This is a genomic window from Marivita sp. (assembly GCF_051251565.1).
Classification (GTDB): domain Bacteria; phylum Pseudomonadota; class Alphaproteobacteria; order Rhodobacterales; family Rhodobacteraceae; genus Marivita.
This window is the reverse complement of sequence record NZ_JBPOFB010000003.1, coordinates 227027-283767: the sequence shown is the minus strand read 5'-3', so window position 1 is coordinate 283767 and position 56741 is coordinate 227027. Positions and strand designations below refer to the sequence as shown.

Annotated in this window: 56 protein-coding genes and 1 pseudogene (2 of these 57 running past the window's edge); 30 read left to right on the top strand and 27 right to left on the bottom strand. The window is 56.8% G+C overall.

All coding sequences use genetic code 11. The features are described from left to right. Positions 1-369, bottom strand: the beginning of a protein-coding gene (locus tag ACSHXH_RS06065; RefSeq protein WP_435670877.1) for a hypothetical protein. 384 nt of this gene lie to the left of the window's left edge; 369 of the gene's 753 nt are visible here — the first part of the coding sequence; the start codon lies at positions 367-369; its stop codon lies beyond the left edge, outside the window. A 102-nt stretch (positions 370-471) separates the two neighbouring features. Here ACSHXH_RS06065 and ACSHXH_RS06060 point away from each other — a divergent pair, with 102 nt between their 5' ends. Continuing rightward, the gene (locus tag ACSHXH_RS06060; RefSeq protein WP_435670876.1) at positions 472-1698 is read left to right on the top strand and encodes an argininosuccinate synthase; all 1227 of its coding nucleotides are present in this window, start codon (positions 472-474) and stop codon (positions 1696-1698) included. A 4-nt stretch (positions 1699-1702) separates the two neighbouring features. On the opposite strand, the gene ACSHXH_RS06055 is transcribed toward ACSHXH_RS06060, so the two are convergent. Continuing rightward, positions 1703-1894: a hypothetical protein gene (locus tag ACSHXH_RS06055; protein WP_435670875.1), complete on the bottom strand. Its 192-nt coding sequence runs from the start codon at positions 1892-1894 to the stop codon at positions 1703-1705. On the opposite strand from ACSHXH_RS06055, the gene msrA reads away from it, so the two are divergent. Next, positions 1893-2555: a peptide-methionine (S)-S-oxide reductase MsrA gene (msrA, locus tag ACSHXH_RS06050; protein WP_435670874.1), complete on the top strand. Its 663-nt coding sequence runs from the start codon at positions 1893-1895 to the stop codon at positions 2553-2555. The genes ACSHXH_RS06055 and msrA overlap by 2 nt on opposite strands. On the opposite strand, the gene ACSHXH_RS06045 is transcribed toward msrA, so the two are convergent. Both ACSHXH_RS06045 and ACSHXH_RS06040 read right to left on the bottom strand, forming a co-directional pair. After that, positions 2552-3427 (bottom strand): ribokinase, encoded by an 876-nt coding sequence (locus ACSHXH_RS06045; RefSeq protein ID WP_435670873.1) that lies wholly within the window; start codon positions 3425-3427, stop codon positions 2552-2554. The genes msrA and ACSHXH_RS06045 overlap by 4 nt on opposite strands. 2 nt (positions 3428-3429) lie before the next feature. After that, positions 3430-5685, bottom strand: coding sequence for an NADP-dependent malic enzyme (locus ACSHXH_RS06040; RefSeq protein ID WP_435670872.1), 2256 nt, complete (start codon positions 5683-5685; stop codon positions 3430-3432). Positions 5686-5800: 115 nt separating this feature from the next. Here ACSHXH_RS06040 and mutS point away from each other — a divergent pair, with 115 nt between their 5' ends. Next, complete coding sequence (mutS, locus tag ACSHXH_RS06035) at positions 5801-8434, top strand: DNA mismatch repair protein MutS (protein ID WP_435671003.1); 2634 nt, start codon at positions 5801-5803, stop codon at positions 8432-8434. Here mutS and ACSHXH_RS06030 read toward each other — a convergent pair. Beyond that, the gene (locus ACSHXH_RS06030) at positions 8431-8997 is read right to left on the bottom strand and encodes a nucleotide exchange factor GrpE (protein WP_435670871.1); all 567 of its coding nucleotides are present in this window, start codon (positions 8995-8997) and stop codon (positions 8431-8433) included. The genes mutS and ACSHXH_RS06030 overlap by 4 nt on opposite strands. A 4-nt stretch (positions 8998-9001) precedes the next feature. Then, a complete protein-coding gene (gene hrcA, locus ACSHXH_RS06025) occupies positions 9002-10072 on the bottom strand; it encodes a heat-inducible transcriptional repressor HrcA (protein ID WP_435670870.1) in 1071 nt (356 codons plus the stop codon). Between the two features lie 105 nt (positions 10073-10177). On the opposite strand from hrcA, the gene rph reads away from it, so the two are divergent. The 3 genes from rph to hemW are packed head-to-tail and all read left to right on the top strand — an operon-like array spanning position 10178 to position 12637. Continuing rightward, a complete protein-coding gene (gene rph, locus ACSHXH_RS06020) occupies positions 10178-10891 on the top strand; it encodes a ribonuclease PH (protein WP_435670869.1) in 714 nt (237 codons plus the stop codon). Then, a complete protein-coding gene (gene rdgB, locus ACSHXH_RS06015; RefSeq protein WP_435670868.1) occupies positions 10888-11499 on the top strand; it encodes an RdgB/HAM1 family non-canonical purine NTP pyrophosphatase in 612 nt (203 codons plus the stop codon). Before rph ends, rdgB begins: the two co-directional genes overlap by 4 nt. Next, positions 11492-12637, top strand: a complete 1146-nt coding sequence (gene hemW / locus ACSHXH_RS06010; protein WP_435670867.1) for a radical SAM family heme chaperone HemW — start codon at positions 11492-11494, stop codon at positions 12635-12637. The genes rdgB and hemW overlap by 8 nt, the downstream gene beginning before the upstream one ends. A gap of 1 nt (position 12638) precedes the next feature. Here hemW and ACSHXH_RS06005 read toward each other — a convergent pair whose 3' ends face one another. Genes ACSHXH_RS06005 through rho form a run of 6 tightly spaced genes read right to left on the bottom strand, consistent with a single transcriptional unit; the run spans position 12639 to position 19406 of the window. After that, positions 12639-13547, bottom strand: coding sequence for a ParB/RepB/Spo0J family partition protein (locus ACSHXH_RS06005; protein WP_435670866.1), 909 nt, complete (start codon positions 13545-13547; stop codon positions 12639-12641). A gap of 9 nt (positions 13548-13556) precedes the next feature. Then, complete coding sequence (locus ACSHXH_RS06000) at positions 13557-14369, bottom strand: ParA family protein (RefSeq protein ID WP_435670865.1); 813 nt, start codon at positions 14367-14369, stop codon at positions 13557-13559. Continuing rightward, entirely contained in the window at positions 14362-14949 is a 588-nt protein-coding gene (gene rsmG / locus ACSHXH_RS05995) for a 16S rRNA (guanine(527)-N(7))-methyltransferase RsmG (RefSeq protein WP_435670864.1), read from the bottom strand. Before rsmG ends, ACSHXH_RS06000 begins: the two co-directional genes overlap by 8 nt. Beyond that, complete coding sequence (gene mnmG / locus ACSHXH_RS05990; RefSeq protein WP_435670863.1) at positions 14946-16829, bottom strand: tRNA uridine-5-carboxymethylaminomethyl(34) synthesis enzyme MnmG; 1884 nt, start codon at positions 16827-16829, stop codon at positions 14946-14948. Before mnmG ends, rsmG begins: the two co-directional genes overlap by 4 nt. A 3-nt stretch (positions 16830-16832) precedes the next feature. Next, positions 16833-18116: a tRNA uridine-5-carboxymethylaminomethyl(34) synthesis GTPase MnmE gene (gene mnmE / locus ACSHXH_RS05985; protein WP_435670862.1), complete on the bottom strand. Its 1284-nt coding sequence runs from the start codon at positions 18114-18116 to the stop codon at positions 16833-16835. Between the two features lie 21 nt (positions 18117-18137). Continuing rightward, a complete protein-coding gene (gene rho, locus ACSHXH_RS05980) occupies positions 18138-19406 on the bottom strand; it encodes a transcription termination factor Rho (protein ID WP_435670861.1) in 1269 nt (422 codons plus the stop codon). A 509-nt stretch (positions 19407-19915) separates the two neighbouring features. On the opposite strand from rho, the gene ACSHXH_RS05975 reads away from it, so the two are divergent. From ACSHXH_RS05975 to dnaQ, 4 genes are read left to right on the top strand one after another with little or no spacing between them, the layout of a single operon-like run. Then, entirely contained in the window at positions 19916-20515 is a 600-nt protein-coding gene (locus ACSHXH_RS05975; RefSeq protein ID WP_435670860.1) for a Maf family protein, read from the top strand. Next, complete coding sequence (locus tag ACSHXH_RS05970; protein ID WP_435670859.1) at positions 20512-21345, top strand: shikimate dehydrogenase; 834 nt, start codon at positions 20512-20514, stop codon at positions 21343-21345. Before ACSHXH_RS05975 ends, ACSHXH_RS05970 begins: the two co-directional genes overlap by 4 nt. Continuing rightward, entirely contained in the window at positions 21342-21935 is a 594-nt protein-coding gene (coaE, locus tag ACSHXH_RS05965) for a dephospho-CoA kinase (RefSeq protein WP_435670858.1), read from the top strand. The genes ACSHXH_RS05970 and coaE overlap by 4 nt, the downstream gene beginning before the upstream one ends. Next, positions 21928-22617 (top strand): DNA polymerase III subunit epsilon, encoded by a 690-nt coding sequence (gene dnaQ / locus ACSHXH_RS05960; RefSeq protein ID WP_435670857.1) that lies wholly within the window; start codon positions 21928-21930, stop codon positions 22615-22617. Before coaE ends, dnaQ begins: the two co-directional genes overlap by 8 nt. A gap of 3 nt (positions 22618-22620) precedes the next feature. On the opposite strand, the gene secB is transcribed toward dnaQ, so the two are convergent. Further along, positions 22621-23124: a protein-export chaperone SecB gene (gene secB / locus ACSHXH_RS05955; protein ID WP_435670856.1), complete on the bottom strand. Its 504-nt coding sequence runs from the start codon at positions 23122-23124 to the stop codon at positions 22621-22623. Positions 23125-23190: 66 nt separating this feature from the next. Then, a complete protein-coding gene (locus ACSHXH_RS05950; RefSeq protein ID WP_435670855.1) occupies positions 23191-23682 on the bottom strand; it encodes an FxsA family protein in 492 nt (163 codons plus the stop codon). A gap of 104 nt (positions 23683-23786) precedes the next feature. On the opposite strand from ACSHXH_RS05950, the gene ACSHXH_RS05945 reads away from it, so the two are divergent. From ACSHXH_RS05945 to ACSHXH_RS05935, 3 genes are read left to right on the top strand one after another with little or no spacing between them, the layout of a single operon-like run. Continuing rightward, positions 23787-24446, top strand: coding sequence for a Tim44/TimA family putative adaptor protein (locus ACSHXH_RS05945; RefSeq protein ID WP_435670854.1), 660 nt, complete (start codon positions 23787-23789; stop codon positions 24444-24446). Further along, positions 24443-25486, top strand: a complete 1044-nt coding sequence (gene mltA, locus ACSHXH_RS05940; RefSeq protein ID WP_435670853.1) for a murein transglycosylase A — start codon at positions 24443-24445, stop codon at positions 25484-25486. The genes ACSHXH_RS05945 and mltA overlap by 4 nt, the downstream gene beginning before the upstream one ends. Next, positions 25483-26067, top strand: a complete 585-nt coding sequence (locus ACSHXH_RS05935; RefSeq protein ID WP_435670852.1) for a Smr/MutS family protein — start codon at positions 25483-25485, stop codon at positions 26065-26067. The genes mltA and ACSHXH_RS05935 overlap by 4 nt, the downstream gene beginning before the upstream one ends. Here the strand turns inward: ACSHXH_RS05935 and bchO are convergent. The 4 genes from bchO to crtA are packed head-to-tail and all read right to left on the bottom strand — an operon-like array spanning position 26040 to position 30304. Next, entirely contained in the window at positions 26040-26927 is an 888-nt protein-coding gene (gene bchO, locus ACSHXH_RS05930) for an alpha/beta fold hydrolase BchO (RefSeq protein ID WP_435670851.1), read from the bottom strand. The genes ACSHXH_RS05935 and bchO overlap by 28 nt on opposite strands. Then, positions 26899-28587 (bottom strand): magnesium chelatase subunit D, encoded by a 1689-nt coding sequence (locus ACSHXH_RS05925; protein WP_435670850.1) that lies wholly within the window; start codon positions 28585-28587, stop codon positions 26899-26901. The genes bchO and ACSHXH_RS05925 overlap by 29 nt, the downstream gene beginning before the upstream one ends. After that, positions 28584-29588: a magnesium chelatase ATPase subunit I gene (bchI, locus tag ACSHXH_RS05920; protein WP_435670849.1), complete on the bottom strand. Its 1005-nt coding sequence runs from the start codon at positions 29586-29588 to the stop codon at positions 28584-28586. The genes ACSHXH_RS05925 and bchI overlap by 4 nt, the downstream gene beginning before the upstream one ends. Then, positions 29585-30304 carry a spheroidene monooxygenase gene (gene crtA, locus ACSHXH_RS05915; RefSeq protein WP_435670848.1) on the bottom strand — a complete coding sequence of 240 codons (720 nt, stop codon included), beginning with the start codon at positions 30302-30304 and terminating at the stop codon, positions 29585-29587. Before crtA ends, bchI begins: the two co-directional genes overlap by 4 nt. 110 nt (positions 30305-30414) lie before the next feature. On the opposite strand from crtA, the gene ACSHXH_RS05910 reads away from it, so the two are divergent. Genes ACSHXH_RS05910 through tspO form a run of 3 tightly spaced genes read left to right on the top strand, consistent with a single transcriptional unit; the run spans position 30415 to position 33487 of the window. Continuing rightward, on the top strand, positions 30415-31965 hold the full coding sequence (locus ACSHXH_RS05910; protein ID WP_435670847.1) for a phytoene desaturase: 1551 nt from the start codon (positions 30415-30417) through the stop codon (positions 31963-31965). Continuing rightward, complete coding sequence (gene crtB / locus ACSHXH_RS05905) at positions 31962-32999, top strand: 15-cis-phytoene synthase (protein ID WP_435670846.1); 1038 nt, start codon at positions 31962-31964, stop codon at positions 32997-32999. Before ACSHXH_RS05910 ends, crtB begins: the two co-directional genes overlap by 4 nt. Before the next feature lie 5 nt (positions 33000-33004). Beyond that, the gene (gene tspO, locus ACSHXH_RS05900; RefSeq protein WP_435670845.1) at positions 33005-33487 is read left to right on the top strand and encodes a tryptophan-rich sensory protein TspO; all 483 of its coding nucleotides are present in this window, start codon (positions 33005-33007) and stop codon (positions 33485-33487) included. On the opposite strand, the gene crtC is transcribed toward tspO, so the two are convergent. Both crtC and crtD read right to left on the bottom strand, forming a co-directional pair. Beyond that, positions 33484-34356: a carotenoid 1,2-hydratase gene (gene crtC, locus ACSHXH_RS05895; RefSeq protein ID WP_435671002.1), complete on the bottom strand. Its 873-nt coding sequence runs from the start codon at positions 34354-34356 to the stop codon at positions 33484-33486. The two genes, tspO and crtC, sit on opposite strands and share 4 nt — an antisense overlap. Next, on the bottom strand, positions 34311-35882 hold the full coding sequence (gene crtD, locus ACSHXH_RS05890) for a 1-hydroxycarotenoid 3,4-desaturase CrtD (protein ID WP_435670844.1): 1572 nt from the start codon (positions 35880-35882) through the stop codon (positions 34311-34313). The genes crtC and crtD overlap by 46 nt, the downstream gene beginning before the upstream one ends. Before the next feature lie 95 nt (positions 35883-35977). Here crtD and ACSHXH_RS05885 point away from each other — a divergent pair, with 95 nt between their 5' ends. From ACSHXH_RS05885 to dxs, 14 genes and pseudogenes are all read left to right on the top strand, one after another. After that, on the top strand, positions 35978-36853 hold the full coding sequence (locus ACSHXH_RS05885) for a polyprenyl synthetase family protein (protein WP_435670843.1): 876 nt from the start codon (positions 35978-35980) through the stop codon (positions 36851-36853). Between the two features lies 1 nt (position 36854). After that, complete coding sequence (locus ACSHXH_RS05880; RefSeq protein ID WP_435670842.1) at positions 36855-38000, top strand: methyltransferase; 1146 nt, start codon at positions 36855-36857, stop codon at positions 37998-38000. Positions 38001-38144: 144 nt separating this feature from the next. Then, positions 38145-39083, top strand: coding sequence for a chlorophyll synthesis pathway protein BchC (bchC, locus tag ACSHXH_RS05875; protein ID WP_435670841.1), 939 nt, complete (start codon positions 38145-38147; stop codon positions 39081-39083). Beyond that, a complete protein-coding gene (locus ACSHXH_RS05870) occupies positions 39083-40087 on the top strand; it encodes a chlorophyllide a reductase iron protein subunit X (RefSeq protein ID WP_435670840.1) in 1005 nt (334 codons plus the stop codon). The genes bchC and ACSHXH_RS05870 overlap by 1 nt, the downstream gene beginning before the upstream one ends. Positions 40088-40133: 46 nt before the next feature. Next, complete coding sequence (gene bchY, locus ACSHXH_RS05865) at positions 40134-41690, top strand: chlorophyllide a reductase subunit Y (protein WP_435670839.1); 1557 nt, start codon at positions 40134-40136, stop codon at positions 41688-41690. Continuing rightward, positions 41690-42022 (top strand): annotated as a pseudogene (locus ACSHXH_RS05860) (chlorophyllide a reductase subunit Z); the annotation flags it as partial. The gene bchY and the pseudogene ACSHXH_RS05860, both read left to right, overlap by 1 nt. 74 nt (positions 42023-42096) lie before the next feature. Next, entirely contained in the window at positions 42097-43560 is a 1464-nt protein-coding gene (gene bchZ, locus ACSHXH_RS05855) for a chlorophyllide a reductase subunit Z (protein WP_435670838.1), read from the top strand. Then, positions 43557-43784, top strand: a complete 228-nt coding sequence (pufQ, locus tag ACSHXH_RS05850; RefSeq protein WP_435670837.1) for a cytochrome PufQ — start codon at positions 43557-43559, stop codon at positions 43782-43784. The genes bchZ and pufQ overlap by 4 nt, the downstream gene beginning before the upstream one ends. A gap of 120 nt (positions 43785-43904) precedes the next feature. Further along, on the top strand, positions 43905-44054 hold the full coding sequence (gene pufB, locus ACSHXH_RS05845) for a light-harvesting antenna LH1, beta subunit (RefSeq protein ID WP_072778079.1): 150 nt from the start codon (positions 43905-43907) through the stop codon (positions 44052-44054). A 15-nt stretch (positions 44055-44069) separates the two neighbouring features. Beyond that, positions 44070-44225 (top strand): light-harvesting antenna LH1, alpha subunit, encoded by a 156-nt coding sequence (gene pufA / locus ACSHXH_RS05840; RefSeq protein ID WP_085627475.1) that lies wholly within the window; start codon positions 44070-44072, stop codon positions 44223-44225. 133 nt (positions 44226-44358) lie between these two features. After that, positions 44359-45201, top strand: a complete 843-nt coding sequence (gene pufL, locus ACSHXH_RS05835; RefSeq protein ID WP_435670836.1) for a photosynthetic reaction center subunit L — start codon at positions 44359-44361, stop codon at positions 45199-45201. 2 nt (positions 45202-45203) lie between these two features. Next, entirely contained in the window at positions 45204-46187 is a 984-nt protein-coding gene (gene pufM / locus ACSHXH_RS05830) for a photosynthetic reaction center subunit M (protein WP_435670835.1), read from the top strand. Between the two features lie 2 nt (positions 46188-46189). Next, positions 46190-47260: a photosynthetic reaction center cytochrome PufC gene (pufC, locus tag ACSHXH_RS05825; protein ID WP_435670834.1), complete on the top strand. Its 1071-nt coding sequence runs from the start codon at positions 46190-46192 to the stop codon at positions 47258-47260. A gap of 203 nt (positions 47261-47463) precedes the next feature. Beyond that, positions 47464-49389: a 1-deoxy-D-xylulose-5-phosphate synthase gene (gene dxs / locus ACSHXH_RS05820; RefSeq protein ID WP_435670833.1), complete on the top strand. Its 1926-nt coding sequence runs from the start codon at positions 47464-47466 to the stop codon at positions 49387-49389. A 3-nt stretch (positions 49390-49392) separates the two neighbouring features. On the opposite strand, the gene ACSHXH_RS05815 is transcribed toward dxs, so the two are convergent. The 7 genes from ACSHXH_RS05815 to ACSHXH_RS05785 form a co-directional block, all read right to left on the bottom strand. Further along, complete coding sequence (locus tag ACSHXH_RS05815) at positions 49393-50796, bottom strand: DUF4214 domain-containing protein (RefSeq protein ID WP_435670832.1); 1404 nt, start codon at positions 50794-50796, stop codon at positions 49393-49395. An 88-nt stretch (positions 50797-50884) separates the two neighbouring features. After that, the gene (gene idi / locus ACSHXH_RS05810) at positions 50885-51433 is read right to left on the bottom strand and encodes an isopentenyl-diphosphate Delta-isomerase (RefSeq protein WP_435670831.1); all 549 of its coding nucleotides are present in this window, start codon (positions 51431-51433) and stop codon (positions 50885-50887) included. After that, complete coding sequence (locus tag ACSHXH_RS05805) at positions 51430-52614, bottom strand: geranylgeranyl diphosphate reductase (RefSeq protein WP_435670830.1); 1185 nt, start codon at positions 52612-52614, stop codon at positions 51430-51432. The genes idi and ACSHXH_RS05805 overlap by 4 nt, the downstream gene beginning before the upstream one ends. 2 nt (positions 52615-52616) lie before the next feature. Further along, positions 52617-53897, bottom strand: a complete 1281-nt coding sequence (locus ACSHXH_RS05800; protein ID WP_435670829.1) for a BCD family MFS transporter — start codon at positions 53895-53897, stop codon at positions 52617-52619. Beyond that, a complete protein-coding gene (gene chlG / locus ACSHXH_RS05795) occupies positions 53897-54802 on the bottom strand; it encodes a chlorophyll synthase ChlG (RefSeq protein ID WP_435670828.1) in 906 nt (301 codons plus the stop codon). The genes ACSHXH_RS05800 and chlG overlap by 1 nt, the downstream gene beginning before the upstream one ends. Before the next feature lie 93 nt (positions 54803-54895). Continuing rightward, the gene (gene ppsR, locus ACSHXH_RS05790; protein WP_435670827.1) at positions 54896-56317 is read right to left on the bottom strand and encodes a transcriptional regulator PpsR; all 1422 of its coding nucleotides are present in this window, start codon (positions 56315-56317) and stop codon (positions 54896-54898) included. Next, positions 56314-56741: the 3' portion of a cobalamin B12-binding domain-containing protein gene (locus ACSHXH_RS05785; RefSeq protein WP_435670826.1), read on the bottom strand. The gene runs 361 nt beyond the window's last position; 428 of the gene's 789 nt are visible here — the last part of the coding sequence; its start codon lies off the right edge, out of view; it ends in the stop codon at positions 56314-56316. The genes ppsR and ACSHXH_RS05785 overlap by 4 nt, the downstream gene beginning before the upstream one ends.

Below are 56741 nucleotides of genomic sequence, written 5' to 3'. Positions count from 1 at the left end.
AACACCCAGAACGACCAGAAGACCGATCAGGACGGATCGGCCAAGATAGCCAATGATCTCGGACCCGTGGAACCGTGGCACCCAGCCAGATGTCGCTTCTCCCGTGAGGGCAAAACGGTGCCATGCCACCGCGATCCAAAGACTGGCGATTACTGCCAAAAGCCCAAGCACGATAGTGGGGAAAATGGTTTCAGGCGACATCACCGGAATCTGTGTGCCTTCGAAATCCATCGTTTCTGATGGGTTTAAGAAACTATAGACGGTGTAAATGCTTTGAATGAGGTACAAAACCAGCGACAGGCGGAACGCCTGATCCAGATTGGCCATCACCAGATTGAACGAATGTCGGAAAATCTGCCAACCTTGCATCTTGCTCACCTTCTTGCTTCGACTGCTCTGTCCAGAGGCCACTTCTTGCCCCTGCTCTGAAAAACAAGTAATCGCCCCGGCAAACCCGTTAAAGGAAAACCCATGTCTGCGCCCAAAAAAGTTGTGCTGGCCTATTCAGGTGGCCTCGATACCTCGATCATTCTGAAATGGTTGCAAACCGAATACGGGTGTGAGGTCGTGACCTTTACAGCCGATCTCGGACAGGGTGAGGAACTTGAGCCCGCCCGCGAAAAGGCGGTGATGTTGGGGATTGATCCCAAGAACATCTACATCGAGGATGTCCGCGAAGAATTCGTGCGCGATTTCGTGTTCCCGATGTTCCGTGCCAATGCGCTTTATGAGGGTTTGTACCTACTGGGCACATCCATCGCGCGTCCGCTGATTTCCAAGCGCCTGGTTGAGATTGCTGCCGAAACGGGGGCCGATGCCGTGTCGCACGGGGCCACCGGCAAGGGCAACGATCAGGTGCGGTTTGAACTCGCGGCTTATGCGCTCAACCCCGATATCAAGGTGATTGCCCCTTGGCGCGAATGGGATCTATCCTCGCGGACCAAGCTGCTCGACTTTGCCGAAAAGAACCAAATCCCCATCGCCAAGGACAAACGCGGCGAGGCGCCGTTCTCGGTTGATGCGAACCTGCTGCACACCTCGTCCGAGGGCAAGGTTCTGGAAGATCCGGCGCAGGAAGCGCCCGATTACGTCTACCAGCGCACCGTCCACCCTGAGGACGCACCTGACACTCCCGAAATGGTCGAAATCGCTTTTGAGCGTGGCGATGCCGTTGCAATAAACGGCGAGGCGATGTCGCCCGCCACGATCCTGACCAAGCTGAACGAGCTGGGCGGCAAGCATGGTGTGGGGCGTCTGGACCTTGTCGAAAACCGCTTTGTCGGCATGAAGTCGCGTGGCATTTACGAGACACCAGGCGGAACAATCCTGCTGGAAGCGCATCGCGGGATAGAACAGATCACACTCGATTCAGGTGCAGGCCACCTCAAGGATTCGATCATGCCGCGCTATGCAGAGCTGATTTATAACGGGTTCTGGTTCAGCCCCGAACGCGAGATGTTGCAAGCCCTGATCGACAAAAGCCAAGAACATGTCACCGGCACCGTTCGTCTGAAGCTTTACAAAGGATCGGTCAACACGGTCGCCCGCTGGTCGGATCATTCGCTGTATTCCGAAGCGCATGTGACCTTCGAAGAAGACGCAGGTGCCTATGACCAGAAAGACGCGCAGGGCTTTATCCAACTTAACGCGCTCCGCCTAAAACTTTTGGCAGCGCGGAACCGTCGATTGAAAGGCTAGTGCCTCAGGACACAATCAGCGCATTGCCCGTCATGAGCACCCAGTTGGGTAATGCGCTGTTTCCTGATGGTTTTTCGAATAGCGCCCGATCACGCAGGCAGTAAACCGTTCTCACCTTCAGGTGATCCCGTCTCTGGAAAATTGCGTTCCCGATCAAAACCATCGCATGCTGATACCAGATAAGGAGATCAGTCATGCGCCCACTTCGTCGCTCTCATCCCGTTTTGCTGTCACTTGCAATTATTGCAGGTGTCTTTCTGCAAAGTACCAGCGCCAAAGCCGGTGAAAACCGCGAGATTATTGTTGCCGGGGGCTGTTTCTGGTGTGTCGAAGCCGATTTCGAAAAAGTGCGGGGCGTGAAAGAGGCCGTGTCCGGCTATACCGGGGGCACAACGTCGAACCCCTCTTACAAACAGGTGACAGCGGGCGGAACCGGCCATTTTGAGGCGGTGAAAATCACCTATGACAGCGGTGCGATCAACCAATCACAGCTTTTCGATCTGTTCTTCCGGTCTATCGATCCCACCGATGCGGGCGGTCAGTTCTGTGATCGTGGCCAAAGCTATGCAACCGCGATTTTCGTTTCTAACGCTGCGGAAAAGGCTGCTGCGGAGGCGGCCAAAGCCAAGGCCGAAGCGGAATTGGGCCAACGCATCGTGACCCCCATTCTGTCTGCCACAGCGTTTTACGAGGCCGAGGCGCATCATCAGGATTACTACAAGGGAACAAACCGTGTTTTGACGCGCTTTGGGCCGGTCAAACAATCCGACGCGTATAAGCGCTACCGCAAAGGCTGCGGGCGCGATGCGCGTGTTGCAGAGCTTTGGGGCAATGACGCGCCGTTTGTCGGGAACTAACCAAAACGGGCATCTTGCAGGTCTTTCAGATCCGGGATGACATCGGCCGTTCCGTAACGCGTGACCATGATCGCGCCCGCCTGTTGGCCCAGTGAAATTGCTTGCTCCATCGGCAGACCACGATCAAGCCCCGCCACCAGAAACCCGGTGAATGTATCCCCGGCCCCGGTTGTGTCTACGGGCGTGACAGGAATGGCCGGGAAATGGCGGTCTGCGCCAAGATCGGTGTTGATCCAGCGGCACCCCGCGCCACCGAGTGTCACAATGATGTCCCGAACAGGCAAATCGTGAAGCGGCTTGTTCATCGCCGCACCAAGCTGATCTGCCTCGATCTGGTTCATGACAAGCATGTCGAGCAAGGGAAGCACTGCTTTTACCGCATCCCCATCGAACGGCGCGGCGGCATACACCACTCGCAGTCCGCGTTCTGAGGCAAGACGCGCGCCATCGGCCTGATTGGACGTCTCGTTCTGAAACAGGAACGTGTCCGCTTCGGTTGCGGCCTCAAGCGCAGAGGCAATATGTGTCTCTGTTACGGCCCGATTGGCACCGGGGAACAGCAAAATCGCGTTTTCTCCGCCAGTGTCTACCATGATCACCGCATGACCCGTTGGCGTGTCGATCTGCACGATATTGCGTGTGTCGACACCGTATTCCATCAGCAGGTCTATCGCCCAGCGCCCATCTGGCCCAACCGCCCCGATATGCACGGCGCGGGCTGCGGCGCGGGCAATAGCGACAGACATATTCGCCCCCTTCCCGCCCAAACCTTTGCTGTGCTCGGTCGAGGCCAAAGTCTCACCGGGTGCGAGAAGATGTGGCACCCGGTAAAACAAGTCCGCATTGATCGACCCAAGATTGTAGACTGCCAAGATCAGCCCCCTTTACAGGCTGCCAGAACCGCCATGTTCAGGATATCGTTGGCGGTCATGGTCGTCGAACAAATCTGGATGGACTTGTCGACGCCGGCAAGGATCGGACCAATCACCGTCGCACCCGCCATTTCCTGCATGAGTTTGACCGAGATTGACGCGGAATGGCGCGCTGGCACGACAAGAATGTTTGCAGGGCCAGTCAGCCGCTGGAACGGATAGGATTTCTGCGCAGTCCGGTTCAACGCCACATCAACGGTCATTTCGCCTTCATATTCGAAGGTCACACCGCGCCGATCAAGAACGTCTGGGGCTTTTGCCATCTTTTCGGCCCGTTCAGACACGGGGTAGCCGAAGGTCGAGAACGACACAAACGCAACGCGCGGTTCCAACCCGATCAGGGTCGCGACCTCGGCGCTGCGTTCGGCAATGGTGGCAAGGTCTTCTTCGTCAGGCCATTCGTTCACAAGCGTGTCCGAGATCAGAATGATCCGGCCCTTATTCAACAAAGCCGTGACCCCGGCCACACCATGTTCACGATCCGCATCAAACACGTGGTTGATCAACTCAAGCACATGGGCCGATTTACGGGTCGCGCCAGTCACCAAGGCGTCACCGTGGCCATGCGCCAACATCAAGGATGCAAAGACGTGCCGGTCGCGGGCGGCAAGACGGTGAATGTCCTGCGCATCAAAGCCTTTGCGCTGCAAACGATCGTAGAGAAAGTTCTTATAGGTCTCGAAATGGGTCGTATTGGCGGCATTCAGCACCTCGACTTCGCGCACTGCGTCGCCCAACCCGGCCTCTTCCAGCTTGGCTTTGACATCCGCGTCACGCCCAACAACCAGAGCTTTGCCAAAGCCTGACCGCTGGTACATCACCGCAGCCCGCAACACACGAGGATCATCACCTTCGGCAAAGATCATCCGCGCTTGTGCTGTCTTGGCCCGCGCGTTGATGCCCCGCAGGATGCTTGCCGTTGGGTCCATCCGCGATTTGAGCGACTCTTCATAGGCGTTGAGATCAATGATCGGCCGCCGCGCAACGCCCGTATCCATCCCAGCCCGCGCGACGGCAGGCGGTATGCGATGGATCAGACGCGGGTCAAACGGTGTTGGGATGATGTAATCGCGTCCAAAAGTGAGGTTCTTGCCATAGGCCAACGCGACCTCGTCAGGCACATCTTCGCGCGCCAGATCGGCAAGCGCCTGCGCACAGGCAATCTTCATCTCGTCATTGATGGCCCGTGCATGAATGTCCAAGGCCCCACGGAACAGATAGGGAAAGCCCAGCACGTTGTTCACCTGGTTCGGATAATCGCTGCGCCCTGTGGCAACGATCGCATCCATCCGCACCTCATGCGCCTCTTCGGGGGTGATTTCGGGATCGGGGTTCGCCATCGCAAAGATAACCGGATTGTCGGCCATGGACCGCACCATGTCTTGGGTGACCGCGCCCTTGACGCTAACCCCAAGGAATACATCTGCGCCAACCATAGCTTCTTCCAGCGTACGCGCATCGGTCTTGACCGCATGCGCCGATTTCCACTGGTTCATGCCTTCGGTGCGGCCTTGGTAGATCACACCCTTGGTGTCCGCGACGATGCAATTGTCGTGCCGCGCGCCCATGCGTTTGAGCAGTTCGATACAGGCGATTCCCGCAGCACCGGCCCCATTCAGAACAATCTTCACGTCCTCGATCTTTTTGCCCGAGATATGCAACGCGTTCAGCAAACCCGCTGCACAGATCACGGCAGTCCCGTGCTGGTCGTCATGGAAGACGGGAATATCCATTTCTTCCTTGAGGCGCTGTTCAATGATGAAGCACTCTGGCGCCTTGATGTCCTCAAGATTGATCCCGCCAAAGGTCGGGCCCATCAGACGAACTGCCTTGCAGAATTCATCCGGGTCTTCGGTGTCCAGTTCGATGTCGATTGAATTGACGTCGGCAAACCGCTTGAACAGAACCGCTTTGCCCTCCATCACCGGCTTGGAGCCAAGCGCCCCCAGATTGCCAAGACCCAAAACCGCTGTTCCGTTCGAGATAACTGCAACCAGATTTCCCTTGTTCGTGTAGTCATAGGCAAGACCGGGATCTTTGGCGATATCTTCACAGGGCACCGCAACGCCCGGAGAATACGCCAGCGACAAATCGCGCTGTGTCGTCATTGGAACGGTTGCCTGCACCTCCCATTTGCCGGGGGTCGGTTCGAGGTGAAAGGCAAGCGCTTCTTCACGGGTATATTTGGGGTTGGACATGCGGTTGTGGCCTCGTACGTGAAAATCGGGTTTTCCACCCGGGTCGGTCGTCTTAATGTCACGCCAAAGCACCAAGGGGAAGCTTGTGAGCGAGAATAAATCACCCGTCACACCCATGATGGCGCAATATCTGGAAATAAAATCCCAGTACGCGGACGCATTGTTATTCTATCGGATGGGTGACTTTTACGAATTGTTCTTCGATGATGCTGCAGCTGCATCCGAAGCATTGGACATCGCCTTGACGAAACGGGGCAAACACAACGGCGACGACATTCCGATGTGTGGCGTTCCGGTGCATGCCGCCGAAGGATACCTTTTGACGCTGATCCGCAAAGGATTTCGCGTTGCCGTCTGCGAACAAATGGAAAGCCCGGCAGAGGCCAAAAAGCGCGGATCCAAATCAGTGGTGCACCGTGATGTCGTGCGCCTGGTCACACCCGGAACACTGACCGAAGAAACCCTGCTTGAAGCCCGCCGTCACAACTTTTTGGCCGCTTTGGCCTGCGTCAGAGACGAATGGGCCTTGGCGTGGACAGATATCTCAACCGGGGCACTGCATGTATTGCCGCTATCATTGGCGCGGGTTGGCCCAGAGCTTGCTCAATTGGCTCCCGCTGAAATCCTGATGGCCGAAGGCACCGAACAGGCGGTTTCCGGTGTTCTGCAAGATCTGGGCCTCGAACCCACATGGCTTGGGAAATCGAGCTTTGATTCCACCGGGGCGCTGGCACGACTGACGCAGCAATTCGCTGTAACGTCCCTCGATGCCTACGGTCAATTTTCGCGGCCCGAATTGTCAGCCATGGGCGCGTTGATCGACTATCTTGATCTGACGCAAAAAGGTCGCTTGCCGCTTTTGCGTCCACCACAGCAAGAAAAACTTGGCAGCTCGATGCATATTGATGCCGCCACGCGCAGAAACCTTGAACTGACGCACTCTTTGCAAGGTGGGCGTGCCGGATCGCTGTTGTCAGTGATCGACCGTACTGCCACCGCTGGGGGGGCGCGCCTGCTGGAACGGCGGTTGTCGACGCCGTCACGGGATCTTTCGGTGATCCGGGGCCGTCAGGACGCGATCAATTGGGCAATGTCAGACCCGATAGCGGCCCGTCAAGTCCGCGAAGCGTTGAAGCGCGTGCCTGATCTGGACCGTGCGTTATCGCGGCTCGGGCTCGAACGGGGCGGACCCCGTGACATGGCCGCCATTCGCAACGCGTTGGAGCAGTCAGAGATGATTTCCACCGTGTTAGAGACGAAAACACTTCCGGATATCCTGCAAGGTGCTGTCGCCACCTGCACAGGTCACGAGGGCTTGATGACCCTTCTGGACGACGCCCTGATTGCTGAACCGCCGCTTATGACCCGTGATGGTGGTTTTATTGCGCCCGGATATGACGATGCCCTTGATGAGGCACGAAAACTGCGGGACGCCGGGCGCGGTGTGATTGCCGGGCTGCAAGCGCGATATTCAGAAATGGCCGGTGTGACGTCACTAAAAATAAAGCATAACAATGTTTTAGGCTATTTCATTGAAACCACGTCGACCCACGCGCAAAAGATGATGGCGCCACCATTGAACGAAACCTTCATTCACCGACAAACCACGGCGAACCAAATCCGCTTTACCACCGTTGAACTGTCCGAACTTGAACGCCGGATCATGAATGCCGGATCAGAAGCGATCGAGATTGAAAAGCGTCTCTATTCGGCCCTCACTCGGGCCATTCTGGAGCAACAACCCTCGCTCAATGCGCTTGCCACTGGGTTGGCCGAGCTTGATCTGGCCAGTGCATTGGCGGATCTCGCCAGCGATCTGGACTGGTGCCGCCCCAAGGTAGATGACAGCCGCGCATTTGAGATTGAAGCCGGTCGACACCCTGTTGTGGAACGGTCCCTCAAGGCACAGGGCGATACTGGGTTTGTCGCCAATGATTGCGGGTTGACCGCTGATGCGGACACCGCCGCAATCACGCTGCTGACCGGGCCCAACATGGCAGGTAAATCGACCTACCTTCGGCAAAACGCGCTAATCGCGCTGCTGGCGCAAATCGGATCGTATGTTCCCGCTGCATCGGCACATATCGGTGTGGTCAGCCAGATCTTCAGTCGCGTCGGCGCGTCTGATGATCTTGCGCGCGGACGATCGACCTTCATGGTGGAAATGGTCGAAACCGCAGCGATCCTCAATCAGGCAGACGACCGCGCGCTTGTCATTCTGGACGAAATTGGTCGCGGCACCGCAACATATGACGGTCTGTCCATCGCCTGGGCGACCTTGGAACACCTGCAATCGGTCAACAAAGTCCGCGCTCTGTTCGCTACGCATTATCATGAACTGACCGCACTCGGGACAAAACTGGACGGCGTGAAGAATGCGACCGTGACGGTCCGTGAATGGGAAGGCGACGTGATTTTCCTGCACGAGGTCCGCGATGGTGCGGCGGATCGGTCTTATGGCGTTCAGGTGGCGCAACTGGCAGGATTGCCGCCGGCCGTCATCACCCGCGCACGATCGGTTCTGGACGCGTTGGAGAAAGGCGAACGGGAAAACACATCTCCGAAAGCGTTGATCGACGATCTGCCGCTGTTTTCTGCCGTCGCCACCGCGCCACAACCCAAGAAACCAGCCGCCGAAAGCAAAATCGAGGCACAGATCAAAGATCTGCACCCCGATGAAATGACCCCGATGGACGCGCTACAGACTCTATATCGCCTGAAAAAACTTGTTCAGGATGAAAATCGTTAGGATTTTGGCATGGAGCTGACACCAACCTGCGCAGGACGCAGCAAGCGGTCATAAAGCATGAAGCCCTCGGTCGAGACCTGAATGATGTCGCCAGCCTTGGTGCCGGGAACAGGCGCTTCGAACATCGCTTCGTGCATCTGCGGATCGAACTTGTCGCCGACTTCGGGCTTGATCGCTTGCATGCCATGCTTGCTGAACACATTGAGCAATTCGCGCAGTGTCAGTTCAACGCCTTCGATCAACGCAGCAGATGCTTCACGCTGTTCTTCGGCAATCGCATCAAGCGCGCGATGCAAGTTGTCATAGACCGGCAAAAGATCCCGCGCGAGGCGCGATCCGCCATATTGCTGAGCTTCGCGGCGATCCTTGTCAGACCGCTTGCGCGCGTTTTCGGCATCCGCCAACGCGCGCATGAATTTGTCTTTCAGATCATCCCGCTCGGCGCGCAGGGAATCAAGATCCGCCTCTTCGTTGGTGATCTCTTCTTCTAGCGCTTCGTTTTCCTCTGCCTCAGCCTCGGCCAGGCTATCGAGAAAATCTTTTGTGTGATCTGTTCCGGCCATCTCGTTACCCTTGGTTGCGGTCGCCGAGGAGTTTCCCGACGAGCTGCGCGGTGTAGTCTACAATCGGAACGATCCGCCCATAGTTTAGGCGTGTCGGGCCAATGACCCCCACCGCACCGATAATCTTACGGTCAGCGTTCATATATGGAGACACGACCAAAGAGGAACCCGAAAGTGAGAAAAGTTTGTTCTCAGACCCGATAAAAATGCGCACACCGTCGCCCTGTTCGGTCAATTCGAGGAATTCTGCGATGTCGCGCTTGCGCTCAAGATCATCAAACAACTGTCTGATCCGGTCAAGCTCTTCTGCGTGGGCGTCTTCTGCCAGCAGATTTGATCTGCCCCGTACGATCAAACGGCCCGACATGTCGCCGTTTTCGTCCCACATGGCGAGCCCCTGTTCCACAAGGATCGCGGCGAGGGAATCAAGCTCCCGACGCTTCAGCGCGATGTCGTCTTTGATCGTGCGCCGCAGGTCGGACAGGGTTTTACCCTCGACCAGCGCGTTCAGAAAGTTCGCCGCTTCGCGCATGGAACTGGGTGTTTGCCCGGGTGGTGGTGTGAACAGACGGTTTTCAACATGGCCATCGGTGAACACCAGAACCACAAGCGCCTGATCCCCACCGACAGGAACAAATTCGATATGCTTTATAGCAGCTTCGTGTTTTGGCGTCAGAACAAGCGATGCACCATGCGTAACCCCAGACAGCGCCGCTCCGACACGATCAAGCACAGATCCAACATCTTGGCTGTTGCTAGAGACGGTTGCGTCGATCTTCTGGCGGTCGTCCTGATCCAGATCGCGAACCTCAAGCAAGCCGTCCACAAACATGCGCAAGCCCAGCTGCGTTGGAATTCGCCCGGCGCTGATATGGGGGCTGTCCAGCAAACCCAGAAATTCAAGGTCCTGCATGACGTTGCGGATTGTGGCCGCTGACACTTTTTCATCAAGCGTCCTGGTCAATGTCCGTGAACCGACAGGTTCTCCGTTGGACAGATAGCCTTCGACGACCTTACGGAACACCTCGCGCGAGCGATCATTCATTTCGTCCAGAAGTTTTGATCCGTCGCTCAATCCCTCACCTCATCTTGCTGATACGGTTCTACGTATGCCAGACTATGGGGTTGCGAAACCCGAAAGCCTAACTGTATCCGTACACGGCAATCAAAGGGATATGCCATGCGACCGTCAGGACGGAAATTAAGCGAAATGCGCGCGGTTTCAATCGAAACCGGGATCAGTAAGCACGCAGAGGGATCTTGCATGATCCGTATGGGAGATACCCATGTTCTTTGCACCGCCACAATCGAAGACCGCGTACCGCCTTTTATCAAGGGATCTGGCCTTGGATGGGTGACCGCAGAATATGGCATGCTGCCCCGTTCGACCACGAGCCGGATGCGCCGCGAAAGCTCTGCTGGCAAGCAGCAAGGCCGCACAGTTGAGATTCAACGCCTCATTGGCCGCAGCCTGCGCGCCGGCGTTGACCGCGTTGCGCTTGGCGAACGCCAGATCAGCATCGACTGTGACGTGATTCAAGCCGATGGCGGCACACGCTGTGCGTCGATTACAGGCGGTTGGGTTGCGCTGCGCCTTGCCGTCAACAAGCTGATGAAGGTTGGGGATGTAAAAACAGATCCGCTTATTTCTCCAGTTGCTGCGGTAAGCTGTGGGATTTACGCGGGTCAGGCTGTTCTTGACCTTGATTACCCCGAGGACTCCGAAGCTGGCGTCGATGGTAACTTCATCCTGCGCGGTGACGGTCAGTTGATCGAGGTGCAAATGTCGGCCGAAGGGTCCACCTTCTCGCGCGATCAGATGAACCAACTCTTAGATCTGGCCGACGCTGGCATTCAGGAACTCGTTGCGCTTCAGATCAAGGCAACAGAATGACACGCAAATTCGAAGGTAAGCGGCTTTTGGTGGCGACCCACAATGCGGGCAAGCTCGAAGAAATCGCGGATCTTTTGAAGGACTACGGAGTCTCGGTCGTTGGTGCGGCCGAGATGAACCTACCCGAACCCGTTGAGGACGGCACGACATTTGTAGAAAATGCGCGCCTCAAAGCCCATGCGGCCGCCAAGGCAACGGGCCTGCCCGCCCTATCGGATGACAGCGGTCTTGAGATTGACGCTTTGAACGGCGCACCTGGCGTTTATACCGCCGATTGGGCAGAAACAGAAACAGGTCGTGACTTTGTCATGGCAATGGAAAAGGCAAACGCCGCGATCCTTATGTCGGGCGTTCCCGCGCCCTGGACGGGCCGCTTTTGCTGTACACTTGTTCTAGCGTGGCCGGATGGACATGACGAAGTGTTCCCCGGCACAATGAGCGGTCAACTTGTGTGGCCCATGCGCGGTAATCAGGGCCACGGCTACGACCCAGTGTTCCAGCCCGACGGATATGACATTACTTTCGGGGAAATGGATCGCTGGGAAAAGAACAAAATCAGCCACCGCGCAGACGCGTTCCGTAAATTCGTGGCGGGATGCTTTGCCTGAACTTTGGCAAGAGCGGGGCTTTGGCCTTTATGTCCACTGGCCTTTCTGCGCCGCAAAATGCCCGTATTGTGACTTTAACAGCCACGTTAGAGCCGAAGTTGATCAATCCATTTGGGCAGACGCCCTGGCGGCAGAAATCCGTAGAACCGGCGCAAAAACTGGCCCTCGTGTTTTGTCATCAATCTTCTTTGGCGGCGGCACACCGAGCCTGATGGAGCCCTCGGCCGTTGCAACGGTCCTAGCAACAGCGCGCGACGTCTGGGATTTTTCCAACGACATCGAGATCACCCTTGAAGCAAACCCAACGTCCGTGGAAGCGCATCGCTTCGAAGGCTACGCTAGACATGGCGTGAACCGCGTATCCCTTGGTATCCAATCTCTAAACAAGCCCGATTTGGTCAAACTCGGTCGACTTCACAGCGTTAAAGAGGCCCAAACAGCCTTTTCTTTGGCACGACAATTCTTTGAGCGCGTGAGTTTTGACCTCATCTATGCACGTCAGAATCAAACGCTAGACGACTGGCGGCATGAATTGGGCACCGCCTTGGACATGGCCGTTGATCACCTGTCACTGTACCAGCTCACAATCGAAGAAGGCACAGCGTTTTGGGATCGCGCGCAACGGGGATCGTTGAAGGGATTGCCGACAGATGATCTTGGCGCTGACCTATACGATCTGACGCAAGAGATCTGCGAACGGGCGGGGTTTGTCGCCTATGAAGTGTCAAATCATGCCCGACCCGGCACTGAATCCCGGCATAACCTACTATACTGGCGCGGCGGGGATTACGCGGGCATCGGTCCCGGTGCGCATGGTCGTCTAACGCTCAACGGGCGCCGCTTTGCAACTGAATGCTGGAAGCAGCCAGAAGCCTGGTTGAAAGCCGTATCTGGAGGCTCGGGTATAAAGATATCAACAGAGTTATCACAGCTAGATATTGAGGACGAACGCCTCATCATGGGGCTGCGTCTCATAGATGGTCTAGATATCGGGGATATTGCCAATCTTATTGATTGGCCACGGTTCGATCGCCTTCTGAAAGATGGGATGATCTGGCGACAAGATAACAGGATCGGGGCAACCGCACTGGGCCGCCCTTTTCTCAACCATCTGATTGCACAACTGGCAAAAAGCTAAGTCAGCGCGCCGCGCTCAGGACCATGCACAACGCGTCAAGATCTTCGAGGCTGTCGTAGCTGATCATCACAGATCCGGATTCTTTTCCCGCAGCATGATTGATCGATACTTTCATTCCCAAAGCGGCGGATAAATCGGCCTCAAGTGCCTTGGTGTCTGCATCTTTTGACCCGCCAGAGGATGGCGACATAGATGCCTTTTTTGGTGTAGCGTCTGGATTCAACGCATCCTTGACCAACTTCTCGGTTTCCCGCACAGACAAGCTACGACGCATGACTTCGCCAGCAAGGACAACCGGATCGGGCGCTGTTACCAATGCGCGGGCATGCCCAGCGGTCAGATTTCCATCGGCAACCGCCTTTTTCACTGCGTCAGGCAAGGTCAACAAGCGCAGAAGGTTAGCGATATGGCTCCGACTTTTGCCTAAGGCCTGCGCAAGCTTTTCTTGAGTGTGACCAAATCGGCCCATCAGCTGGTCATAACCAGCTGCCTCTTCAATCGCATTCAAATCAGCCCGTTGGATATTCTCAATGATTGCGATTTCAAGCACGTCTTCATCTGAAAACTCGCGCACAACGACTGGAACCTCGTGAACTCCAGCAGCTTGCGCCGCACGCCACCGGCGTTCGCCCGCAACGATCTCAAATTGCGTATCAGACGATCCACGCTGCCGCACGATCAGAGGCTGGATGACACCCTTGCTTCGGATGGAATTTGTCAAATCCTCCAATGCATCGGGGTCAAAACGACGGCGCGGCTGATCTGGATTTGGGAAAAGCTGGTCAACAGGCAATGTTCGCGTCGAGCGACGGCTTGCCTGTGTATCAATCTCTGCATTTGGCTCAATATCCGCCATCAAAGCGGACAATCCACGGCCAAGGCCTCGGCGCTGCTCTTTTTTATCAGACACGATCTTCCCCTACGCCGCTGACATTGTTTCTTGCTTGCCCAAAAACTCTCGTGCCAAGGCGCGGTAGGCAATCGCTCCTTTTGAGGAGGTATCATACTCGAGAACGGACATCGCGTATGACGGCGCTTCGCTCACCCGTACATTTCGTGGAATAACCGTTTTGAACACGAGATCCCCAAGATTGTCCCGCGCGTCGGTTTCTACCTGCTGAGACAAGTTATTGCGCGCATCGTACATTGTCAAAACAACCCCTTCGATCCGCAAATTCGGGTTCGCAGACTGGCGCACCTCTCGAATTGTGAGCATCAGCTGGCTAAGCCCCTCAAGAGCAAAAAATTCACTTTGGAGCGGGACAAGAACGGAATGCGATGCCACCATCGCGTTTACTGTCAAAAGATTCAGCGACGGCGGACAATCGATAAGAACAAAATTGAACGCAAACCCATCCATATCTGTTTGCCGCAACGCATCATGTAGCAAAAAACTGCGCTTTTCGTTAGCGATAAGCTCAATATCAGCAGAGCTTAAGTCTGTGGTTGATGGCACGAGACTTAGGTTTTCTTGTGCCGTACGGCATATGATGTCACCGAGCGGAAAATCATCGAGAAGCAGATCATACGTCGTCGCATGCCGATCCTCTGGCATCACACCCAAGCCTGTGGACGCGTTACCTTGCGGATCAAGGTCGACCAAAAGAACTTTTTGACCGATTTCGGCGAGTGCAGACGCAAAGTTAATCGCGGTGGTCGTTTTACCTACGCCACCCTTTTGATTGGCTATGGCAATAATTTTTGGTCCGGGAGGACGTGTTGGATCATACACGAGAAAGACCTCCTATCTGCAAAATTGCAGCGTCTGACTGCGTCAAACTTGTATGAGCTTCACAAGTGAATCGCCACTTCTTTTGCGCTTGTGAAACCTCTTCCTGCCATGTGCCCCCTTTTTGGAACAACGCTGTTCCACTCTGGGACATGTGATATTCTGCAAAACCCAGAAGCCCAGTCAAATCTTTCAACGCCCTTGCGCTTAATACATCTGCCTCAAGAGGTGGGATGTCCTCAATTCGCTTCGCAATAACTGTAAACTTTGTTTTTGTTTCACGTGAAACAGTTCTCAGAAAGGTCGCTTTGCGCTGATCGCTCTCGACCAGAGCAACATCGAGACCTTGTGACGACAGAACTATCGCTACCACAGCTCCTGGGAATCCCCCACCAGAACCAAGATCAACCCACCGTTTAGCATCTGGTGGACACAACGATGCGACTTGAAGAGAATCGGCAAAATGCCTTTGGCCTGCATCCTTCAATGAAGCGCTAGAAACCAAGTTTATTTTGGGAGACCACTTCTTGAGAAGTTGAAGATAAACATCAAGCCTATCCTGTGTTTCACGTGAAACATTCATCCAACGGCTTTCTCTTGCTTTGGTAGCGCACGGAGCCGAGACAAAATCAATAACAGCCCAGACGGTGTCATCCCATCGATGCGAGAAGCTTGTGAGATGTTTCCCGGTTTGGATCTGGAAAGCTTCAATTTCAACTCGTTCGAAAGGCCTTCAATTGCGGAAAAATCAAAATCAGATGGAATCACGTGCCCCTCATCACGACGAAGCGCTTCGATATCCTTGGACTGCCTATCAATATAGTTCGCATAGAGGGCATCTTTTGACAGCTGATCTTTCGTATCCGTATCAATCATATCCAAATCCGGTGCAATGGAAGCCAAAGCATCCCAACTCACGGCCTCAACAGACAAAGCTTCAAACCCACTCCGCCTGGCTCCATCCTGTGAAATAACAACACCCGCATCGACCAATTGCCGAGACGTTACCGTGAGCGCATCAAGCAAGCCTTTACCTGTTTCCAGCTTTGCCATTTTAGCCATGAACGCGGCGCTGCGCGCCTCGGAAACACATCCAAGCTCAATACCAAGAGGTGTCAGTCTTTGGTCTGCATTGTCTGCACGCAAAGACAGGCGGTATTCTGCCCGAGACGTGAACATTCGGTACGGTTCGGACACACCTCGGGACGTTAGATCATCAATCATTACACCAATATAGCTGTCAGACCGGCTAAAAGTGGTCGGATCGCCGCCTTGCGCACGCCGAGCAGCATTCAATCCGGCCACAAGGCCTTGTGCCGCCGCCTCTTCATAACCAGTAGTGCCGTTAATTTGACCGGCAAGGTACAGACCCTCTCGATTTTTAAGAGAAAGATCCAATCTTAACGCACGTGGATCAATGTAATCATATTCAATCGCATAACCAGGTTGCAAAATCTCGGCCTTTTCAAGACCCTTGATGGACCGCACATAGTCGAGCTGAACATCCTCTGGCAGCGACGTTGAGATACCGTTGGGATAAATCGTATAGTCGTCAATTCCCTCGGGCTCCAAGAAGATTTGATGCGAGGTTTTATCTGCAAAGCGTAGGACCTTGTCCTCAATTGAGGGGCAATATCGAGGACCAACACCGCCGATATGCCCGCCATACATCGCAGAACGGCCAAGGTTGTCTCGAATAATTTGATGTGTCCGCTCATTCGTATGGGTGATCGCGCAAGATACCTGCCGCGCCTGAGGCGCTTTGGACAGGAAAGAAAACATGACCGGATCATCATCCCCCGGCTGTTCATCTAAGCCGTCCCAATTGATTGTCCGACCATCCAATCTCGGTGGAGTTCCAGTCTTCAAGCGCCCAAGCGGAAGTTCAAATGACTCCAACGTTTTAGCAAGTTCGTTAGATGGCTTTTCGCCCATCCTGCCACCAGAGATCTTTTGATCCCCAATGTGGATGATCCCTCGCAAGAATGTTCCCGTCGTCAGGATAACAGATGAGGCGGTCAGCGTCTGATCATGGTCGATCTTTACGCCACAAACAACCTCACCCTCCAAGACGAGGTCAGTCACCTCACCAATTACAATATCAAGATTTTCGCGCGTTTTCGTCTCAGCCAGCATCTCACTTTGGTAGATCTTGCGATCTGCCTGCGCGCGCGGGCCCTGCACCGCGGGCCCTTTCCGTCGATTCAGCAGCCTGAATTGTATTCCCGCTTTATCTGCAACACGGCCCATCACACCGTCGAGTGCGTCAATCTCACGAACCAGATGGCCTTTTCCCAGACCTCCAATTGCCGGGTTACATGACATAACGCCGATTCCAGCCTCGGTCAAAGTAACCAAGGCTGTTCTAACTCCCATTCGAGCAGCAGCATGAGCGGCTTCACAACCTGCATGACCGCCCCCGACAACGATGACATCGAAATCAAATTGTTTCACGTGAAACACTCCTTACTTTCCGATGCAGAAACTTGAGAACACTTTATCTAGCACATCTTCAACATCGACACGACCCACAAGCCGTTCAAGTTCAAAAACAGCCGAGCGGAGTTCTTCTGATGCCAGCTCGTAATGGTTGGGACCGAATTCAGAGAATTCCATGGCCCGCGCAAGGAAACCCCTGCCCTCAACCAGTACATCGTTTTGCCGCTTGTGCGAAACCAGGCCAGCCGAAGTTGCCTGCGCCAAAAGATACAGTTTTACATCTTCAACCAATCGATGAACACCGTCACCTGTCAAACCCGAAACACCCCGACCATCCGCACGGAGATCCGATTTACCATCAACAACGATATCACCCTTCAACGGAGTAAGATCGCCGAAGTCCCCGTCGCCCTTTAGAAACACACGCAAGTCTGCGGCTTTAGCGCGATTCACCGCCCGTTGGATACCTATTGATTCAATCGTATCCGATGTTTCCCGCAGACCCGCAGTATCAAGAAAAGTAACCGGAACCGAACCTAGATCCATCCGAACTTCGATCACATCCCGTGTGGTGCCCGCAATTTCTGAAGTAATCGCGGCATCCCGGCCTGCAAGAGCGTTCAAGAGTGTTGATTTGCCGGCGTTAGGTGGCCCAACAATTGCAACCTCAAATCCAGACCGCACCCGTTCTGCGACACCGAAACCTCGAATTTCTCGATCAATGGTTTCAATAACCCCGGTCAATAATCGCTTTACATCATGAGACACGTCGACCGGGACCTCTTCATCCACAAAATCAATCGTCGCTTCAAGCAAAGAGAGTGCTTGGATCAACTCCGAGCGCCAGCTTTCCGCTTTTTCCCTGAGTCGGCCTGTAAACCCCTTAAGGGCTTGCTTGCGCTGCATCTCTGTTTCGGCGTCAATCAAATCCGACAGCGCTTCAACCTGCGTCAGATCCAGGCGACCATTGTTCAAGGCACGGCGGGTGAATTCCCCCGCTTCTGCCGAGCGAAAACCGCTTACAGCTTTCAAACAATCAAGAACCGCATTGATGATCGCTATTGACCCATGAACATGGAGTTCGATCACAGACTCGCCGGTAAAGCTCGCGCCCTCTGAGAACGCCAAAACCAGCGCTTCGTCGATAAAGCCTTGGTCAGCGTGAACAAGGCGACGCAGCGCGGACTGACGGGGAACGGGAACGTCAAAGCCAAAAAGCTTACATGTCTGAAACGCGCCTGGACCAGACACGCGGATCACCGCAACCCCGGATTTCCCCGGAGTTGTCGTTAGCGCAAAGATCGTGTCCATGCTGATACACGCCCGTCAAAACTATGAATTCATAGAGTCAAAGAATTCTGAATTCGTCTTTGTTTGCTTAAGTTTAGAGATCAGGAATTCAATCGCATCCGTGGTGCCCATGGGGTTCAGGATACGCCGCAGAACAAAGGTTTTCTGTAGGTCAATTTTGTCGACCAACAGCTCTTCTTTGCGGGTGCCGGACTTGAGAATATCCATAGATGGGAAGACTCGCTTGTCCGCGACTTTGCGGTCCAGAACGATTTCTGAGTTACCCGTACCTTTGAATTCTTCAAAGATTACTTCGTCCATCCGGCTGCCTGTATCAATCAACGCAGTTGCGATGATGGTCAACGACCCGCCTTCTTCGATATTCCGGGCTGCACCAAAGAAACGCTTGGGGCGTTGAAGTGCGTTTGCGTCAACACCGCCCGTCAGAACCTTACCAGACGACGGCACGACTGTATTGAACGCTCTACCAAGTCTGGTTATTGAATCGAGAAGAATAACAACATCTCGTTTATGTTCGACCAAACGCTTGGCTTTTTCGATAACCATTTCCGACACGGCGACGTGGCGCGTAGCAGGCTCGTCAAAGGTCGAGGACACAACCTCACCCTTCACAGAACGCTGCATGTCGGTGACTTCTTCCGGGCGTTCATCGATCAAAAGCACGATTAGATAACATTCCGGGTGGTTGCGTTCAATTGAGTGCGCAATGTTCTGAAGCAGAACGGTTTTACCCGTCCGCGGCGGCGCAACAATCAATGACCGCTGGCCTTTGCCGATAGGCGCAACAAGGTCGATGATCCGGGCAGACCGATCCTTGATCGTTGGATCTTCGATCTCCATGTTCAGGCGTTCGTCCGGATAAAGCGGCGTCAAGTTGTCAAACGCGATCTTGTGGCGCGCTCGTTCGGGATCTTGAAAGTTGATCTGGGTGCAATCCATCAGGGCAAAGTAGCGTTCGCTGTCCTCTGGCGCTTTGATTTCCCCATCAATCGTATCGCCCGTCCGCAACGAGAATTTGCGGATCATCTCTGGTGAAACGTAGATATCATCAGGACCGGGTAGATAGTTTGCCTCTGGCGACCGCAGAAAACCGAAACCGTCCTGAAGCACTTCAAGGACACCTTCTCCAAAGACAGTCCATCCTTCATCCGCACGTTCGCGCAGAACTTGAAACATGATCTCGCCTTTACGCATGGTGGATGCGTTTTCGATCTCAAGCTCTTCGGCCATCGCCAAAAGGTCTTTGGGACTTTTTGCCTTAAGATCGGCAAGGTGCAGCTTTTCTGTCATGAAATATCCAGGACTACGGGCAGGCGTAGTCTTATCTTGTTTGTCTCAGGAAGGTTTTGTCCAGAACAGGACATGCTTGGTCGTAGACCAGGGTCGCCATTTTGTCAAACCACCCTTCTTTCTTAAATATTATAAGAAAAATTTTAGGATTTGGTTGTCAGTAGTACAGGTCTTTGCCTGTGGATTAACATATCGTCCACGACTTATCCCGTGTTTACCCTGTTTGTGCAAAATGTGGGCATTTTTTCCTAACTTTATCTAGAAGATGCATAACATATTGAAAATAATAAGAATATCAAAAAAACTATGGTGGATAAATGTGGGATAAATCCGTGATGCGATCGTTAAGCTCTGGTCTTGTGAAGATCCTTCTTATCCATTCCACAGGCGGCAAAAGTGCCGGTGATGTCATGAGTAACTTGGTGAAATTTCAAAGACCTTGCTGAAACGGGCAGTTTTCCTCAAAACACCCCTGTAAACAAACATGGCTTGTCCGAAGAGTTGTCCACATGAATTTCGATCTTGTTCTGGCGTCCGGGTCGCAAATCCGTGCTGATCTGCTGCGAAACGCGGGGCTGCGATTCGATGTTCAGGTGGCTCGAATCGATGAAGATGCGATCCGACAGGCGCTTGAGGCCGAAGAGGCGTCACCCCGTGATATCGCTGATGCGCTGGCAGAAATGAAAGCGCGAAAGGTGTCAGACAAGATGCCTGGCGCCTTGGTTCTGGGTTGTGATCAGGTTTTGTCAGTGGAAAAAATGGTCTTTGCAAAGCCCAAATGCCGGGTTGAGGCACGGCTACAGCTGCAACAGCTACGGAACACGTCGCACACTTTGTTGTCCGCGGCGGTGCTTTACGAGGACGGAGAGCCAAAATGGCGGCATGTGGGCGTTGTGCGGCTTCGGATGCGGGATTTTTCGGATACATATCTGGAGGGTTACCTCGATCGTAACTGGGACAGCATTCGACACTCTGTTGGGGGCTATAAGCTCGAGGAAGAAGGTGCGCGGCTTTTCACACAGGTGCAGGGCGACTATTTCACGGTGCTTGGGCTTCCGTTGTTGGAGCTTCTCAACCATCTGACATTGACGGGACGGATCGACGGATGAGCGACACGAAAATTCCTTTGGCGGGCGTGATTGGCCACCCCATTGCCCATTCCAAAAGCCCAAACGTGCATGGTTATTGGCTTCGGAAATATGGGCTCAAGGGGCATTATATCCCAATGGACATCGCACCCGAGAAGCTGGGTGATTTGCTTCCCCGACTTGCTGAAATGGGGTTTGTGGGCGCAAATGTGACCCTTCCGCATAAAGAACGGGTGATGGATATTGCAGATCTCATCACGGATCGTGCGACGCTGATCGGGGCGGCGAACACGCTCATTTTCCGCAAAGACGGACGAATTCATGCGGATAATACCGATGGTTACGGCTTTATTGAAAACATTCGTCAATCTGTGCCTGACTGGAATCCAAAATCCGGGCCAGCCGTTGTCTTTGGCGCGGGTGGTGCGTCGCGGGCTGTTTTGGCGTCACTTTTGGATGTGGGTGTGCCCAAGATCATCCTGACCAACCGCACGCGAATTCGCGCTGAAAAACTGCGCGAGGATTTTGGCCATAGGGTGCATGTTGTCGAATGGGTGCAGGCGGGCAACGCGCTGGAAGAAGCGGATTTGGTGGTGAACACGACATCCCTGGGCATGACCGGCAAACCCGAAATGCGCGTACCCTTAGACGGATTGCGCCCCGGTGCCATTGTGAATGACCTTGTGTATGTGCCGCTGCGTACCCGATTGCTCGCCACCGCAGAAGACCGCGGATGTCGGGTGGTTGATGGGCTTGGCATGTTGCTGCACCAAGCGGTTCCCGGGTTTGAGCGTTGGTTTGGCAAACGTCCCGTGGTTGATGAAAACGTCCGCGCGGCTGTGTTGCGGTGACCTTCAAACTGGGGCTCACGGGATCGATCGGTATGGGCAAATCTACCACAGCCCAGTTCTTCGGTGACGCCGGATGCGCCGTTTGGGATGCGGATGCTGCTGTGCACCGCCTGTATGCGCCCGGCGGTGCAGCTGTGGCGTTGATGGCTGAGCAATTTCCAGATGCGGTGTCCGACGGTGCTGTCGACCGTGCCCGGCTGCGCGCGATCATCGCCGAGATGCCGGACGCGCTGTCGAGAATTGAACGCATTGTTCATCCGCTTGTCCGCGAAGATCGTGCACAGTTCGCGCAGACAGCTGACGCAGATATCCTCGTCTTCGACATTCCGCTGTTGTTCGAAACCGGATCCGATAGTGAAATGGATGCGGTTGTATGCGTCACTGTTTCACCTGAACTACAGGAAAAACGGGTTCTGGAGCGTGGCACCATGACCCGCGATCAGTTCCTTGCGATCCGTTCCAAACAGATGTCGAACGATGACAAATGCGCGCGCTCGGATTATGTGATCCAGACAGACACGCTTGAACATGCGCAGCAGCAGGTCCACAAAGTTTTGGATCAGATCAGGAAACAGATACTCCATGCGTGAGATTGTTCTCGATACGGAAACAACTGGGTTTGAGCCTGAACAAGGCGACCGCATCGTCGAAATCGGTGCGGTTGAGCTATTCAACCATGTGCCGACGGGCAAAACCTATCACCAATACATCAACCCTGAACGCGCCATGCCGAACGCGGCGTTCGAAGTGCACGGGTTAGGCGATGAATTTCTGCGCGATAAGCCACTGTTCGCAGATATCGCGCAGGCATTTGTCGATTTCATCGGCGACGCGAAACTGGTGATCCATAATGCCGCCTTTGATATGAAGTTCCTCAATGCAGAGCTGGCCTGGGTCAAACGCGCGCCGATTCCGTTTGATCGGGCGGTCGATACCTTGATGATCGCACGCCGTAAATATCCCGGCTCACCTGCGTCCCTGGATGCACTGTGCCGCCGGTTCGGGATCGACAATTCCTCCAGAACGCTGCACGGCGCGTTGCTCGATTCTGAAATCCTCGCCGAAGTGTATCTTGAGCTGATTGGCGGCAAGCAGCCGGATTTCGCGCTGAACGTGTCGGAGCAAAAACCCGACGCCGGTTCTGATGTGGGGGAATGGCGCCCGCGTCCGCGCCCTTCGCCGTTGCCGTCACGGGTGTCGGACAGTGAAAAGGCGGCTCATGCCGCCTTTGTCGAAGCCTTGGGCGAAGCCGCCTTGTGGAAGCGGATTTAAGCGTTAGGCGTTTGCCGTTTCCACAGGCGCGCTTGTCCGACGTGCCAGCTCTGCGCGATAAAGCTGAAGGAAATCAATTGTTTCAAGGTTTAGCGGCGGGAAGCCCCCGTCGCGTGTCACGTCGCTGACGATGCGGCGCACAAACGGGAAAAGCATGCGCGGGCATTCGATCAGCAGGAACGGATGAAGCTGCTCTTCCGGGACATTTTCGACAAGAAACACGCCAGCATATTCCAGTTCTAGAACGAACAGCGTGTCGGCACTTTCTTTTGCTTTTGACGTCACCTGAATTTTCAGGATCACTTCATACTGGTTTTCTGTGTTGCGCTTTTTGGCGTCCAGGTTGACCTGAAGCTGTACGTCCGGCTGAACCTCACCCTGAACACCCTTTTGGGCGAGGATGTTTTCAAAGGACATGTCCCGCACGAATTGTGCAAGGACGTTCATTTTCACGGGTGCTGCCTGCGGCGCAGCGCCGTTTGTGGCGGGTTCCGGCGTATCAGCCATGTGTCTCTCCCTCGGATCGAGCGGTTTCAATAATCGACTGTTGCTTATCAGCGGATCTTGGCAGTCTCAATGCTTCGTCCAGCCAGAACCATGATGCGTGGGTTTCTTCGCATCGTTCAATTCATGAAAATCGCCGTCGATCACCGTGTCTCGGGGGTGGCGGCGGGGGTGATCAAATGGGTCGGGCTGCGGACCCATCTGGAATTGCTGCACCTTGATATGTTTGCGCACATAGCGGATCAGCGCCAGCCGGATCGGTGGAGCCAGTAATGCGAAACCAACCGCGTCGGTAAAAAATCCCGGAGTTAGCAGCAATGCGCCCGCCAGCAGGATCATGGCCCCGTGTGCCAATGCCTCAGACGGATCTTCGAGCCGCGAAAATGAACCACGTAGATTATTAAGCGCCATAATCCCTTGGGATCGTACAAGATAGGTGCCCAAAATTGCGGTCAAAACCACGATCAACAGCGTTGGCCACAGCCCGATCAGACCCCCGATTTGAATGAACAAACCGATCTCGATCAGTGGAACCAACAGAAAAGCCACAAATAGCCACATATCAGGACACTCCTTTCGCGGGACGTGCGGTGGACTATGCAACGCCCAACACCTACATAAGGACGCAACAACGACGTTTCCACTTTGGTCTGGGCGAGGTCCTAATGAATTCTCCGCTGATACAGCTTCTGGTGCTTGCGGGCATCGCCGTTTTCCTGATCCTGCGCTTAAAAAGTGTTCTGGGCACGCGGGAGGGTTTTGAAAAGCCGCCCCTGCCCAAGCAAGATCCCGCATCTTCGTCCCGTCGTGATTTCGAAGTCATCGAAGGTGGCCCGGATCATGATATCGTCGACCACGTTGATGCAGGAAGCGACGCCGCTGATGCACTTGCCCGGATGAAACGGGCAGAACCGTCTTTTGGTGTAGGTGATTTCCTTGGCGGCGCGCGCGGCGCCTACGAGATGATCCTGATGGGCTTTGAACGCGGCGATCTGGCCGAGATAAAGCCGTTCCTTGCCGAAGACGTTTACGAAACCTTTGCCGAAGTTGTCGAAGCACGCGAAGAGCAAGGGTTGACCATCGAAGCCGAATTCGTCGGTGTCCGGGAGATGACCCTGGTGGGCGCCACGTTCCACGACGAAACCGGTACGGCGGAAATCGCGGTCAAGTATATTGGCGAATTGACGTCGGTTGTCCGCGATAGCTCGGGCGAGGTTATCGAAGGATCGCCGACCCAAGTGAAGCGGCAGAAAGATGTCTGGACCTTTGCCCGACGTATGGGTGTGGATGATCCGAACTGGCAGCTTGTCGCCACGGGCGAATGATCCGACGGCTGGGCGCAGCCATTACATTGGGTGTTCTGATGACAGGACCTGCTGTGCCAAATGAGCCGGAAACACAATACGCGATCCTTGGATTCGAGGATTTGCAAGGCTGGGCCGAGGATGATCATGCCTCGGCCTTGACCGTGTTCAAAAACACCTGTGCAGATCTTGATGAACCCGATTGGGCCTCGCTATGTGCGTTGGCGTATGACGCAAAGGATGCGCGCCAGTTCTTTGAGCTGTTTTTCCGTCCGATGCTGATAACCGATGGCAAAGACCCGCTGTTTACCGGCTATTTTGAACCCGAATTGTCTGGTTCTCCGGTTCGGACGGGACCCTATCAGTTTCCGATCTACAAAATGCCAGCCGAAGCGAATGACCGTCGACCGTGGTTGACCCGGCGCGATATCCTGACAAGCGGTGTCATGGAGGGGCGTGGGCTTGAGATCGCGTGGGTTGATGACCCGGTTGAGCTGTTTTTTCTCCAAGTTCAGGGGTCTGGCCGGGTGCGGTATCCTGATGGGCGCATGATCCGTGTCGGGTATGGCGGTGCGAATGGGCACAATTACCGGTCCATAGGGCAAGAGCTTGTGCGCCGCGGCGTGTATCAGCCGCATCAGGTGTCCGCTGATGTGATCAAGAATTGGGTCCGTCGCAATCCGGCAGAGGGCCAGGACCTGTTGTATCACAACGACTCTTACGTGTTCTTCCGCGAAGTCAGTCAGGTTCCCGCTGACAAGGGCCCGCTTGGGGCGATGAACCGGTCGATTACGAAAATGCGGTCGATTGCTGTTGATCCGGCGTTTACGCCTCTGGGCGCGCCGGTTTGGATCGAAAAAGACGGCCGCGATCCGCTGCGACGTCTGATGATCGCCCAAGACACTGGGTCCGCGATCAAAGGCGCGCAAAGGGCCGATGTGTTTTATGGTACCGGAAATGAAGCAGGGCGCGAAGCAGGGCGCATCAAGGATCCTGGGCGCTTGATCGTGCTTATGCCGATCCAACGGGCCTACGCTTTGCTACCAGAGTCGCTGCAATGACCCGCCGAAAGCTGCGACCGGACGAGCGCGAACTTTGGCAAAAAGTTGCGCACTCAACCACGCCCCTGCCCCAAGCGTTGCGGCGTGCCGTTGAGACGCCACAACCAACCAGCCGCCGCAAAGCAGAGCCAGAACAGATGGATCTGCCAAAGGCGTTCGGTATCGGCACCAAGGCTTCGATGCCGCATGGGCGGATCACAACCCCACAGCCGACGCCAAGTCCCAAGCCGAACATGGACAAAAAGACGTTCGGCAAAATGCGGCGTGGCAAATTGGTGCCCGAAGCGAGGATTGACTTGCATGGCATGACGCTTGATCAGGCGCATCCGGCCCTGACACGGTTTATCCTGACCGCGTATTCTCGCGGATTTCGGCTTGTTCTGGTGATTACCGGCAAGGGCGAACGGGACGATCCGCACAATCCGATGCCACGCCAACGCGGTATTCTCAAACGGCAGGTGCCCATGTGGTTGCGCATGGCTCCGTTGAATACGGCGGTTCTGGATGTGGCCGAGGCACATATCCGTCATGGTGGTGGCGGTGCGTTCTATGTCTATTTGCGCAGAACCGCGCGCAGCTGATCCGCCACCTCCGCGGGGGCTTCTTCGTGAAGAAGATGCCCGTACCTCGCAAAGGATATCACGTCTGCATTCGGCATCTTGCGGGCGCTGTCGCGCACTGAGGACGGCGGTACAGCCTTGTCGTTTTCACCCACCAGAAAGGTGCAAGGTATGTCGATCTTGGGCAGATCCGCCACCAAACCGTCGAGTTTCCACTGGGCCATCATTAACAGGGTTCCATCAAGATGGGCGTCGCTGCGAAACAGCTTGGCATAAAGGTTGAGCCCCTCGGGTGAGATTTTGGAGCCGGTTGTTTCGAGCAGGGACACCACCTGCCCTGGTCCGGCCATGCGCCGTTTGATCATCTTTGCCATGATCGGGCTAAGCGCAACAACCCGCGCCGCTATGGGAAACAGAATCCCGGCCAGACCCTTGAAGGGGGCCAGAGCCGGGTTCACCGCAACCAATGGGACCGTCGCGCCCGAGGCCGGAAGGATTCGCAATCCCAACGCTGCGCCTGCTGAATGGGCAAGGATTGCTGCGGGATGCCAGCCTTCTTGCGTCATAAGCGCTTGCACATCCTGCGCCATAAGCGGCAGCGAAGACCGGTGCCGAGATCCCAGTTTTGTCAGGCCATGCCCGGGCAAATCCAGCGCGACCACATGATGATCCCGTGCGAGATCCGTCATCACATCGCGCCACGAATGGGTTGATCCGCTTGCGCCGTGCAGCAGCAGGATTGTATCGCCCTTTCCCATTTCCTGAACGTGCCAGTGGTGTGGCCGCACATCTACAAAGCGTGAATGATCCGCGTGGGGCCAAGCTGTCAAAGGGTTCGCCGTGCCCATGATGTCAGCCGCCAAGTGCGGTTTCGATGGCACGGCTTAGTCCCTTGGCATCGGCACGCGGCAGCGGAATGTATTGTGCATTCATGATGTCGCAGAGTGCGCGAAGGTCTCGGTGGGGCCGGACGGACGTGTCGATCATTGCGCTTGGAATGCCCAGCGACCGAACATGCCGCGCCATGGCTTGTGCGTCTTCGTTGGCGGCTGCGCGCCCGGTTTTGCCCGGCAACGGAACATTGGCGCGCCCATCAGTCAGAACCGCAATAGAGGGCGACAAACCTTGTGCGCGGGCGCGTTGTGCGAGCTCGGCGGCGGCCTTGAGGCCGGAGGCAAGCGGTGTACCGCCGCCTCCGGGTAGACCGGCCAATCGGCGTTTTGTCTGCACAAGCGACCGGGTCGGAGGCAGGATCAGATCTGCGCTTTCGCCCCGGAACGCAATGAGCGCAACATGGTCGCGGCGGGCATAGGCATCCGCCAGCATCAATTCGACCGCGCCTTTCGCTTCGGACAGGCGCGCAACAGCAGCTGATCCAGAGGCATCAACCGCGAAGATGACAAGCCGGTCCGAGACCTCTTGAAACACTTTCACATGAATGTCCGACGGACGGATCAGAACGCCTGTGCGGTCTGGCGTCTGCTTGCGGCGGATTGTCTGCCACGGGACCGCCGCGCGCAACGTGGCGACCAGATCAATCCGATTGCCACCGTCCAGCCGCCCTGCCCGTGACGGCAAAGGCCGTCCGCGCCGGTTGCCTTGCTTCTTCTGGCCCGCGCCGCCACTTCCGGATGCGGTTTTGACTCGCCCGGATCCTTCGAGAATGGCAAGCACATCGAACGGCAGGATCGCCTTGACCGCGTCGATCAAAAGCTCGTCTGGAAGGTTAAGTTCGGAGTTGTCCTGATCCGGGCTCTGCGTGTCCGGGGTATCTTCAGGCTGTGTGTCGTCCTCAGGCTCTGGGGTATCATCCTCGGCCGGCATTTGCGTTGCGCGGTGGGCGTAGACAAGCTGCACAGCAATTTGGAGATCGTCTTCATTCACCGTTTTGCGGCTGTTGAGTGCCGCATTTGCCCGCGCCGCTGCCAGTGCCATCAGAGGCGCGCGCAGCGAGTCGATCCCGAACCGTGCCGCTGTGACGGCAAGGGCGGTTGGCACCTCTTTGGGGGTCATCACCGCTGCCAAGCGCACTTTTGCAGCGTCAATATCGGCATTGTCCATCACCAGTTGGGCGACGGCGACATGACGCAACCCTTCGAGATCCACGCGGAAGGCAAGGCGCTCGGTCAGGGTGGTTGGCGCGATTTCGTCGTCCTCGGCCCCTTCATCCAGAAGGATCAGAGCGTGCCCGATCCCTGCATCCAGACCTTGGGCAAGCCGTGCGGCAAGGCCCGGTTCGCAACGTTCGGCCATCGTAAAGACCAGTGGCGTTGGCGTTTCAAGGATGCCTTTGGCGCGGATGACATGCCCGCGCGTGAGGGTTTCACCAATATCCACACCGCCGAAAAGTTGCAGATCTGAAATCGAGGGTGCAATGCGTCGTGCGGTGGGAAAGATCGTCTTGATGGGCGCGCAGAACATATCCCGCACGGGTCCTGCACGGGCGCGCAAGTGAAGGCCCCCCAACCCTGCCGGGTCGACCGCCAGAAGCGTCAGAGCCAATTGGCCCTGCACCTGAATGGCAGTTGGGTCTTCTTTCATGCAAAGACTTCCTCGACCGTGCGGTCCACGCGGGTCGACGATCCTGCATCGTCCAGCGGATCGCGGCGCAAGCGGTGACTGAGCGCCATGGATGCCACTGCGCGCAGGTGATCGCGGGTGACGGTCGGTTCATTTTGGTAGGCGGCCAAAGCACGCGCAGCGCGCAGCAGCGTCAATTCTCCGCGCAGCCCGTCTGACCCGATGGCAACGCACAGCCCGGCGCAGTCGCGCAGGGTGTCGTCAGGGGCGTCGATGGATTTAAGGGCCTCGCGCGCTGTAAGGATGGCATCGCGGATCTTGGTGTCCTCGACTGACCATTTTTCGACAAATGCATCCGGGTTGGTGTCAAACGCAGCGCGGCGGCGAATGACCTCGACCCGCTCTTCGATATCGTTGGGTGACCGCACTTCGACGGACAGGCCAAACCGGTCCAAAAGCTGTGGGCGCAGTTCGCCTTCTTCGGGATTGCCCGATCCGACAAGTACGAAACGCGCATCATGGCGGATCGACAGCCCTTCGCGTTCGATGACATTTTCGCCCGATTGCGCGACATCCAAAAGCAGATCAACCAAGTGATCCTCAAGCAGGTTCACTTCGTCAATATAGAGATAGCCGCGATTGGCCTTGGCCAGCAGACCGGGTTCAAACGCCTTTTCGCCGCGACTGAGCGCGCGTTCAATGTCAAGAGCGCCGACAAGCCGATCTTCGGTTGTGCCAAGCGGCAGATCAATCACTGGTGTGGGCACGTTGATCATTTTGCCCGACACCGGATCTGCCCAATCGGGGATCTCTGCCTCGGTCGCGGCATTGGTTGCACTGCCCTCAAGTTTGGTGATCTGAGGCAAAAGCGCCGCCAAGGCTCGCACCGCTGTGGATTTCCCCGTGCCGCGATCGCCAAACACAAGCACCCCGCCAATACCGGGGTCGATTGCGGTGAGGATCATGGCCAGTTTCATCTGGTCCTGACCAACGATGGCGGAAAACGGGAACGGATGTCTCATGCGGCGATATCCTTGAGAATACGAGGGGACTGGCCTTCCCAGGTGCCGATCTCGTCGGTCACCCGAAAGCGGGCATAGAGTTCTTCGCGGAACCACTTACCCTCACGTACGGCCTGGATTGCCTGAGCGTGGGGTCCGTTCTTCCGTGCGAATTCGGCCATGGCGTTGGAATCGGGCCAGATGGAAAAGGTGATCTGTTGCAGCAGCGGGACTTCTCCGATGCCGATTTTGAACAGCACGTTGGGGTCTGCGCCAATCACGCCACTGATGTCAGGCACGCGCTTCCAGAATTGCGCGGCAACACCGGGGCGGACTGTTGCGCGGGTCAGCGCGGCAATGGGGCCGGTTTGGTCTGGCGCTTCTTCGACAAAGGGCGATGCGCCCGACCAGGCACCGCGCGCCGAATATGGCGTGAGGAACAGCGTCCACGACTCGGACGCCTGTGCACGGTAGCGTTGAAAGATGCGTTCTGCGCTCAGTGCCGCACGCGCGCGGTCCAGATCAGGCCAGACGGTGAGGATCGCATAGACAGATGTATTGGGAATGGGCGTAAAGCCTTCGCCCGTGCCGGACCCGCAGAGTTTCCAGAACTGAATTCCGTCGATTCGCGGGAGCGACAGGCGCGCAGCACCCATCATGGTCAGCGCCCACAGCCGCGATAGCGGTGTGGCAAAGCGGTAAAAGCTAAGGCTCACAGTCTGCATTTTGGTTCCCATAGTGTCAACTAAGACTGACACATTCTCAATAAACAGGCAAGATACTGAATAATTTGACGCACCCCTCGGCAAAATATTGTAAAGTAAAGTTGACAGTATATCATGGACCAATGATGACAAAACTTGACACGGCCCTTGCGGCACATTCTGACAAGCTTAGTTCTGCCCATGCGGTGGTGATTGGTGCTGGGCTGGGGGGACTTGCGTCTGCTATGCGCCTTGGTGCGATGGGCTACCGCGTGACGGTGATTGACAAGCTTGATGTTCCGGGGGGGCGCGGATCGTGCATCTGGAAAGATGGGCACCGCTTTGATCTGGGGCCGACAATTGTCACAGTCCCACAGGTTTTCAAAGAGTTATGGGCCGCGTGCGGCAGGGATTTCCACGAAGAGGTCGACCTGCGCCCGCTAGATCCGTTCTATGAAATCCGCTGGCCTGACGGGTCGAAATTCACTGCACGCCAGGATACGGAAGCGATGCGCGAAGAGGTCCGGCGCCTGTCTCCGGGCGATGTTGCGGGCTATGATAAATTTCTGCGCGACAGCGAAGAACGCTATTGGTTCGGGTTCGAGGACTTGGGCCGTCGGTCCATGCACAAGTTGACAGATCTGATTCGCGTGCTGCCACGGTTTGCGATGCTGCGGGCCGACCGGTCGGTCTATGCCCATGCGTCCAAGCGGGTAAAAGATGAGCGGCTGCGCATGGCATTGTCCTTTCACCCGCTGTTCATCGGCGGTGACCCGTTCAACGTGACGTCGATGTATATTCTGGTGTCTCACCTCGAAAAGGAATTTGGGGTGCATTACGCAATGGGCGGCGTTGCCGCGATTGCCGAAAACATGGCCAAGATCATTGGCGAACAGGGTGGCACTCTACGGATGGAGACCGAGGTTGACGAGATTCTCGTCAAGAACAAGCAGGCGCGGGGGGTCAAGCTCGCCTCTGGCGATGTTCTGACAGCTGATATCGTTGTGTCCAATGCTGATGCCGGGTTCACCTATGATCACCTGTTGCGAAATCAGCCGCGCAAACGCTGGACGCCGAAAAAGCTCAAGTCGCGTCGGTGGTCGATGGGTCTTTATGTCTGGTATTTCGGAACCAAGGGAACGCGCGACATGTGGAAAGATGTGGGGCACCACACGATTCTCAATGGCCCGCGGTACAAAGAATTGGTGCGCGACATCTTTATGGGCGGCAAGGTGCCGGATGACTATTCACTCTATGTCCACCGTCCCACTGTCACGGACCCAAGTGCTGCCCCTAAAGGCGATGATACGTTCTATGTTCTAAGCCCGGTTCCACATTTGGGTCATGACGATGCGGCAGATTGGAAAGAGCTGGAACGCGAATACCGTGTGCGCTTGACCAAGACGCTGGAAGAACAATTGCTGCCTGGTTTCTCGGAACGGGTGACCGCAAGCGAAGTGTTCACGCCCGAAACGTTCAAGGACAGGTATCTGTCTCCCCACGGGTCCGGCTTTTCGATCGAGCCGCGCATCCTGCAAAGCGCTTGGTTCCGTCCGCACAATGTGAGTGAGGAACTCAAAGGTCTGTTCCTGACCGGTGCGGGAACACATCCGGGGGCGGGGTTGCCCGGCGTTATTTCCTCGGCAGAAGTGTTGCAGCAACTTGTTCCCGATCCCGCGCTGGTCCGCGGATGACGTATCACACCGACATGGAGGCCTGCCGCGAAGCCATTCGGCACGGGTCTTTGTCATTCCACATGGCATCGCGACTGTTGCCCTCATCGGTTCGGGATCCGTCGCTTGCGCTTTACGCGTTTTGCCGATTGGCCGATGACGCGGTTGATTTGCAGCAGGAAAAGGCGGCAGCCGTTCTAAGGCTTCAGGACCGGCTAGAGCGAATTTACCAAGGCCAGCCGGAAAACGCCCCGGCAGATCGGGCTTTTGCCCGCGTGGTCGAGGAATTCGAGATGCCGCGCGCTTTGCCCGACGCACTTTTGGAAGGGCTGGCGTGGGATGCGATGGGGCGTCGCTACGAGACCTTGTCTGAATTGTTTGATTATTCGGCGCGCGTGGCCTCTGCCGTTGGTGTGATGATGTGCGTCTTGATGCGCGTCCGCGATCCACACGCCCTTGCCCGCGCCTGTGATCTTGGGGTGGCAATGCAGCTGACCAATATCGCGCGCGACATCGGTGAGGATGCGTTGGAAGGCCGGATTTATCTTCCAACAGAATGGCTGGACGAGGCCGGACTGTCGCCGCAACGGTTTCTTGATACGCCAAAACCGACCAAGGCGATCCGCCAGATGACGCGCCGGTTGGTGATGCAGGCAAACCGTCTTTATATGCGCTCCGAGGCGGGTGTTGCCGCACTGCCCATTGGATCGCGCCCCGGAATTTATGCCGCGCGTTTCATCTACGCGGGGATTGGCAGCCAGGTGCAGCGGAGCGGCTACGATTCCATTTCGTCCCGCGCGCATACGTCTAAATCACAAAAACTGGGCTGGCTTACCATATCGGCGGCGCGCGCTGCATTGACAACGGTGATGCCGAAATCCGCTGTTCTTTATGCGAGCTCTCTGCCCGAAACCAAGTTTCTTGTGCAGGCCGCGGGCCGTCAGGTAGATCGCAGATCACGGGCAGACGCGATTTTCGAAGCGCTGACGCAAGTGGCACAATGCGAGAAGGATCAAAGGGACGCCTTGAATGGCGCGCACGGGCGTCTTACTTGACCTGAATGTTCTGGCTTCTCTTCAGCATCTTTTTGACGGCCTGCATTGCGGCAGGATCGACCGGCGGTTTGTTCTCGCCCGGCCCATGGTACCGCAATCTGGCCAAACCGTCCTGGACTCCACCTGATTGGGTGTTCCCGGTGGTCTGGACAACGCTATACCTGTGTATGGCGACGGCAGGGGCGCGCGTTGCGATGCTTCCCGACAACGGAGTCGCGATGGCATTTTGGGCCTTGCAGGTTGCACTGAACAGCCTTTGGACGCCGGTGTTTTTCGGATTGAAAAAAATCAAGCTTGGGATGGTCGTGCTGACGGCGCTGTGGCTGTCGGTTGCTGCAACAATGGTGGCGCTGTGGCAGGTCGACATGGTTTCAGGAATGCTGTTTATCCCTTATCTGATCTGGGTGTCCATTGCCGGGGCACTGAATGCCAGCGTCTGGCGTTTGAACCCGGATGAAGCCAAACAAGCAAGCGCGCCTGCGCCCTAATCGAATGTCCAATTCCGGCGTCGGGGCACACGCACTGCCAGCATCGGCTTGAGCAACGGCGACCGAAACCGCGTCAGATCCAGTGCTTCGTGTACGCCGACCGTTGTCTCTCCGTTCAGCTGCGTTTCGACCATGGATCGTGAATAGAATGGCGCATCCAGCATGTTCATCACTTGGCGGGGCTTGCACCCAAGGTCTCCGCGTGTTTCGCGGCGGACCGCCCACAGTGACCGTTTGAACTCATGCTGTGGCGGCAGGTCGATTTCGGCTGCCGTGCCATCGGCGTCAAAATGAAACCCGGCTCCAAGCTCTGACCCATCAAGGCGTGTAGCATCGTAAAAACATGTGCTGCCATCTGCTGCCGGGTAACGGCCCCATGTCCAATACGAGAAATCCTCTTCCAATGCGCGCGTACCGAAATTGGCGTCAAAATACCCGTGGCCGTCCCATTGCCAACCGGGCGCATCCAGATCGACGGAAATGTCGGACACTGGCCCAAAAGGCCGCCAGATATGCGCCCCATCTTCGGTCAGAGGCAGTTCAACCTGCGTGATAGCGCTGGGCGTCACGGTGATGGTGCCACGCACACGGCTGACAATTGGCGGGCCGGACAGTTCGTTGACGTCAATCACCAACTTGCCGTTTTCCCATCGCATTGACGAGGGCCCAACGGTTAAGCTGTTGGCCGTCTGGCGGAGGGCAGGGGTGCCGCGATCGGTCATGGTGAACCGCCCGCCGCGGCCATAGGTGGCGACATTGATGCACACGTGGTCTTCAGGGTTCCTGCGCCCCGACCAGCGATACCACGGCGAAAAGACCGATCCTATGAACCCGATGACCGAGACAGCGCGCGTGCCGTCGGCAGAGATGCCATCGACGTACCACCAGGCGTAACCGTTTTCCGGGACTTTGAGGTTGAAGTTCGGTCCGTCACAATCGCCGCGGCCGCGTGCCTGCCGGAGAGCGCTGCCATCGGGACGCCCGCCCCCGGATGTGTGCCGCCGCCCGCCAGATACAGGCCCTTGATCTTGGTCCGTGCCGTCGGTCGTTCCAACGCTGCTGTCATCCCGTGCGGGCTCTGCCCGTATAGCGAACCGGCGCTGCCGGGAAAAAGCGCGTCGAAGCTCTTTGCTGTCGTCAGGCTGTCCGGTCCCGGTTCCGGTGAGAAGCTCAGACCGTAGCGGCGAAGAAGGGGAAAGGTCCGTGTGTGACATATCTCATAGTCCTCGGGCTGTGCCGTGCGCTGCGTCAGGGGCGGGGTATTCATGATAATTTCGAACCGCTCGGTCTGCGGGTGGGGCGTGTCTTGCCCGCGATCTTCGGCGCAGACGTACAGCGTGGGGTCCGACGGAATGTAACCACGTTCGATTTCGGCAAATTCGTTTTTGGAGGGATCACTGAAGAACAGGTTGTGATGCACCAACGGCATGTCCGAAGGCGCCGCCTGAAAGCTCCATACATTCGCAGAATGGCTGCGGGCCCGTTTCACTGTGATGGGTGCGATTGGTTTTGCCGCCTCGCCCAAAAGACCCAAGGCTAACGCGCGGGGATCGCCATTGAACACCACGTGCTCGGCATAAAGTGTTTCGCCGTTGGTCAACGTGACACCGGACACGCCACCCAGTGCAGTGTTGATCTTGCGGACCGTCGTATTGGTCCTGATGTTCCCGCCTTTTGCCACGATCAGTGCGGCTATCGCCTTGGCCAGCGCGCTCATCCCGCCTTTGACACACCACACGCCCCGCGCCTCAGCCTCCCAGATCAGAGAGAGCAGGGCAGGGGACCGATCCGGCGATCCCCCAACATAGGTGGCATAGCGGCCGAACAATTGCCTTAGGCGCGGGTCAGTAAAGCTTTGGTCCAGCATCCGTTTGAGCGTTTGCCCGACACCCATGTCGCGGATCAGGGACGGGTTCTTGATAACATGCGCAGTCAGCGCGCCCAGATTGGGTTCGGGTTGCAGCATCATCGGATCGTGGAACCCGTTGAAAAGGCGCGCGGCGCGGTCGGCAAATGCCAGGAACTCGGTTTTGGCAACGGTCCCGGCGAACGCGCCGATGGCGTCCGCGCTTTGATCCCGGTCTGGGAACAGATCAAGCGGTCCGCTGTCTGGCCACCAATGACGCGCAAGGATCTTTTGTTGGATCAGCATGACGTGGTCTGACAGGGTTTCGCCCGCATCGTCAAACAGCGCTTCAAACACATCAAGCATGGTCAGCACGGTTGGCCCGGCATCAACGCCATTCACCTGACGCATTTTACCGCCGGGCGCAGAGTGCCGTTCCAGAACGGTCACGTCAAACCCACGATGCACAAGGGGCAGGGCCGTCGCCAGCCCGCCGATCCCCGCGCCAATCACAATGACGCGCCCAGAGCTGTGTCGTGGCTTTTTCATCATCGAATTGTTGACTCGCATTTGCCAAGTGTCCAGTATGGTTTACACTAGTGTGTCAGAATAAGATGACAACACAATGTTTTTAGGAGCGTTCGATGGGACTTCAGACCCGCATTAATTCTGCTGTAGAAGCGGCAATTCGCATCGGACAAGGCGGAACACCTCCCGCCAAACTGTCGGACGCCTTGCATTATGCCTGCACGCCGGGTGGCGCGCGCATCCGCCCAACGATCCTGATGTCGGTGGCACTGGCTTGCGGAGATGATTCGCCCAAAGTTGCAGACGCCGCAGCCGCCGCGCTTGAGCTGATGCATTGCGCGAGCCTTGTGCATGATGACCTTCCCTGTTTCGACAATGCTGCCATTCGTCGGGGCAAACCTTCGGTCCACCGCGCCTATTCCGAACCGCTCGCGGTTTTGGCGGGTGACAGCCTTATCATTCTTGCCTTCGAAGTGTTGGCCATGGCGGCACAGCATTCGCCGGATCGCGCGTTGCGCTTGATCCGCATTCTGACGCGCCAGTCTGGCATGCCGCACGGCATCTGCGCCGGGCAGGGTTGGGAGAGCGAGTCCAAGATTGACCTATCCGCCTATCACAAGTCCAAGACAGGGGCGTTGTTCATCGCCGCCACCCAGATGGGGGCGATTGCCGCCGGTCAGGACGAAGAGCCGTGGTTTGAGCTGGGCGCCCGCATCGGCGAGGCGTTTCAGGTGGCAGATGATCTGCGCGACGCGCTGTATGACAGCGAAACGCTGGGCAAGCCGGTGGGTCAGGATGATCTGCACGGTCGCCCGAACGCGGTGGCCGTGTTGGGCGTCGATGGCGCAAAGTCGCGCCTGCGCGATATCCTGAGCGGTGCGATTTCGTCGATTCCGTCGTGCCCCGGTGAGGCGCAGCTTGCTGAAATGGTGCGTATGCAGGCCGAACGGCTGACCCCAGTGCCGCAAACGCGCGCGGCCCGAGCCGGGTAAGATGGCGCTCGCCTCGGATAGTCCGCCTGCCGGATATCGCCCGAAAACTGGGCTGCGCACGCGGTTGATGCGCGTGATTGCGCGCCCAGGATTTCAGCGCTGGGCGTCGTCGTTTCCCTTGACCCGTGGCACCGCTGCCAAAGATGGCGCCGAACTTTTCGATATTGTACAAGGCTTTGTCAAATCGCAGGTTCTGTTTGCGCTGGTCGACCTGCGGATTTTGCACCGCCTGATGGAAGGCGCGTTAAGTGCCGATGATTTGGCGCGCGTGTCGTTGATGCAAGCGGACAAAATGGACCGTTTGATGATGGCGGCCACCGCGATGAAGCTGACAAAGCGGGATCGCAAGGGCCGCTACGCTCTTGCCCGCAAAGGCGCGGCGATGGTGGGCGTGCCCGGTCTGGAAGACATGATCCGTCATCATGCTGCGTTCTATCGGGACCTGAATGACCCTGTCGCGTTGTTGCGCGGTGAGGTTGAGACAGAGCTGGCTGCATTCTGGCCGTACGTGTTCGGTGCCGAAAACGCCACAGATGCGGATACATCAAACCGCTATTCCGATTTAATGGCGCGTTCTCAGGAGATTGTTTCGGCCGATACGCTGGCTGCGGTGAATCTGGCGCAGACGAAACACCTTTTGGATGTCGGAGGCGGTTACGGCGTCTTTGCCGAAGCGGCGGCGTTGAAGTATCGCGATTTGCGCGCAACGGTGTTCGACCTTCCGGCGGTTGCGGCAAACGCACAGGCGCGGATGCAGGCGTCTCCGGCCAAGGAACGACTGACCTTTGTGCCCGGCTCGTTCCGCGATGATCCTTTGCCTGCGGATGCGGATACGATCTCTTTGATCCGGGTGTTGTACGATCACGAAGACCACACTGTTGCGGCCTTACTGTCTAAAGTTTATGACACTTTGCCCCAAGGCGGGCGGCTTTTGGTGTCTGAACCAATGTCTGGCGGTGCCGCGCCCGAGATCGCTGGCGACGTCTATTTCAGCTTTTACTGTCTTGCGATGCAAACGGGCACAGTGCGGAGCGCCGACAGGATTGGTGCACTCTGCAAGGGCGCTGGCTTTGAAAGTATCAAGGAAATTCGGTCGCGCCGTCCCTTTGTGACGACCGCGCTGACGGCTGTGAAACCACTCGGTTGAGTGTTTTCATTTGTTTACAACAGAATGTGTCTATTATAGTTGACAGATTAGTGTGTAAGAATAAACTGACACTTACTGAACACCCGATGATCCGCCCGGATTCGATTCTAGGATGTGATCGTCACCAAGCCGCAGGAGGTTGGGATGCAAACGAACGCTGTAGTGCTGAATGCGCCGAAGACCCTTGCGTTGGAAACTGTCCAACTGACTGATCCCGGCCCTGACGATCTGGTGGTCGATATTGCCTATTCAGGCATTTCAACCGGTACGGAAAAGCTTTTCTGGACGGGGGATATGCCGCCCTTTCCGGGCATGGGGTATCCTCTGATCCCCGGATACGAAGCGTCTGGCGAAGTTGTCGAAGCGGGTGCCAACACGGGCTACAAGCCTGGTGACCATGTCTTTGTGCCGGGTGCCAATTGTTATGACGGCGTGTTTGGTTTGTTCGGCGGCGCAACGCGCCGTCTTGTGACCGCACAGGACCGGGTCACCCGCATTGATCGTCAGCTTGGTCCGCAAGGCGCCTTGTTGGCCCTTGCCGCGACTGCACGTCATGCGATGGCCGGTTTGGACAAGGCCGTGCCTGACCTGATTGTTGGGCACGGTGTTCTGGGCCGTTTGCTTGCCCGCCTCACAATTGCCGCTGGTGCGCCTGCGCCGACAGTTTGGGAAATCGATGCAGATCGCTTGGCTGGCGCAGATGGGTACGAGGTGATCCATCCCGACGCCGACGAGCGCCGCGATTACCGATCAATCTATGATGCCAGCGGCAATGGCGGTCTTTTGAATGACCTCGTTGGTCGTATCGCCAAGGGTGGTGAAATCGTGCTTGCCGGGTTCTATACCCAGCCGCTTCAATTCGCTTTTCCCCCCGCCTTCATGAAAGAAGCGCGGTTTCGCGTGGCCGCTGAATGGGCGCGCGACGATCTCGCGGCGACCCGTACTCTGGTCGAGAGCGGCGCGCTCAGCCTTGACGGTCTAATCACACACCAAGCGGCAGCAACGGATGCGCCGGGCGCGTATCGCACTGCGTTCGAAGATCCGACCTGCCTGAAAATGATACTGAATTGGGAGACGCAGTAATGAAAGACGAAGTGCCAAATCTGAAAGACTTCGATCAACGACTGCGTGACGAGGCAAGCGAAGAGCCGACGCTCGAAGTGCCGCAAGGCGAACCGACGTCCAAAACCCAGATCATTGCGATCTATGGCAAGGGCGGCATCGGCAAATCCTTCACGCTGGCTAATCTCAGCCACATGATGGCCGAGCAGGGCAAGCGCGTTCTTCTGATCGGGTGTGACCCGAAATCTGACACAACATCCCTGCTGTTCGGCGGCAAAGCCTGCCCGACGATCATTGAAACCTCGACCAAAAAGAAACTGGCCGGGGAAGAGGTGAAGATCGGCGATGTGTGCTTCAAGCGTGGTGGCGTGTTCGCCATGGAGCTGGGCGGGCCCGAAGTGGGTCGCGGATGCGGTGGTCGTGGTATCATCCACGGATTCGAACTGCTCGAAAAGCTGGGCTTCCACGATTGGGATTTCGACTACGTTCTTCTGGACTTCTTGGGTGACGTGGTTTGTGGCGGCTTTGGCCTGCCGATCGCCCGCGATATGGCGCAAAAGGTGATCCTCGTCGCGTCGAACGACCTTCAGTCACTTTATGTTGCGAACAACGTGTGTTCTGCGGTCGAGTATTTCCGCAAACTGGGCGGCAATGTTGGCGTGGCAGGTTTGGTCATCAACAAGGATGACGGCTCGGGCGAGGCGCAAGCCTTTGCCGAGGCGGTGAAAATCCCTGTTCTGGCTTCGATCCCGCAGGATGACGACTTGCGCAAGAAATCCGCGAATTACCAGATCGTTGGCACGGATGCGTCCCCTTGGGGCAGCCTTTTTGCCGAACTTGGCCTGAACGTCGGCGAAGCCCCGCCCGTGCGCCCTGCGCCGCTCAATCAAGACCAGCTTCTTGATCTGTTCGACGGGTCCGAGACAGGCGCGGGATACACGCTTGTTCCGGCAACGGACATCGACATGCGCGGCAAGAACGCCGCACCGCAAGCGTCCTTGGAAGTGATTTACGACGAAGTGTGACGGTTAGCCCCCGGATCGCTTTTTGGGAACGAAGGAAGATAGAGACGTGACAAACGAAGCAACATACGACGAGACGGCAGAGGTCGACGTCATCCGTGGGGAACCGCGGGTCGATGCGCCAGTGCTGGCGGATGGGCTTGGGTGTCATTCCGGATCTGAGATGGAAAAGGCCGCGCGACTTGCCGGCAATTCCGAGATGCTGGATCAGTTCGCAAAGGACTATCCCAAGGGTCCGCATGACCAACCACAAAGCATGTGTCCCGCCTTTGGGTCACTGCGCGTCGGCCTTCGAATGAAACGCGTTGCGACAATCCTGTCCGGGTCGGCCTGTTGTGTCTATGGCTTGACCTTCGTGTCGCATTTCTACGGGGCGCGCCGGTCGGTCGGATATGTGCCGTTCAATTCGGAATCGCTCGTCACGGGCAAGCTTTACGAAGATATCCGCGACTCTGTGCATGAAATGGCCGATCCCGATCAATTCGATGCCATCGTGGTGACCAACCTGTGTGTTCCGACAGCGTCCGGTGTGCCGCTGCGGTTGCTTCCGAAAGAGATCAATGGCGTGCGCATTGTCGGTATCGACGTTCCGGGCTTTGGCATTCCAACCCATGCCGAGGCCAAAGATGTCCTTGCCGGTGCGATGCTGAATTATGCCCGCGAAGAGATCAAGGCAGGCCCAGTGCAAGCCCCCGCTGGTGGCAAAGCGGATCGCCCGACCGTTGCCTTGCTGGGTGAGATGTTTCCGGCAGATCCGATGATGATTGGCGCAATGCTGGCCCCAATGGGTTTGGCCGCCGGTCCTGTGGTGCCTTGTCGTGAATGGCGCGAACTTTACGCGGCTTTGGATTGTGGCGTCGTTGCTGCGATTCACCCGTTCTACACCGCTGCCATCCGTGAATTCGAAGCGGCAGGTCGCAAGATCGTTGGCTCTGCGCCCGTGGGTCATGATGGCACCGCAGCGTGGCTGGCGGGCATTGGTGATGCATACAATATCCCCGCCGCCCAGATTGCCGCCGCGCAAAATGCGTTTCTGCCCGCAATCAAGGGCGCATTGGCTGCGACCCCTATCAAAGGCACGATCACTTTGTCCGGCTACGAAGGATCAGAGCTTCTGGTCGCACGTCTGTTGGTCGAAAGCGGTGCGGATCTGCGCTACGTTGGCACCGCGTGTCCCAAGACCAAATGGTCCGAACCCGACCGTGAATGGCTTGAGGCCAAGGGCATCAAGGTTACATATCGCGCGTCTCTCGAAGATGATTGCGCGGCTATGGAAGCAGTCCGGCCCGATCTGGCCATCGGCACAACCCCGGTTGTGCAGAAGGCAAAAGAAATGGGCATTCCGGGCCTGTACTACACCAACCTGATTTCTGCGCGCCCCCTGATGGGCCCAGCCGGTGCAGGCAGTCTGGCCGAAGTCATCAATGCCGCCATCGCAGGCAAGGCCCGCATGGACGACATGAAAGCCTTTTTTGATGGTGTGGGCACCGGTGACACCGCTGGCGTTTGGGAAGGATCCCCAAACCTGCGTCCCGATTTCCGCGCGGCACATCAAAAGAAAATCGACAAACAGGCGCGTGCCGCCAAAGCGCAGGAGATGATCTGATGTTGATTCAGGGTCATGAGCGCGCGGGCGGTTACTGGGGGGCGGTCTACGCCCTCACCGCTGTTAAAGGTCTGCAAGTTGTCATCGACGGTCCGGTCGGGTGCGAAAACCTGCCTGTGACGTCGGGTCTTCACCAAACGTATGCGCTACCGCCGCATGAGCTCCCTATCGTGGTTACAGGCCTCGGTGAGGAGGAGCTGGGTCGAGAGGGGACCGAGGGAGCGATGAAACGCGCCCGGGGTGTGCTCGACCCAGCTCTACCGGCGGTGGTGACGGGGTCTACTTCCAAGATGATCGGCTGTGACATGACCCCGATGGGCACGCACCTGCGGTCCGACTTCTGTGCCCAGTATCAAAAGAACAGTGACAAACAGGCGCGTGCTGCCAAAGCGCAGGAGATGATCTGATGCTGATTCAAGATCACGACCGAGCGGGCGGCTATTGGGGGGCGGTTTACGCCTTTTGTGCCGTCAAGGGTTTGCAGGTCGTCATCGACGGCCCGGTGGGCTGCGAGAACCTGCCAGTGACCTCCGTCCTGCACTATACCGACGCGCTTCCGCCGCACGAATTACCCATCGTCGTCACCGGTCTGGCTGAAGATGAAATGGGTAAAGGAACGGAAGAGGCGATGCAGCGGGCATGGAAAGTCCTTGATCCCGCGTTGCCAGCCGTTGTTGTGACCGGCTCCATTGCCGAGATGATCGGGGGTGGGGTCACACCGCAGGGGACCAACATCCAGCGGTTCTTGCCGCGTACTATCGATGAGGACCAATGGCAGAGCGCGGACCGCGCCATGACGTGGATTTTCACGGAATTCGGCATGACCAAAGGCCGGATGCCCCCCGAGAAGAAGCGTGAAGAAGGTGCCAAGCCTCGGGTCAATATCCTCGGTCCAATGTATGGCACGTTCAACATGCCCTCTGATCTGGCCGAGATACGGCGCCTGGTCGAAGGCATGGGTGCCGAGGTCAACATGGTGATGCCACTGGGAGCGCATGTGGCTGAGATGCGCAACCTCGTGAATGCCGATGTCAATATTTGCATGTACCGTGAATTTGGTCGCGGGCTGTGCGAATGTCTGGGCAAGCCGTATCTGCAAGCGCCGATCGGGATGGATTCGACCACGAAATTCCTGCGTAAGCTGGGTGATCTGTTGGGGCTTGATCCCGAGCCGTTCATCCAAAAAGAAAAGCATTCGACGCTCAAGCCCGTCTGGGATCTCTGGCGGTCGGTCACACAGGATTTCTTTGCCACCGCTCAATTCGGGATCGTTGCAAACGAAACCTATGCCCGTGGCATCCGTAATTACCTCGAGGGTGATCTGGGTCTTCCTTGCGCCTTTGCGGTGGCCCGCGTTGCCGGTGAGAAGACCAACAACAACGAAGTGCGTTCAATGATCCACACCAAGCGTCCGCTGGTCGTGATGGGGTCGATCAACGAAAAGATGTACCTTGCTGAAATGCAAGCAGGGCATGGCCCGCAGCCCACGTTTATCCCGGCCTCGTTCCCTGGTGCCGCGATCCGGCGTCACACCGGAACGCCGATGATGGGCTATGCAGGGGCAACGTATCTTCTGCAAGAAGTGTGCAATGGCCTGTTTGACGCGCTGTTCCATATCCTGCCGCTGGGTTCGGAAATGGACAAGGCGGATTCGACCCTGACGCCGCTGCGCCGTGACTTCCCATGGGATACTGACGCTCAGTCCGAACTGGACCGGATCGTGTCGCAGCATCCCGTACTCACCCGAATTTCTGCCGCCAAAAACCTGCGTGACGCCGCAGAGGAGGCAGCCCTGAAACAAGGCGCTGAACGCGTTGTCTTTGAGACAGTTCAAGCTCTTGCCAACACCCAAGGAGGACCGACCAAATGACGGATTTCACCTCTTCTGACACGCGCGGTCACAAGCACGGTCACACAAAACGCGGAACCGAGTTCCTGGTTTATTTCAGCATCATTTTCATCGTCGCGATCCCCTTCGCCACCGTGATCTGGTTGCTCGAAGTGTTCCAGAAACAGACGCTCAACATGCAAGGCCCATTGGCGCGCGCATGGTGTGAAGCGGATCGGATCACGCCACTCATTTTCTCGGCCTGATGCAGGTCGAGAATCCAAGACTGGCCACCCGGCGGGGTGGACAGGACCTGAAGGGCGTAAGCCCTGATGGACCCGGCCGCAGGGAGTGCGGCGTCAGCATAACATTCCGGAGGAAAGTTCATGGCTGATAATACCGACCTGTCATTCACAGGTCTTACTGACGAGCAGGCCCAGGAGCTGCATTCCGTCTACATGAGCGGCCTTTGGCTGTTCTCGGCGGTTGCAGTGGTTGCACACCTGGCAACCTTCATCTGGCGCCCCTGGTTCTAAGGAAGGATCAATATAATGGCAAAGTTCTACAAGATCTGGCTAATCTTTGATCCCCGTCGCGTGTTTGTCGCGCAGGGTGTCTTCCTCTTCCTGCTGGCTGCAATGATTCACCTGGTGGTGCTGTCTAACGGCATCAACTGGTTCGAAACCGCAGCAGCCGCTGGCATGTAAGCCAATCAGCTCGGAAGAGCTTACAAGATCGCTGCGGGCGGCAGACCATCGCCCCGCCCGCGGCAAAACCAAACTTAAACATGACGGCTAGGTCTCTTCTAGAGACGTGCCGGCAAACGCGGAGATAAAGAAGATGGCGCTGCTCAGCTTCGAAAAAAAGTACCGCGTCCGCGGAGGGACGCTGATCGGCGGCGATCTGTTCGACTTCTGGGTTGGGCCTTTCTACGTAGGCTTCTTCGGAGTCACGACCGCCTTTTTCGCTCTGCTTGGCACGATCCTCATTTTTTGGGGAGCGGCCGATCAAGGCACATTCAATCCATGGCTCATCAACATCGCGCCGCCCGACCTGAGTTACGGTCTGGGCATGGCACCGCTGATGGAGGGTGGCTTGTGGCAGATCATCACGATCTGCGCGACGGGCGCATTCATCAGCTGGGCGCTGCGCGAGGTGGAAATCTGCCGTAAACTGGGTATTGGCTACCACGTGCCATTCGCCTTTGGTTTCGCAATTTTCGCTTATGTGACGCTTGTGATCTTCCGCCCGCTTCTGATGGGCGCGTGGGGACACGGTTTCCCCTATGGCATCTTCAGCCACCTCGACTGGGTGTCGAACACTGGCTATGCCTACCTGCATTTCCATTACAACCCGGCCCACATGCTTGCGGTGACGTTCTTCTTCACCACGACGCTGGCACTGGCATTACATGGCGGTTTGATCCTGTCGGCGGCGAACCCTGAAAAGGGCGAGGAAATGCGCACACCCGATCACGAAGACACGTTCTTCCGCGACTTCATCGGCTATTCGGTCGGAACCCTTGGTATCCACCGTGTCGGTCTGCTGCTCGCGCTGAACGCAGGCTTCTGGTCCGCGATCTGTATCATCATCTCTGGTCCCGTCTGGACGAAGGGCTGGCCCGAGTGGTGGAACTGGTGGCTCGATATGCCCATCTGGGGCTCTAACGTGGTGGGGATGTAATCATGGCTGAATATCAGAACATTTTCACCCAGGTCCAGGTTCAGGGTAATCCCGAATGGGGCATGGCAACCGAAAATGCCGAACAGGAACGGATGGGAAAAGGCAGCTTTTCCACCCTGATCGGTTGGATCGGCAACGCACAGCTTGGCCCGATCTGGCTGGGTTGGACCGGGATGGTGTCGCTTGCAACGGGTCTCCTTGCGTTCAACATCATTGGCCTGAACATGCTGGCGCAAGTCGGCTGGTCGATCCCGGAATTCATCCGTCAGCTGTTCTGGCTGGCGCTTGAGCCGCCAAGCCCGGAATACGGGTTGCGCATGCCGCCGCTGAACGAAGGCGGTTGGTACATCATCGCCAGCTTCTTTTTGCTGATCTCTGTGATGAGCTGGTGGGCACGAACCTACTTGCTGGCCATGGAACACAAGATGGGCAAACACGTCTTCTGGGCGTTTGGCTCTGCGATCTGGCTGTTCCTTGTGCTGGGTCTTTTCCGTCCGATCCTGATGGGATCATGGTCAGAAGCGGTGCCTTACGGGATCTTCCCGCACCTTGACTGGACCACGGCGTTTTCGATCCGTTACGGCAACCTGTACTACAACCCGTTCCACGCGCTCTCGATCGTGTTCCTCTATGGCTCGGTCCTGCTGTTTGCGATGCACGGTGCAACCATCCTTGCGGTAACCCGTTACGGCGGCGACCGTGAACTGGAACAGATTGTGGACCGTGGCACAGCTACGGAACGTGCTGCCTTGTTCTGGCGCTGGACCATGGGCTTCAACGCCACGATGGAAGGCATTCACCGCTGGGCGTGGTGGTTTGCAGTCCTCACTCCGATCACGGGCGGCATTGGCATCCTGCTGACAGGTACAGTCGTCGACAACTGGTTCATCTGGGCACAAGAGCATCACTTCGCTCCGATGTATGACGGCTCCTACGGTTATGAGGCCTTTGGTTCCTATCAAACCTTTATTGGACAGGAGAACTGATCATGTTTCCCAAATGGTTCGATAAATGGAACAATGAAAATCCGACCAATATCTACGGTCCGGCGATCCTGATAGGTGCCTTGGGCACGGCCGTGACAGTCGCTGCATTCCTTGTGGTCGTAGGTCAGCCGTTCAAGACCGACAGTCTTCAGACCGGTCCCCGTGGGACAGGGATGTCGGTGCCGGAGTTCAGGAACGAGGTTCGCAAAGCCGATCCGACCATCGCGGGCTACCTCACACGCGACCAGATCACCGAAGCGGATATTGCGGCAGTCAGCGAAGCGGCGTTGCAAAACGTCCCGCCCGCGCTGGGTGATATTGCCCCTGAGCAATATGCGGAACTGGTCGTTGCGATGCGGTCCTGGACCGGGATTCCCGATCTGATGGAGGATCCCGACAATTACCAGACCCAGGTCGCCTATACGATGGTGGGGATGACCCAGAGCATCAACGAAGACTGGATTGGCCACGTTCAATCCAATGCTCAGGTTGGTGTGACGTGTTACACCTGTCACCGTGGTGAGGCCGTTCCAAGCGAGATTTGGTTCAAGATGGGGCCTGTCAACGAAGCAGCCGGCGGTTGGGCGGCGGTTCAGAACAGAGTGACGGTGCAAAGCCAGTACACGTCGCTCCCCTCTGACGCTTTGGAGACGTTCCTTCTGGATTATGGCCGCATCAGCGTTCACAATCTGGAAGCCCATGTTGCCGAATATCCCCACGAAGAAGGTGTCACCACCTGGCAGGACACGGAACGTACATTCAGCTTGATGAACTACGTGTCCAACTCGCTGGGTGTGAACTGTGTGTTCTGTCATAACACCCGTGCGTTCTATGACCCCGAACAGGTCACACCGCAGTGGTCGACAGAAATGCTGGGCATCTCGATGGTTCAGGAAATCAACAACGATTGGTTGGTGCCGCTCGAAGGTCTGCTTCCGCCAGAACGTCTGGGTCCGGTCTTTGCAGATGCGCCCAAGGCTGCCTGCAAGACGTGCCACAAGGGGTATCAACAACCGCTTCAGGGCCTGAACGTGATTGCGGAATGGCCCGAGCTCGAGTTGACTGACTCCTGAGGTCTTACGACTTACCCGAGCGGCAGCAACGCTGCTCGGGTTGCCAGATCCGGTTTTGATAGGTTCCCAAAACGCAAAACCGGATACGGGGCTCAACACCCCGGTTCCCTTCCTGTTGGCTACAGGAACTGGCGTCACGTTTCTTGGTACCCCTTGCAAACGTGGCGCCTCTCTTCACCTCTGTCCCCCGAGGAGACTGCCACATGACACGCCCCCATACCCCCAATCTTGATCGCGTTGCTGGTCCTGCCGATCTTCGCAAGATGGACGATGCCACGCTTAGGGCCGTCGCCGATGAGGTTCGTGCCGAAGTTGTGTCTGCCGTGTCGCAAACCGGCGGACATCTTGGGTCGAGCCTTGGTGTCGTCGAATTGTCGGTTGCCATCCACGCGGTGTTCAACACGCCGATGGACAAGCTGATCTGGGACGTGGGGCATCAATGCTACCCGCATAAGATTTTGACCGGACGCCGGGACCGGATGAACACGCTGCGCCAGAAAGACGGCCTTTCCGGGTTCACCAAACGAAGCGAATCCGAATACGATCCATTTGGCGCCGCGCACTCCTCCACCTCGATTTCTGCAGCGCTTGGCTTTGCAGTTGGCCGGGATATGGGCCGCCCCACCGGCGATGCAATTGCCGTGATTGGTGACGGGTCGATCAGCGCAGGCATGGCTTACGAGGCGATGAACAACGCAGGTCACGAAGGCCGCCGTTTGTTTGTCATCCTTAACGACAATGAAATGAGCATCGCCCCGCCCGTTGGCGCGATGTCATCTTACCTCAGCCGGATGTACGCCAATGAGCCGCTGGCCAAGGTCAAATCCCTTGCCGAAGGGTTCGAATCCGCCCTGCCCGCACCAATGCGTGAGGGTGCAAAACGCGCGCGCCAGCTTGTGACCGGGAACCTGCAAGGGTCGGGCACATTGTTCGAAGAACTTGGGTTTGAATATATTGGTCCGATCAACGGACACGACATGGGGCAGTTGCTTCCTGTTCTGCGCGCCGCGCGGGCGCGTGCGACCGGGCCTGTCCTGATCCATTGCTGCACCGTCAAAGGCAAGGGTTACGCCCATGCCGAAAACAGTGCCGATAAATATCACGGCGTGGCAAAGTTTGACGTGGAATCCGGGGCGCAGGCGAAATCCAAGCCGAATGCGCCCAGCTACACCAAGGTCTTCGGCGACACGCTCACTGACGAGGCGTCGCGCGATCCGAACATTGTTGGCATCACAGCCGCCATGCCGGGTGGCACCGGGATCGATATTCTGGCTGATCGCTTTCCTGCCCGCGTGTTTGACGTGGGCATTGCTGAACAGCACGCCGTGACCTTTGCGGCGGCGATGGCGGCGTCCGGGCTCAAGCCGTTCTGCGCGATCTACTCGACCTTCCTGCAACGTGGTTACGATCAGGTTGTGCACGACGTTGCGTTGCAAAATCTGCCCGTTCGCTTTGCCATCGACCGCGCCGGGCTTGTTGGGGCAGATGGCGCGACCCATGCTGGCGCGTTTGACGTTGGCTATCTCACGGCTTTGCCCAACATGACCGTCATGGCCGCTGCCGATGCGGCCGAGCTGATGCACATGGTTGCCACGGCGGTTGCACATGACAGCGGACCTATTGCATTCCGTTATCCGCGCGGTTCTGGCAATGGCGTGGAAATGCCCGAACGCGGCCAGGTTCTTGAAATCGGCAAAGGCCGCGTCTTGCAAGAGGGCAGCGATGTTGCCTTCCTCAGCTTTGGTGCGCATCTGGCAGAGGTCGAAGCGGCCACTCGCTTGCTCGAGAAAGACGGGGTCAGCGTCACTATTGCTGACGCTCGCTTTGCCAAGCCGTTGGACATTGATCTTATCAAACGACTGGCCATGACGCACACTGCCTTGGTGACGGTCGAACAGGGCGCACGTGGCGGGTTTGGCGCGATGGTTCTGCACGAACTGGCGGATCACGGCTTGTTGGACCGGGGGCTTAAAGTTCGTACGATGACCCTGCCTGATCGCTTTATCGATCAGGCTTCACCGGACGAAATGTACGCCGATGCCGGCCTGACCCGGTTTGATCTCTACAAGATCGCGGTGTCTCTTACGTCCAGTGATGGCAAGGTGGTTCCCCTCACGAAAGGTGCGTGAGGGTCACACCCAGTCCAGCGCGTCTTCAACAAGGCCCGTGACGCTGATTGTGAATTCAGACCCCTGCATCGTGTCCACCTGCGCTGCGTGATCATCAATGATGTCTTTGACCTCGACCACGGAGGCCATTGTCCCGTCAAAGGTCTGCATTGCCGCGTTGGCCACGGAGACGTTGTTCAATCCGTTGACCACTGCGAAATAGGCGCCGATCTCTGCCTTGGTTGCAAGGAACTGTGCGTCAGCGGCGCTTCCGGTTGCGGCCTTTGCGCCATCAAGCATCGCAAGAATGGATTCGGACCGTTCGATCGCGTCGCTGTCCAGAAGGTCGGTCCAGTAAGTAAATCCAATCGCGTCCGGGTCTCGCCCAAGGATGTTGGAATAAACAGCCGTAACGAAATCACCCGTACTGCTTGATCCGCCATAAAGGGCCTGGGTTTCGGGCTGCGAAAAGAACTCTCTGGCAATCTGGTTCATGGTCATGCCATCTGCCAGCGCTGACCCCCAGAACAATAGCCCTGTCGCATCCGGTGCGCGGTTGAAATACGCAACGTAAAGTTCTGAAAACGCCAGCATGTCGGCATCCGTCAAAGAGCTTACATTGGTGAACTTGTTCAGCTCAAACATCGTACCGTTGAAATCCAGCAGCTCGATGCTGTTGAGCGTATCTGTGCCATCGCCCCCGCTCCGGTCGGCAATCACGATTGTTCCGTCCGAGATGGTCAGCGCATAGTTCGAGATGTCATTCATATAAACGGCAGTGTCGATGCCGCCTTGACCCGACAGAATGTCATTGCCGCCTGACCCGGTGATCGTGTCGTTCTGATCTGTCCCGATAAGGTTTTCCGCAGTTGATGTCCCGACGAGCACAGCAACTGTGTCGGTCTGGACGTTTGCAGCGCTGGGCGTTGTATTGGTTTGCCCGACGATATCAGGTGTGGTTTGTCCACCGGTCATCGCAAAGTTTTGTGTCACCATGACGGAATAATATGTCCCGGTGTCATAAGTGAACGTCCCGGTTTGAATTCCGATCCCAACCACTTCGAGGTCGGGCATAAGGATATTCGCACGGTGACCGGCACTGTTCATCAACGCGATGTGCAGATCATACACGTCGTCAAACAGTCCAGAGTCACCGCGTTCGCTTTGCGCGGCGATGTTTTCGGCGGTGCGCCACGACCCAGACAGGTCAAACCCTTCAGCGGTCATGCGTTGGGTCGGCGTCGAATTACCAATCCCCGTGTGGCTGAAGATGTTTTCCTCCAGCATCCACGACGAATGCGCATCGGCAGATGCGTTCAAAACCTTATCGAGCACGAGTGCGTTCAAGCCACGGCTTGTGCGCTCCTCGTTCACGAGATCCAACATGTACCGTTCCAGATCACTGGCGGCAGTAGCAGCAGCAGACATCACGAACTCCCCAGTTCGAGCCCCACATAAATGTCTAGGGACAGACTAGGGCAAGAAACAGGAGCGAATGTGTTTAAAATTAGCTATTTTACGCCGGGTTTACGCAGGAAACAGCCAAATCTCCGAAGATTTGCGGCGCATATGTGTCAAGGTAAATGCGTAACCAGGGGGTGAAGCGACTTGGTTCGTTAATCACTTCCTGCATCAAATCGCCATACCGCACCCACCGAGTCGCCATGACTTCGTCGGGATTGAGCGCCAAAATTGGAGCGCGTTCAACCTCGGCCACAAAGATATCGACCACCTCATGTTCGATCAGGCCGCCACCGACATCTGCACGGTATTCAACGCGGTCCCGGTAATCGAGTGTCAGCCCGGTGATTCCCAGCTCTTCTTTCAATCGCCGGTTCGCACAATCAAGGCTGTTTTCTTTCCAGTTCGGATGGGTGCAACATGTATTCGCCCATAGCCCGGGGGTGTGATATTTTCCCATCGCGCGTCGCTGGATCAAGATCTCATCCCGACGCAGCACGAACACCGAAATCGCCTTGTGTTTCAGCCCCCGAATATGGGCATCGAGCTTTTCAACAGGTTCCAGCGTGTCACCACGCCACGCAGGGATAAGGGTCTGGGTCATACATGGGTCTCCCGTACCAGCCCCAAGAGGTGACGCGCATTCTTGAAGCCGATCTTCAGGTGCGCCAAGGGCCGGGCCTTGACGAGCTTTTTGTTCATATACGCTTCAAATGTCAGTTTTTGCACATCGACATCATGACACAGGGACACGAACCGTTCCCGGCGCGCATCGCTTTTGTAATAGGCGTCCTGCATCTGGCCAAGCACGCGGAACACGGTCTTGTGTTCCTTCATGAACAGTTTTCGGGCAAGCGCGAGGTCGGTGATGCGTCCTGATTTCAGGGTTGCGGCACAGGCGGTCGCAGCGACCCGGCCACAAACCATGGCATAATAGATGCCTTCGCCGCTGGAGGGCGCAACAACACCGGCCGCATCCCCTGCAAGCACCACATCACGGGCATTGTCCCAGAAGCGCAGCGGTTTGAGGGGAATCGGCGCGCCTTCTCTCCGCAGGGTTTCGCACTCTGTCAGACCGGCCGCCTCGCGCAGGGCAGCGGTCGCGTCTTTCAGGTTCACGCTTTGGATATACGTGCCCATCCCAACCGATGTCGTGCCGCCATGCGGGAACACCCAGCCATAGAAATCCGGGCTGATCGCGCCGTCATAGATCACGTCACAGCGCAGCGGGTCGTAGACATCGCTCTTTTCGGGGGCGGAGATGATCTCGTGATAGGCAAAGACCAAGGGCACCTTGTCACCACCGGGAATTTCGTCGCGGGCCACACGGGATTTGGCCCCGTCCGCGCCGATGATCAGTCGGGTTTCAAGCGACCGTTCTTCCCCGGTTTCCTTGTCGCGGTAGATCACCCGACGTTTCTTGGCGGGCTTGTCGCGGTCAATGCGCACGAATGTCCCGGTGAACCGTTCGGCCCCAGCCGCCTCGGCGCGGGCGCGCAGGAAAGGATCGAAATCTTTGCGATCGACCATCCCGACAAAGCCATTTTCGATTGGAATATCGACATGCCGTCCCGTCGGCGAGATCATCCGCGCGGTGTTCACCTTGGCGACAAGCTGGTCCTCGCCAATGTCGAAATCCTGCATCAAACGCGGAGGAATGGCCCCGCCACAAGGTTTGATCCGGCCCTCGCGGTCCAGAAGTGCAACCTTGTGCCCCGAGCGGGCAAGGTCTTCGGCAGCGGTTGCACCGGACGGGCCTCCGCCTACAACAACGACATCGTACATGGTCACTCTCCTGCGATCAGTTCGGCATGCGCCGGACGGCCTTCCATGATGCGCAACGCCATAAAGGCGGCGCACAGGAACAATCCGGCTTCAAAGACAAAGACGGCCCCAAAGGCCGGTGCGTCGGTGGTCATGGTGCGCATGATGTCTGCGGCAGCAGCCCCGGTCAGGCCGCCAAACCCGGCAGCAATCGCTTGCGCCGCGCCCCAAAGTCCCATGCGGGTGCCTTCGCGCTTTTCCCGACCTTCGCCAGCCAGCGCCATCATCGACCCAATGGCGGCCACGGCAAAGGTGCCGTTGAAGAACCCAAGGGCAAACACCGCAGGCAACAAGGTATCAGGCAGGGCATAGCCGCCCAGAATGGCAATCACGCACAGGCTTGCCGCCGAACCAAGACAGCCGCCAATCACCCAGTTGCGCAAACATCCAAAACGCAGCGCGGTTGCGGCGATCCCGACGGTCAGCATCCCCAGAAAGACGCCGCCATTCTGGATGCCGGACAGTGTGGTGCTTTCGCCGGGGGTAAAGCCAAAGACAAGACCGGCATAGGGCTCAAGGATCAGCTCTTGCATGAAGTAAGCGGTCATCGACAGGAATACGAAGATCGTGAACAGTCGTGCCTTGGGTTCGGCCCACACTTCTGCCAGACCTTCGCGGAAGGGCACAGGATCGGGTTCGGGTGCGGCTTCGACACCGCGTTCGATGCGCCAGGTGGCTAGAACGGTGATCGCCAGCGCGGCTAGCGCGACGCCGGTCACAACTTCGATCAGCACGGCAGGTGTGTAAGGATCAAGCAATTGACCTACGACACCAGCCGTCATGGCGATGCCGAAAATCATCATCAACCACGTGATCGTCGCAGCAGCAGCCCGGCGATGTGGTGCGGTCGCGGTGGCCAGAAGGGCCAGAACCGACGTGCCCGCAGCGCCAGCGCCCAGACCGATCAGCGCATAGGCGATCACGGACAAGGTCAGGCCAAAAGAATAGCTTGCTTCCATCTCGACCACACCAACTGCGGCAAGAACGCCCCCGGCGGCAAGAATAACCATGCCTCGCAGAATCCAGCGGGTGCGGTTGCCGCCCTTGTCAGACAGGAACCCCCAGTTTGGGCGGGTGATCTGAATGCCGTAATGCAGCGCAACCAAAAGCCCGGGAAGAACAGCGGGCAGGGCCAATTCGACAACCATCAACCGGTTTAGGGTCGATGTGGTCAGAACAACAATAGACCCAAGCGCCATTTGCACCAACCCTAGACGCACAATGGCAAGCCAACCCAGATGCATCAGATCACTCCTACCGCGCGCAGCGCAAAGGCTGACACCATCATGCCGGACACATACATCAGAACGCCGGTCGCGTTGTACCAAGGCGCCTTGGCCTTCGGGTCTTTGAGCATGACAGACATCGCCCAAAGCTGACCCAGCAACAGCATCAGAACGATGGCGGCATGTGTCGATTGCCCCCATTTTGCCAACGCAAGGATCACGAAAATCTGTGGGATGATCATGACCAAACAGGCCACCTTGGCCGCCTTTTCAGGACCAAGCGTGACGGGGAGGGAATTGACACCCATCTGGGCGTCGCCTTCCAAGGCTTTGAAATCATTCAGTGTCATGATGCCATGCGCGCCAATTCCGTACAGAAGCGCGATCAGGATGATCGGCCCCGATGGCAGCGTCTGACTGAGGACAGCAGCGCCTGTGAACCATGGCAGCGATTCATATGACAGCCCGACAAGCCCCGGACCAAACCACCCGGATCGCTTGAGCCGAATGGGTTCGACCGAATAGGCCCATGCCGCCAGCACGCCCACCACGGTGGCGATGAACCCCCAAGTTCCCAGTAGTGCGCCAAGCGCCAGGGAAAGCACTGACATCGCCAGCGCGATCCAAAGACCCCAGCGTCCGGGAATACGTCCCGAAGGGATGGGTCGGCCCGGTTCATTGATGGCATCGACATGTCGATCACACCAATCATTGGCGGCCTGGCTCATGCCACAGACAACGGGACCCGCAAGGATCACGCCGACAATCAACAGGCCAAGATGGTTGGAAATCGCCACACCAGAGGCAACGGCCCCGCACGCATAGGCCCACATCGGCGGGAACCACGTGACGGGTTTGATCAGCTCCAGCATTGCCGAAGGCGCAGGGTAGCGATCTTTGTGTAAACTTACGCTGACAGTCATGTGTCAACTAGACACGACAAATCGACTCACATCAAGCGAAACAGGCAGGACAAATTGTCATTTGAACGGACGCTTTGTCGCCGGGCAAACGGATCAATCGCCGTCGGCATCCTTATTGAGAAGCCCGTATTTTCGCAGCTTCACATAAAGGCTTTGACGCGACAGCCCCAACATCTCTGCAGCGGCCACACGGTTGTTGCGTGTCAGGCTGACAGCCGTTTCGATACACATCTTTTCGACAACATCGGTGGTCTCTGAAACGATCTCTTTCAATGTGGCGGACCCAACAAGCTCCATCACATTGCGGCTGGACTCTTCGCTCGTCTGAAGCGGCGCTTTGCGCATCGCATCCACACGGCTGATATCGCGGATCACAAAGCCCAGCGTGGGTTCGCTGCGATCCTCGAAATAGGTCACGGACATTTCGACAGGTGTTTTTGCGCCGAAATCGTTCAAGAGCTTGGTTGAATACATCCGCATCTGTCCGGTGCGGCGCGCGTTTTCCACCAGAACGCTCATGTCGATCTGACCGCGCCCCAAGAAATCTGCAAAACTGCGTCCACGCACATCAACCGCATGCGCCGCATCGACCAAATCTAGAAACGCATCGTTGCATGCCTCAATCGCCCCGGTCGCAGAGGTGAAAATGATCGCATCCGATCCTTTTTCAAAGACTGATGCCAGATTGGTGCTCAGGCTGTCGGTCCGTGCGCTGACTTCCTCGGTGGTGGACAAGCGGCAAATCAAAATACGCTCTCCGGCGGCACGAAACACCTGGGGGGCAATCATCACCCGTTGCCGTCCCCGACGCGATTGCACCTCAAGACCTGTATTGCTTTCCGAGATGGACGTATTGATCAGGGCTTCGGTGAATTCTTCTGGGCGCTTGTCGCGGAATTCCTGTGCAAAGCTGGCACCGATCAGATCATCGCGGGTTGAATGCAGCAAAGCCGCAGCCGGATCGTTTAGATCCTTGATCTTGCCGTCATTGACGGACACGAACACAATGCTGTCCCGCACGGTCCGCAAGAGCAGCCGGTAGCGCGAATCGAATTCGCGCCGCGCTTCATAGCCCTGCTCAAGCGACATCTGTGCCTGAACCAGCTGTTGCTGCGTTTCCGCGATGGGCCGCAGGTCACGCCCCAGCATGAGGAACGACCCGTCCGATCCAAACGGATGAAAGCTGTATCGGACTGGAAATTCCCAAACCGAATTGTCCGTATGATTAAGCTCGACAGACCGCGACGGCACTTCACCCTTCGCCATCGTTGCCATCACGGCCTCAACTTTTGGGCGGCTTTCGCGTGTCAGGAAATCGTCAAGAGGCCGGCTCTCCCAATGGTTCAGCTTGCCAAACGACGTTTCAATCGGATTGATCAGGACTGACAGAACCTTGCCTTCACGAGACACGACAAGTGCGATGTCGGATGCAACTGTAATGATGCTCGACAGGACTTCTGCGTCGATAAGCGGTACGGAGCCGCTGCTCCAGAAACTGGACCCAGTGGTGTTCATTGCCGTGTCAAAGACCTGCTTCTTGACTTGTTCTTTTCGCACAGCTTCAGGGCAACCTTCACATCGTTCGTAACGAGATCAACATCCGTCTTTTCTTTAACGCCATCCGAAAGGTTGAGTACAATTCCCCCCAGAACCAGCGGCGGGGGCGCTAAGACCCCGGTTCTAATGCGTTTAACCAACTTTGCGATTGATGCAAGCGCGTCGGGACGCGAGCCCGAAAACAGAACCATGTCGTAGCTTTCTTCCGACAGTGCGGTCAAAATCGTTTCATCCCGCGCGCCAAACAAGATGCGCACTGACGCGCCAGCCCGCCGCATTTGGGCGGTGGCAACATGCGGTCCCAAAGTGTGACTGTCATTCCCCTGCAAAAGCAAAAGAACATTCACGCCTTCCGCCACTTCCGAAGGTTTGGCGGCCCAGG

Excerpts from the sequence above, each read along its gene's own strand:
- ACSHXH_RS06060 (WP_435670876.1), top strand. The coding sequence starts at position 472 with ATGTCTGCGCCCAAAAAAGTTGTGCTGGCCTATTCAGGTGGCCTCGAT.
- msrA (WP_435670874.1), top strand. The coding sequence starts at position 1,893 with ATGCGCCCACTTCGTCGCTCTCATCCCGTTTTGCTGTCACTTGCAATT.
- ACSHXH_RS06055 (WP_435670875.1), bottom strand. The coding sequence starts at position 1,894 with ATGACTGATCTCCTTATCTGGTATCAGCATGCGATGGTTTTGATCGGG.
- ACSHXH_RS06040 (WP_435670872.1), bottom strand. The coding sequence starts at position 5,685 with ATGTCCAACCCCAAATATACCCGTGAAGAAGCGCTTGCCTTTCACCTC.
- mutS (WP_435671003.1), top strand. The coding sequence starts at position 5,801 with ATGATGGCGCAATATCTGGAAATAAAATCCCAGTACGCGGACGCATTG.
- ACSHXH_RS06030 (WP_435670871.1), bottom strand. The coding sequence starts at position 8,997 with ATGGCCGGAACAGATCACACAAAAGATTTTCTCGATAGCCTGGCCGAG.
- rph (WP_435670869.1), top strand. The coding sequence starts at position 10,178 with ATGCGACCGTCAGGACGGAAATTAAGCGAAATGCGCGCGGTTTCAATC.
- rdgB (WP_435670868.1), top strand. The coding sequence starts at position 10,888 with ATGACACGCAAATTCGAAGGTAAGCGGCTTTTGGTGGCGACCCACAAT.
- rsmG (WP_435670864.1), bottom strand. The coding sequence starts at position 14,949 with ATGAATGTTTCACGTGAAACACAGGATAGGCTTGATGTTTATCTTCAA.
- mnmE (WP_435670862.1), bottom strand. The coding sequence starts at position 18,116 with ATGGACACGATCTTTGCGCTAACGACAACTCCGGGGAAATCCGGGGTT.
- rho (WP_435670861.1), bottom strand. The coding sequence starts at position 19,406 with ATGACAGAAAAGCTGCACCTTGCCGATCTTAAGGCAAAAAGTCCCAAA.
- ACSHXH_RS05975 (WP_435670860.1), top strand. The coding sequence starts at position 19,916 with ATGAATTTCGATCTTGTTCTGGCGTCCGGGTCGCAAATCCGTGCTGAT.
- ACSHXH_RS05970 (WP_435670859.1), top strand. The coding sequence starts at position 20,512 with ATGAGCGACACGAAAATTCCTTTGGCGGGCGTGATTGGCCACCCCATT.
- dnaQ (WP_435670857.1), top strand. The coding sequence starts at position 21,928 with ATGCGTGAGATTGTTCTCGATACGGAAACAACTGGGTTTGAGCCTGAA.
- secB (WP_435670856.1), bottom strand. The coding sequence starts at position 23,124 with ATGGCTGATACGCCGGAACCCGCCACAAACGGCGCTGCGCCGCAGGCA.
- ACSHXH_RS05950 (WP_435670855.1), bottom strand. The coding sequence starts at position 23,682 with ATGTGGCTATTTGTGGCTTTTCTGTTGGTTCCACTGATCGAGATCGGT.
- ACSHXH_RS05945 (WP_435670854.1), top strand. The coding sequence starts at position 23,787 with ATGAATTCTCCGCTGATACAGCTTCTGGTGCTTGCGGGCATCGCCGTT.
- mltA (WP_435670853.1), top strand. The coding sequence starts at position 24,443 with ATGATCCGACGGCTGGGCGCAGCCATTACATTGGGTGTTCTGATGACA.
- ACSHXH_RS05935 (WP_435670852.1), top strand. The coding sequence starts at position 25,483 with ATGACCCGCCGAAAGCTGCGACCGGACGAGCGCGAACTTTGGCAAAAA.
- ACSHXH_RS05925 (WP_435670850.1), bottom strand. The coding sequence starts at position 28,587 with ATGAAAGAAGACCCAACTGCCATTCAGGTGCAGGGCCAATTGGCTCTG.
- bchI (WP_435670849.1), bottom strand. The coding sequence starts at position 29,588 with ATGAGACATCCGTTCCCGTTTTCCGCCATCGTTGGTCAGGACCAGATG.
- crtA (WP_435670848.1), bottom strand. The coding sequence starts at position 30,304 with ATGGGAACCAAAATGCAGACTGTGAGCCTTAGCTTTTACCGCTTTGCC.
- ACSHXH_RS05910 (WP_435670847.1), top strand. The coding sequence starts at position 30,415 with ATGATGACAAAACTTGACACGGCCCTTGCGGCACATTCTGACAAGCTT.
- crtB (WP_435670846.1), top strand. The coding sequence starts at position 31,962 with ATGACGTATCACACCGACATGGAGGCCTGCCGCGAAGCCATTCGGCAC.
- tspO (WP_435670845.1), top strand. The coding sequence starts at position 33,005 with ATGTTCTGGCTTCTCTTCAGCATCTTTTTGACGGCCTGCATTGCGGCA.
- crtD (WP_435670844.1), bottom strand. The coding sequence starts at position 35,882 with ATGAAAAAGCCACGACACAGCTCTGGGCGCGTCATTGTGATTGGCGCG.
- ACSHXH_RS05885 (WP_435670843.1), top strand. The coding sequence starts at position 35,978 with ATGGGACTTCAGACCCGCATTAATTCTGCTGTAGAAGCGGCAATTCGC.
- ACSHXH_RS05880 (WP_435670842.1), top strand. The coding sequence starts at position 36,855 with ATGGCGCTCGCCTCGGATAGTCCGCCTGCCGGATATCGCCCGAAAACT.
- bchC (WP_435670841.1), top strand. The coding sequence starts at position 38,145 with ATGCAAACGAACGCTGTAGTGCTGAATGCGCCGAAGACCCTTGCGTTG.
- ACSHXH_RS05870 (WP_435670840.1), top strand. The coding sequence starts at position 39,083 with ATGAAAGACGAAGTGCCAAATCTGAAAGACTTCGATCAACGACTGCGT.
- bchZ (WP_435670838.1), top strand. The coding sequence starts at position 42,097 with ATGCTGATTCAAGATCACGACCGAGCGGGCGGCTATTGGGGGGCGGTT.
- pufQ (WP_435670837.1), top strand. The coding sequence starts at position 43,557 with ATGACGGATTTCACCTCTTCTGACACGCGCGGTCACAAGCACGGTCAC.
- pufB (WP_072778079.1), top strand. The coding sequence starts at position 43,905 with ATGGCTGATAATACCGACCTGTCATTCACAGGTCTTACTGACGAGCAG.
- pufA (WP_085627475.1), top strand. The coding sequence starts at position 44,070 with ATGGCAAAGTTCTACAAGATCTGGCTAATCTTTGATCCCCGTCGCGTG.
- pufL (WP_435670836.1), top strand. The coding sequence starts at position 44,359 with ATGGCGCTGCTCAGCTTCGAAAAAAAGTACCGCGTCCGCGGAGGGACG.
- pufM (WP_435670835.1), top strand. The coding sequence starts at position 45,204 with ATGGCTGAATATCAGAACATTTTCACCCAGGTCCAGGTTCAGGGTAAT.
- pufC (WP_435670834.1), top strand. The coding sequence starts at position 46,190 with ATGTTTCCCAAATGGTTCGATAAATGGAACAATGAAAATCCGACCAAT.
- dxs (WP_435670833.1), top strand. The coding sequence starts at position 47,464 with ATGACACGCCCCCATACCCCCAATCTTGATCGCGTTGCTGGTCCTGCC.
- ACSHXH_RS05815 (WP_435670832.1), bottom strand. The coding sequence starts at position 50,796 with ATGTCTGCTGCTGCTACTGCCGCCAGTGATCTGGAACGGTACATGTTG.
- idi (WP_435670831.1), bottom strand. The coding sequence starts at position 51,433 with ATGACCCAGACCCTTATCCCTGCGTGGCGTGGTGACACGCTGGAACCT.
- ACSHXH_RS05805 (WP_435670830.1), bottom strand. The coding sequence starts at position 52,614 with ATGTACGATGTCGTTGTTGTAGGCGGAGGCCCGTCCGGTGCAACCGCT.
- ACSHXH_RS05800 (WP_435670829.1), bottom strand. The coding sequence starts at position 53,897 with ATGCATCTGGGTTGGCTTGCCATTGTGCGTCTAGGGTTGGTGCAAATG.
- chlG (WP_435670828.1), bottom strand. The coding sequence starts at position 54,802 with ATGACTGTCAGCGTAAGTTTACACAAAGATCGCTACCCTGCGCCTTCG.
- ppsR (WP_435670827.1), bottom strand. The coding sequence starts at position 56,317 with ATGAACACCACTGGGTCCAGTTTCTGGAGCAGCGGCTCCGTACCGCTT.